This window comes from Nitrospirota bacterium, from assembly GCA_035516965.1.
Classification (GTDB): Bacteria; Nitrospirota; UBA9217; order UBA9217; family UBA9217; genus MHEA01.
Window position 1 is genome coordinate 1 of the sequence record DATIZR010000037.1, and the last position, 48,198, is coordinate 48,198.

General features: G+C 57.6%; 41 protein-coding genes and 1 tRNA gene. 27 read left to right on the forward strand and 15 right to left on the reverse strand.

The genetic code is table 11. The features are described from left to right. Position 1: 1 nt before the first annotated feature. The 3 genes from VL197_04275 to VL197_04285 form a co-directional block, all read right to left on the reverse strand. Positions 2 to 76: transfer RNA gene (locus VL197_04275), tRNA-Val, on the reverse strand. Between the two features lie 184 nt (positions 77 to 260). Continuing rightward, on the reverse strand, positions 261 to 1,424 hold the full coding sequence (locus VL197_04280) for a class I SAM-dependent rRNA methyltransferase (protein HUJ17189.1): 1,164 nt from the start codon (positions 1,422 to 1,424) through the stop codon (positions 261 to 263). A 101-nt stretch (positions 1,425 to 1,525) separates the two neighbouring features. Then, positions 1,526 to 2,464, reverse strand: coding sequence for a peptidylprolyl isomerase (locus tag VL197_04285; protein ID HUJ17190.1), 939 nt, complete (start codon positions 2,462 to 2,464; stop codon positions 1,526 to 1,528). Between the two features lie 123 nt (positions 2,465 to 2,587). On the opposite strand from VL197_04285, the gene VL197_04290 reads away from it, so the two are divergent. Continuing rightward, positions 2,588 to 3,781: a CapA family protein gene (locus tag VL197_04290; protein HUJ17191.1), complete on the forward strand. Its 1,194-nt coding sequence runs from the start codon at positions 2,588 to 2,590 to the stop codon at positions 3,779 to 3,781. Here the strand turns inward: VL197_04290 and VL197_04295 are convergent. The 4 genes from VL197_04295 to VL197_04310 form a co-directional block, all read right to left on the reverse strand. Beyond that, positions 3,732 to 4,712, reverse strand: a complete 981-nt coding sequence (locus tag VL197_04295) for a peptidylprolyl isomerase (GenBank protein HUJ17192.1) — start codon at positions 4,710 to 4,712, stop codon at positions 3,732 to 3,734. The two genes, VL197_04290 and VL197_04295, sit on opposite strands and share 50 nt — an antisense overlap. 20 nt (positions 4,713 to 4,732) lie before the next feature. Then, positions 4,733 to 5,437, reverse strand: coding sequence for a SurA N-terminal domain-containing protein (locus VL197_04300; GenBank protein ID HUJ17193.1), 705 nt, complete (start codon positions 5,435 to 5,437; stop codon positions 4,733 to 4,735). Between the two features lie 87 nt (positions 5,438 to 5,524). Beyond that, positions 5,525 to 9,007 carry a transcription-repair coupling factor gene (gene mfd / locus VL197_04305; GenBank protein HUJ17194.1) on the reverse strand — a complete coding sequence of 1,161 codons (3,483 nt, stop codon included), beginning with the start codon at positions 9,005 to 9,007 and terminating at the stop codon, positions 5,525 to 5,527. 221 nt (positions 9,008 to 9,228) lie between these two features. Next, positions 9,229 to 9,909 carry a SprT-like domain-containing protein gene (locus VL197_04310; GenBank protein HUJ17195.1) on the reverse strand — a complete coding sequence of 227 codons (681 nt, stop codon included), beginning with the start codon at positions 9,907 to 9,909 and terminating at the stop codon, positions 9,229 to 9,231. A gap of 93 nt (positions 9,910 to 10,002) precedes the next feature. On the opposite strand from VL197_04310, the gene VL197_04315 reads away from it, so the two are divergent. The 7 genes from VL197_04315 (at position 10,003) to VL197_04345 (ending at position 18,166) form a co-directional block, all read left to right on the forward strand. Then, the gene (locus tag VL197_04315) at positions 10,003 to 11,028 is read left to right on the forward strand and encodes a uroporphyrinogen decarboxylase family protein (protein ID HUJ17196.1); all 1,026 of its coding nucleotides are present in this window, start codon (positions 10,003 to 10,005) and stop codon (positions 11,026 to 11,028) included. A gap of 8 nt (positions 11,029 to 11,036) precedes the next feature. Beyond that, positions 11,037 to 11,324, forward strand: coding sequence for a GIY-YIG nuclease family protein (locus tag VL197_04320; protein ID HUJ17197.1), 288 nt, complete (start codon positions 11,037 to 11,039; stop codon positions 11,322 to 11,324). A gap of 33 nt (positions 11,325 to 11,357) precedes the next feature. Continuing rightward, positions 11,358 to 12,491: an aminotransferase class V-fold PLP-dependent enzyme gene (locus tag VL197_04325; GenBank protein ID HUJ17198.1), complete on the forward strand. Its 1,134-nt coding sequence runs from the start codon at positions 11,358 to 11,360 to the stop codon at positions 12,489 to 12,491. Positions 12,492 to 12,649: 158 nt separating this feature from the next. Then, positions 12,650 to 14,779: a methyl-accepting chemotaxis protein gene (locus VL197_04330; GenBank protein ID HUJ17199.1), complete on the forward strand. Its 2,130-nt coding sequence runs from the start codon at positions 12,650 to 12,652 to the stop codon at positions 14,777 to 14,779. 318 nt (positions 14,780 to 15,097) lie between these two features. Further along, positions 15,098 to 15,550 carry a rhodanese-like domain-containing protein gene (locus VL197_04335; GenBank protein ID HUJ17200.1) on the forward strand — a complete coding sequence of 151 codons (453 nt, stop codon included), beginning with the start codon at positions 15,098 to 15,100 and terminating at the stop codon, positions 15,548 to 15,550. Positions 15,551 to 15,616: 66 nt separating this feature from the next. Then, complete coding sequence (locus VL197_04340) at positions 15,617 to 17,308, forward strand: methyl-accepting chemotaxis protein (GenBank protein HUJ17201.1); 1,692 nt, start codon at positions 15,617 to 15,619, stop codon at positions 17,306 to 17,308. A gap of 186 nt (positions 17,309 to 17,494) precedes the next feature. Further along, a complete protein-coding gene (locus VL197_04345; GenBank protein ID HUJ17202.1) occupies positions 17,495 to 18,166 on the forward strand; it encodes a DUF1573 domain-containing protein in 672 nt (223 codons plus the stop codon). Positions 18,167 to 18,178: 12 nt separating this feature from the next. Here VL197_04345 and VL197_04350 read toward each other — a convergent pair whose 3' ends face one another. Continuing rightward, positions 18,179 to 19,768 carry a glucose-6-phosphate isomerase gene (locus VL197_04350; GenBank protein HUJ17203.1) on the reverse strand — a complete coding sequence of 530 codons (1,590 nt, stop codon included), beginning with the start codon at positions 19,766 to 19,768 and terminating at the stop codon, positions 18,179 to 18,181. A 57-nt stretch (positions 19,769 to 19,825) separates the two neighbouring features. Further along, positions 19,826 to 20,080 (reverse strand): hypothetical protein, encoded by a 255-nt coding sequence (locus VL197_04355; protein ID HUJ17204.1) that lies wholly within the window; start codon positions 20,078 to 20,080, stop codon positions 19,826 to 19,828. Positions 20,081 to 20,211: 131 nt separating this feature from the next. Between VL197_04355 and mnmE the strand changes: the two genes are divergently transcribed. The 12 genes from mnmE to VL197_04415 all read left to right on the forward strand — a co-directional run bounded on the left by mnmE (position 20,212) and on the right by VL197_04415 (position 36,498). After that, positions 20,212 to 21,582, forward strand: a complete 1,371-nt coding sequence (gene mnmE / locus VL197_04360; protein ID HUJ17205.1) for a tRNA uridine-5-carboxymethylaminomethyl(34) synthesis GTPase MnmE — start codon at positions 20,212 to 20,214, stop codon at positions 21,580 to 21,582. A gap of 197 nt (positions 21,583 to 21,779) precedes the next feature. Then, on the forward strand, positions 21,780 to 23,657 hold the full coding sequence (gene mnmG, locus VL197_04365) for a tRNA uridine-5-carboxymethylaminomethyl(34) synthesis enzyme MnmG (GenBank protein ID HUJ17206.1): 1,878 nt from the start codon (positions 21,780 to 21,782) through the stop codon (positions 23,655 to 23,657). Between the two features lie 60 nt (positions 23,658 to 23,717). Then, complete coding sequence (gene rsmG / locus VL197_04370) at positions 23,718 to 24,362, forward strand: 16S rRNA (guanine(527)-N(7))-methyltransferase RsmG (protein ID HUJ17207.1); 645 nt, start codon at positions 23,718 to 23,720, stop codon at positions 24,360 to 24,362. A gap of 132 nt (positions 24,363 to 24,494) precedes the next feature. Then, positions 24,495 to 25,559 carry a Clp1/GlmU family protein gene (locus VL197_04375; protein ID HUJ17208.1) on the forward strand — a complete coding sequence of 355 codons (1,065 nt, stop codon included), beginning with the start codon at positions 24,495 to 24,497 and terminating at the stop codon, positions 25,557 to 25,559. Between the two features lie 587 nt (positions 25,560 to 26,146). Then, the gene (locus tag VL197_04380; protein ID HUJ17209.1) at positions 26,147 to 26,923 is read left to right on the forward strand and encodes an AAA family ATPase; all 777 of its coding nucleotides are present in this window, start codon (positions 26,147 to 26,149) and stop codon (positions 26,921 to 26,923) included. Then, positions 26,901 to 27,749, forward strand: a complete 849-nt coding sequence (locus VL197_04385) for a ParB/RepB/Spo0J family partition protein (protein ID HUJ17210.1) — start codon at positions 26,901 to 26,903, stop codon at positions 27,747 to 27,749. The genes VL197_04380 and VL197_04385 overlap by 23 nt, the downstream gene beginning before the upstream one ends. 126 nt (positions 27,750 to 27,875) lie before the next feature. Next, entirely contained in the window at positions 27,876 to 28,274 is a 399-nt protein-coding gene (locus VL197_04390) for a polymer-forming cytoskeletal protein (protein ID HUJ17211.1), read from the forward strand. Between the two features lie 94 nt (positions 28,275 to 28,368). After that, positions 28,369 to 32,310, forward strand: a complete 3,942-nt coding sequence (gene purL, locus VL197_04395; GenBank protein HUJ17212.1) for a phosphoribosylformylglycinamidine synthase — start codon at positions 28,369 to 28,371, stop codon at positions 32,308 to 32,310. Between the two features lie 267 nt (positions 32,311 to 32,577). Then, on the forward strand, positions 32,578 to 33,792 hold the full coding sequence (locus VL197_04400; GenBank protein ID HUJ17213.1) for an adenylate/guanylate cyclase domain-containing protein: 1,215 nt from the start codon (positions 32,578 to 32,580) through the stop codon (positions 33,790 to 33,792). A 155-nt stretch (positions 33,793 to 33,947) separates the two neighbouring features. Then, a complete protein-coding gene (locus VL197_04405) occupies positions 33,948 to 34,757 on the forward strand; it encodes a J domain-containing protein (GenBank protein HUJ17214.1) in 810 nt (269 codons plus the stop codon). Between the two features lie 116 nt (positions 34,758 to 34,873). Then, positions 34,874 to 35,275, forward strand: a complete 402-nt coding sequence (locus VL197_04410; protein ID HUJ17215.1) for a hypothetical protein — start codon at positions 34,874 to 34,876, stop codon at positions 35,273 to 35,275. An 80-nt stretch (positions 35,276 to 35,355) separates the two neighbouring features. After that, entirely contained in the window at positions 35,356 to 36,498 is a 1,143-nt protein-coding gene (locus tag VL197_04415) for a hypothetical protein (GenBank protein HUJ17216.1), read from the forward strand. A 74-nt stretch (positions 36,499 to 36,572) separates the two neighbouring features. On the opposite strand, the gene VL197_04420 is transcribed toward VL197_04415, so the two are convergent. Then, on the reverse strand, positions 36,573 to 37,295 hold the full coding sequence (locus tag VL197_04420; GenBank protein HUJ17217.1) for a septal ring lytic transglycosylase RlpA family protein: 723 nt from the start codon (positions 37,293 to 37,295) through the stop codon (positions 36,573 to 36,575). A 137-nt stretch (positions 37,296 to 37,432) separates the two neighbouring features. Between VL197_04420 and VL197_04425 the strand changes: the two genes are divergently transcribed. Both VL197_04425 and VL197_04430 read left to right on the forward strand, forming a co-directional pair. Beyond that, on the forward strand, positions 37,433 to 37,741 hold the full coding sequence (locus VL197_04425) for a Dabb family protein (GenBank protein HUJ17218.1): 309 nt from the start codon (positions 37,433 to 37,435) through the stop codon (positions 37,739 to 37,741). Positions 37,742 to 37,754: 13 nt separating this feature from the next. Next, entirely contained in the window at positions 37,755 to 38,084 is a 330-nt protein-coding gene (locus tag VL197_04430) for a rhodanese-like domain-containing protein (GenBank protein HUJ17219.1), read from the forward strand. Between the two features lie 191 nt (positions 38,085 to 38,275). On the opposite strand, the gene VL197_04435 is transcribed toward VL197_04430, so the two are convergent. Then, positions 38,276 to 39,214 carry an ABC transporter substrate-binding protein gene (locus tag VL197_04435; GenBank protein ID HUJ17220.1) on the reverse strand — a complete coding sequence of 313 codons (939 nt, stop codon included), beginning with the start codon at positions 39,212 to 39,214 and terminating at the stop codon, positions 38,276 to 38,278. 179 nt (positions 39,215 to 39,393) lie between these two features. Here VL197_04435 and VL197_04440 point away from each other — a divergent pair, with 179 nt between their 5' ends. From VL197_04440 to VL197_04450, 3 genes are all read left to right on the forward strand, one after another. Next, positions 39,394 to 41,403 (forward strand): ATP-binding protein, encoded by a 2,010-nt coding sequence (locus VL197_04440; protein ID HUJ17221.1) that lies wholly within the window; start codon positions 39,394 to 39,396, stop codon positions 41,401 to 41,403. 158 nt (positions 41,404 to 41,561) lie between these two features. Next, positions 41,562 to 42,902, forward strand: coding sequence for a sigma-54 dependent transcriptional regulator (locus tag VL197_04445; GenBank protein ID HUJ17222.1), 1,341 nt, complete (start codon positions 41,562 to 41,564; stop codon positions 42,900 to 42,902). 45 nt (positions 42,903 to 42,947) lie between these two features. After that, positions 42,948 to 43,304, forward strand: coding sequence for a hypothetical protein (locus VL197_04450; GenBank protein ID HUJ17223.1), 357 nt, complete (start codon positions 42,948 to 42,950; stop codon positions 43,302 to 43,304). Between the two features lie 551 nt (positions 43,305 to 43,855). Here VL197_04450 and VL197_04455 read toward each other — a convergent pair. The 3 genes from VL197_04455 to VL197_04465 form a co-directional block, all read right to left on the reverse strand. Continuing rightward, positions 43,856 to 44,422: a glycine zipper family protein gene (locus VL197_04455; protein ID HUJ17224.1), complete on the reverse strand. Its 567-nt coding sequence runs from the start codon at positions 44,420 to 44,422 to the stop codon at positions 43,856 to 43,858. A 7-nt stretch (positions 44,423 to 44,429) separates the two neighbouring features. Next, positions 44,430 to 44,834, reverse strand: coding sequence for a hypothetical protein (locus VL197_04460; protein ID HUJ17225.1), 405 nt, complete (start codon positions 44,832 to 44,834; stop codon positions 44,430 to 44,432). A 177-nt stretch (positions 44,835 to 45,011) separates the two neighbouring features. Then, the gene (locus VL197_04465; GenBank protein HUJ17226.1) at positions 45,012 to 45,803 is read right to left on the reverse strand and encodes a hypothetical protein; all 792 of its coding nucleotides are present in this window, start codon (positions 45,801 to 45,803) and stop codon (positions 45,012 to 45,014) included. 325 nt (positions 45,804 to 46,128) lie between these two features. Here VL197_04465 and VL197_04470 point away from each other — a divergent pair, with 325 nt between their 5' ends. Both VL197_04470 and VL197_04475 read left to right on the forward strand, forming a co-directional pair. Further along, positions 46,129 to 47,010 carry an IS1595 family transposase gene (locus tag VL197_04470; protein ID HUJ17227.1) on the forward strand — a complete coding sequence of 294 codons (882 nt, stop codon included), beginning with the start codon at positions 46,129 to 46,131 and terminating at the stop codon, positions 47,008 to 47,010. Continuing rightward, a complete protein-coding gene (locus tag VL197_04475) occupies positions 47,007 to 47,891 on the forward strand; it encodes a P63C domain-containing protein (protein ID HUJ17228.1) in 885 nt (294 codons plus the stop codon). The genes VL197_04470 and VL197_04475 overlap by 4 nt, the downstream gene beginning before the upstream one ends. A gap of 4 nt (positions 47,892 to 47,895) precedes the next feature. On the opposite strand, the gene VL197_04480 is transcribed toward VL197_04475, so the two are convergent. Further along, on the reverse strand, positions 47,896 to 48,198 hold a 303-nt coding region (locus VL197_04480; protein ID HUJ17229.1), incomplete at its 5' end, for a hypothetical protein.

Below are 48,198 nucleotides of genomic sequence, written 5' to 3' on the forward strand. Positions count from 1 at the left end.
ATGGTGGGCGCTGCTGGGATTGAACCAGCGGCCCCTGCCGTGTGAAGGCAGTGCTCTCCCGCTGAGCTAAGCGCCCGAACGGATACTTTTTAACACAGGAAACGCTTGTTCGTCAAGACAAATCTCAAACACTGTGCCCGGTGTGGACATGCTGTGCGTGAAAGGTTTGGACCAAGCGCGAAATGCGTGGGGTTGTGAGACAATCTCAGGACAGGTTATGGTTTCCTTTGCGCAGGTTGTGACCTCGCGGTACATGACGTCTAATCAACGATCACGATCGCGCATTTGAGGTACTGCGTCTCCCTTGCCGCAAGCAGCATCGGATGGTCTCGGGCCTGGGAGCGCATCTCCAGGAGGCGCGCCTGTCTTCCCGCGGAATGCGCCGCATCGATCAGCATCTCCCTGAACAGGTCCTCGTCGACATGATGGGAACAGGAGCAGGTCACCAGGATGCCGCCGGGTTCGAGCAGCCGCATACCGCGAAGATTGAGTTCCTTGTATCCCTTGAGCCCTTCCCGCACCTTGGCCCTGCTCTTCACGAACGCGGGCGGGTCCAGGATGATGCAGCCGAACTGTTCACGCTGCCGTTCACGCTCCCGCAGCTCCTCGAACACATCGGCGGTCCTGAACGAAGCTGCCAGACCATTGAGCTCCGCATTGCCGATGGCGAGATCCACGGCCTTCCGGGACGAATCGATTCCCGTCACCTCCGACGCGCCGAAGCTTGCAGCCGAAAGCGACCAGGCCCCGACATAGCAGAAGCAGTCCAATGTCCGTCTGCCTGTTACGATCCGGCTGAGCGCCTGCCGGTTCTCGCGTTGATCGAAGAAAAAGCCTGTTTTCTGCCCTTCGAGCACGTCGACCTGATACTTGAGGCCCGATTCCTCGATAGTGACCGGGCCCGTACAGGTACCGAGGACGACACGTTTTTCCTGCGGCAACCCTTCAAGTTCGCGGGTCGTCGTGTCGTTGCGCAGCACGATGGTTCGGGGCCGGTATTCATCGCTCAAGGCGGCGAGAATGGTGTCGAGCTGCCGGTCGATGCCCGCGGTCAGGGACTGGACCACGAGCGCATCTGCATATTTGTCAACGATCAGGCCAGGAATCCCATCTCCTTCACTGAAGACCGCGCGGAAGGAGTCCCCGAAGCCCAGAGCAGACCTGAGCCGGTGCGCAGCGGCGATCTTCCCGCGAAAGAAGGCCTGGTCTATCTCCTCGCGGCTTCTCGTCAGGATCCTCACCGCGATCAGCGAGTGCGGGTTGATATAGCCGCGGGCAACGAACCTGCCAGAACTGTCCAGGACATCGACGATATCGCCGGGCGAAGGGACATCCTTCATCCGGTCGAGTTCGTTGCTGAAGATCCAGGGATGACCCCGAAGGATGCGGCGGGCCTCTTTTTTCTTGAGTTTGACAGTTTTCATGCAGAGGGAGGTCAAAAAACAGAGGCCGGCCAGGGACAGTCAGCAGGCCTGGCGGAATTCGCATTGCCCGTCTTCCGGCGTCTGTCTTCTGCCCTCTGCATTTAGAGGCGGTTCTCGATGGTCGAATCGCTCCGCAGGGTCTGGAGCCAGCTTCGGTAGGTGTTCTCCAGCCGCTGGTCGTAGAGCATCTTGGTGATCTCGTCCTTGACCTTCTCGTAGGGCGTGATCGCCGTGCGCACCTCTTCGAGACGGATGATATGCAGGCCGCCTGCGCACCGGATGGGCCCGCGGATCTCGCCCGGCTTCAGCCCTCGCGTGGCCTCCGCGATCTCGGGGATGGCCTGGTCTCGCTGCAGAAAGCCAAGGTCTCCGCCGATTGCGGCGCTCTCGCTTTCCGAAAGCTCCCTGGCCAGGCGGGGGAAATCCTCACCCTTCTTAGCACGCGCCAGCGCCGCTTCCGCCCTCTCGCGGACTGCGGCAACCTCGGCGGAAGTGGCGTCATCGGCCAGCCGGAAGAATATCTGACGCACACGTATTTCCTCCGGGAGGGAGTACTGACTGACATTGCGGTCGTAGTAGGCGCGCACCTCGGCCTCGTCCACGGCAAGGCCGGACCGCACGAACTTGTTGAACATGCGGGAAAGGGTCATTTGCTCCCGGAGCTCGTTCCGGTACTGCTCCAGGGTGATCCCCTCCTTCGCCAGCGCGGCATCGAACTGCTTCGCGTCCATCGAGTTCCGCTTCATGATGTCCGCCACGGCGTCGGCAAGCTCCTTGTCCGTGACGTCCATGCCTGCCTTCCTGGCGGCAGCCATCTGGAGCTTTCGGTCGATCATGTCCTCCAGCAGCAGGCGCTCGCTCTGCTTTCCCTCGGTTTTCTTCAGCGCTTCCTCCCGCTGCAGATCGCTCATGGTAATGATCTCGCCGTTCACGACGGCAACGACGCGGTCCACGACCACGGATGCGCTGGCCCCCAAGGGCATCGCGGAGAAGAAGAGTATGGACAGCATGGCAGCGCATGCCAGGAGGTTTTTTTTCATCGTTCCGATTCCCTGCACTTCATGAGGCACCCTTTTTTATTGCCTTTTGGCAATGAGTTTATTATTATCCAATACAAAAATCGATGGAAGGACGGTCTGACAACCCGTCCCTGCGGTGAATCCATGAAAACGATCGTTATTCTGCTCTCCCTTTTCCTCGCCCCGGCATGTTCGGCGTCGGCCGCAGAACAGCAGCTGCTGCCCGTGGAGGAAATCACGATTGCCGCCGTCGGCGACCTGATGCTCGGCGGCAGGGCCGAACCGTTTCTGGAACAGTTCGGACCCGACTATCCCTATCGCAATGTGCTGCCTGCTTTGAGGCGGGCCGACCTGATTGCCGGCAATCTTGAATCGCCCATCTCGGCCCGGGGCACGGCCGTGGAAAACAAGAAGTTCACCCTTCGCGCCGGGCCCCTTGCCGCTCGCTCCCTCGCCAGCGCCGGTATCCGCGTCGTATCGCTCGCCAACAACCACTCAATGGACTTCGGACCGCTTGCCCTCCAGGACACGATGGCCGCATTGAACGAGAGCAATATCCTCTTCACGGGAGCCGGCATGGATCTGAACGATGCGCGGGCGCCGGCTATCGTTAAAATCAAAGGGAGGACGCTCGCCTTCCTCTCCTACTCCCTCACGTTCCCCCTCGAATTCTTCGCTTCCGCCGGCAGGCCGGGTACGGCCCCGGGCTATGCCGATTTCGTCAAAGCGGATATCGAGAAAGTGCGCCCCTCGGCAGACATCGTCGTCGTGTCTTTTCACTGGGGGGCCGAGCTGATGACCGCAGCAAAGGATTACCAGATCGAGCTTGGCCGCCAGGCGATCGACTGGGGGGCCGATCTCGTACTCGGCCATCATCCGCACGTGTTGCAGGACATCGAACTTTACAAGGGGCGCCTGATCGTCTACAGCCTCGGCAACTTCGTGTTCGGCTCGGAGAGCGACCGCACAAACTGGAGTATGATACTCCTTTTGACCTTCCGAGGCAACACCCTGTCCCGCGTCGAGGCCGTGCCCATCGACGTGAACAACTACCGGGTGAAATACCAGCCCCGCATCCTGCGGGGAAAACTGGCCCGGGACGTCCTGGCAGGGATCAATGCCGTTTCAGCACGGTTCACGACCTCGCTGGACATCGTTGACGACCGCGGAATCCTGAACGTGTCCGGACCGGTGTCAGTGCAAAAGAACGACACGCCCCGCGCATCTGCCACCGCACCTGATCCGACACGGCCCGTGGATAGGCAGTCCGCTATTGCCTCCGGCACGGTCACTTCCCCGACGGTTCCGGAGTTTCCCCGGCCAGCGCCTGGTAATTGACCTCGAATTTCGTCCGTGACCGGAGCTCCGTGATCCACGCCTTGTAGCGGTGGTCTTCTTTATCCTTGCGCAACCGTTCAGCGATATCCCGGTATGCCTCGTCCAGGCCGATCCGGCCCGCCTTGCGCCGGTCCTCGAGCTTGAATATGTGATATCCGTAAGGGCTCTTTACGATCCCGCTGTGCGCCCCCTTCTGCAGGCCGAAGACCACGTTGAACTCGCCGGGCATGTCCCCCATGGCAAAGTAGCCGAGGTCGCCGCCTTTTTCGGCCTCGGGTGCCGTGGACCTTTGCCTCGCCACCGCGGCGAAGTCCGCCCCACCCTGGAGCTGGTCGAGCACACCTTGCGCCTCAGCCTCGGTCGCCACCACGATCTGGCGAACACGCACCTGTTCCGGCCGCTCGAACTCGTAGGGATTCGCCTGGTAGTAGCGCCGCACCTCAGCGCCGGACACTGCCACGCGCTTGTTCACGTCGCGGGCCAACAGCCGCTCGATCATCATGTCCTCCCAGACATCGGACTTCCACTTCTCGAAATCGATGCCCAAGGCCGCGAGCGTCTCCCTGATGTCCTTGTTGCTATCCGTGCGCAGCGACTCGATACGCCTGGTGATCTCCGGCAGGCTGATCTTGATCCGCTTCCGCTGCGCCTCGCGCAGCATCATCTTCCGCTCGATCAGGCGGTTCAGAAAGTCCTGCTTGACCTGAAACTCCACATCGTGCTCGGGCTTGTACCCCGCCCGTGAAAAGCGCTCAAGGAACTCGGCAAGCGTGATCGGGTCCCCGTTCACGGTCGCCACGATCCTCACTTCTGCCGAGACCGCGGGGGCAGGAGCCGCGGGGCGGGGCTCCTGTTTTTTCGTGCACGAAAAAAACAGAAGCCCCAGCAGGAACGCCGGGGCCGTATAGAGTATGAATCGGGATCTCTTCATGGGGACGTCGGGGGGCGCGTTTATTTTTGCTTGCTTTCTTCCTTTGCGGGGCCGGCCTTCTGCTGCTCCAGGCCACCGGTCGCCGCGGGGCGCTGCAGGGAGGCAGCCGCTTCGTCCAAGGCCTTTTCGTCCACCGTTATGGTGGCCTTTGCCCTGAGCGCCTTGGCATATTCAAGATACAGGTCGCGCTGCTTCTCGGCGAGCAGCCTGCGCTTCAGCTGCGGCTCCACGTCCTTGAAGGCGAGCTTCTTGCCGTCCGGCGTCCGCATCTTATCGGCGTTCTTGTTGTAGTAGTCCTTCACCTCATCGTCCGTGGGCTGCGCCACCTTGTTCAGCTTGTCCGAAAGCTCCTTCTTGAGAAGGCTGTTGAACAGTTCGTTCCGGTAGTCGTCCTGGACCCTGCGCTCCATCTCCTTCTTGAGCATCTCCTGCCGCTTCTTGAAGTCGGGGTCCTTGTCCAGCCCCTGCCGCCTGGCCTCCTGCAGCACGACCTCGATGCCGATCAGGTCGTCCAGGAACTCCTTCCGGGACTTCGGATCGCTGGCAACGGACTGCTCCATCTGGAAGTTATCGAGCCCCTCGATCTGCCGTTTGAAGTCAGCTGCCGTGATCTTCGCCCGGTTCACCCGGGCGATCACGGCGCTGTCCGGCCCTTTGCTGCATCCCGTGCCTGCCAGCAGGAATGCAAGCAGGGTCACGACCATGATGCCTTTACGCGTGTTCATGAAATGATTTCCTCCGAGGTTTTATTTAGTCATTAGGATAAGGAAAGGCGGATGATTGATGAATACGTGTGGTGATTTTATAACACACTACCGTAGTTCCTGCAAGCATTTTTTCACCGCATCTGACGCGGTCCGGAGCGACCCGTCGGCCAGGGAGACCTGCAGCGTGTATTCCGGGATCAGCCTGATCCTCCCCTTGTTCTTCTTGAGCAGGGCCATGACCCGGTCCGGCGGGATGTTCGCGCCCTCGGCAAAGGTGACGCTGACCGTGTCCTTCCCCCCGTCGATCCGGGCCACCCCGGCCTTCTTCGCGATGAGCTTGATGCTCATGATCTCGATCAGGTTCGCCGCCGGCTCGGGCAGCTCGCCGTAGCGGTCCCGGAGCTCGTCGGTCAAATCCCGGAGCTGCGTCTCATCGCCGGCGCTGGAGACCTCCTTGTACGCCGCGAGCCGCAGGCTAACATCATAGATATACTCTTCGGGAATGAAGGCGGAAGCCCGCAGGTTGATCTGAGTATCCGGCTCGTGCGCGATCTCCTCGCCGCGCAGCTCGGCCATGGCCTCTTCCATCATCTGGGTGTAGAGGTCGATTCCCACGGCGGCAATGTGTCCCGACTGCTGTTTGCCGAGCAGGTTGCCGGCACCGCGGGTCTCAAGGTCCTGGGCCGCGATGCGGAACCCTGCACCGAGTTCGGACAGCTCCTGGATCGCCCGGAGCCGCTTGCGCGCCACGTCGGAGAGCGCCTCATCAGCGGGTGCGAGCAGGTAAGCATAGGCCTTCTCTCGGCTCCTTCCGACGCGCCCCTTGATCTGGTACAGGTCGGCCAGGCCGAACCGGTCAGCCCGGTTGATGATGATCGTGTTCGCCGTAGGGATGTCGATGCCGGACTCGATGATCGTCGTCGTCACGAGCACGTTCAACGCCCCGGAAAGGAATTGGGACATGACGCCCTCGATCTCCCGTTCGTGCAGCTGCCCGTGGGCGACGCCGACCCTGCCCTCCGGCACGAGGCCCTGAATAAAGGCTGCCATGCGCTCGATGCCCTGGACCCGGTTGTGCACGAAAAAGACCTGCCCCCCGCGCCCGAGCTCGTGCATGATCGCCTCGCGGATCACGCGCTTCCCGTAGCGCGCGAGCACGACCTGGATCGCCTGGCGGTCCAGCGGGGGCGTCTGGATGATCGAGAGGTCTCGAATTCCCGAGAGCGACATGTGGAGGGTACGAGGGATCGGCGTTGCCGTGAGCGTCAGTACGTCCACGAGCTTCTTGAACTCCTTGATGCGCTCCTTGTGCTTCACGCCGAACTTGTGCTCCTCGTCCACCACCAGGAGGCCGAGGGTCTTGAAGGAGATGTCCTTCTGGAGGAGCCGGTGCGTGCCGATCACGACGTCCACGACGCCGCTCTTCATGCCTTTGAGCGTCTCTTGCTGTTCGGCTCTGGTCCTGAAGCGCGAGAGCAGGTCAACGCGGATCGAGAACTGCTTCAGCCGCTCCGAGAACGTCCGAAAATGCTGGTCGGCGAGCAGCGTGGTTGGCACGAGCACGGCGGCCTGCATCCCGTCCTCGACCGCCTTGAAGGTGGCCCGAAGGGCGACCTCGGTCTTTCCGTATCCCACGTCCCCGCACACGAGCCGGTCCATGGGCCTCGGCCGCTGCATGTCCGTGAGCACTTCCTCGATGGCCTTCTGCTGATCCGGCGTCTCCTCGTAGGGGAACGCGGCTTCGAACTCGCGGTAAAGATTGTCCGGCGGCGTAAAGGACCTGCGCTGCATGGCTTCCCGGGCGGCATACAGGGCGACGAGCTGCTGCGCCATCTCCAGGATGTCCTTCCTGACCTTCTCCTTGGTCCGGGCCCACTGGAGCGCCCCGAGCCGGTCGAGTTTCGGGGCGCCGCCGTCCGCGCCGATGTACTTCTGCACCTTGTCAAGGCTGTAGAGCGGCACGTAGAGCTTCGCGTCAGGCTCGTAGCGGAGCACCAGGAAATCCGTCTCGAACCCGTCGACGGTGATGCGCGTCAGCCCTTGGTACTCGCCCACACCGTAATCCGTGTGGACCACGAAATCCCCGGGCTTCAGCTCCTTGAACGTGGAGAGAAAGGGCGTGGTCTTCGTTCGGGCGGTTGAAGGACGATGCACCTTCCTGCCGAAGATCTCTTCCTCGGTTATCACGGTGAGGCCGAGCTCCTGCCACGCAAACCCCTCCGACAGCCGGCCGACCAGCGCCGTCACCGGGAAGGGGCCCGACTGCTGCTCCTCCAGCCGTGTACCGGCCGCGAGCCCGAGTCCGTACTCCACGAACAGTTTCTTGAGCCTGCCCGCCGCCTCTTCGGTTCCGCACACGATCGCCACCCGGTTGAAGTCCCGCAGCCGCTTCAGCTTCTCCACAAGGCTGGACATGGTTCCATCGCCCCCGGGCCCCCTTTCGTCCACGCTGACCGGTTTTGTCAGGCGGACCCCGAGCCAGGCGGCTGACTTCGTGTCCATGCGAAGGCCCCTGCCCGTGCCGAGCAGGCCGATGGTGACCGTCGGAACGTTCAGGAGCGAAGCCTCGATGTCCTTCTGATCAAGATACAGGTCCGAAACCGCCGGCAGCGTTCTTCCCTCTGCGCTCTCCTCCCCTCTCCCCTCGTCGGCCTTGAGACCGAACGCCTCCATTTCCTTCTTGAGGTCATCGGGTTCCATGAGGGCGAAGAGACTGTCCCCGGGGGCGTACCGGAATAGGCTGTCCATGTGATAGAAGAAGGGAGCAAGGAACTCGCCGCCCGGGGGAAGGATGCCTTCGCGGACCTGGTCAAGAAACTCCTTCATCTTGAAGCCGCGTTCATCCGTCGTCATTGTGTTGTTCAGATGTTCGATCCCCTGCTCGTTGATGATCAGCTCCCGGACCGGCAGCAGCACGGCCTCCGCAATCTCTCCGGTCGAGCGCTGTGTTTCGGGATCGAAACGTCGCAGCGATTCGATCCGGTCGCCGAAGAGCTCCATGCGGATGGGATATTCCTGCAGGGGAGAGAAAAAATCGATGATCCCGCCCCGCCTGCTGAACTCGCCAACACGAGTGACGAGCGAGGCGGATTCATAGCCGGCTGCGGTCAGCCCGGCAATGAACTGGTCAGCGTCGATGGCCGTTGTCATTGTGATGGTCCTGACCGAATCAACAAAGAGCTCCCAGGGGGGAAGCTTCTGCATGAGCGACGGGATCGGGACGATGTACACGCCCGGATTCCCGGCGATGAGGCCATACAGGAAGCGCATGCGCTCCCCCACGGTGCGGCTGTCGGGAGAATCTGCTTCGAAGGGAAGCAGTCCCCACGTCGGGAAGGTTCGGATCTCAACCGGTTCCCCGCCCTCCGGATGGAGCAGCTTCTGCGTGAAGAACCGCAGATCCTCGGCAAGCGTTTCCGCCGCGTCCTCGGACGCGGTGACAACGATGATCGGCCTCCGGGCCTCCTGTCTCAGGCCGAATAAAAAGAGGGCCTTTGAGGCCCCCCAGAGTTCGCTCACATCTATGGTATTGCGCCCTGCCCGGAGGTCGTTGACGACAGGCAGGACCATGTCTCTCAGGCTTTTCATGGACGGGGCACTATAACACAGGACCAGGGTGAATTCAATACGAGGAGGACGCATCCGTGGTGGAATGCGGAAGTTCAGGAACCACTGACAATATCACCTACGCTTCCCGGTCACCGCGCAGACTTATTAAACCTGCTGCTTCCGAGACACTTTGACTGATCGGAGCAGCGTAGCCTGCAAGAGGGTTGTCTGTCCGATGCTCCTGGGAAGGCAGGACTCGTTCACGCGCTTCCCCGCTCCCAGGAGCTTGCACGTGCATAATCCTTGAATAGCTGTTCCTGTTTTCTAAACTCTCTCGGATGGACGCTTCGTCTTTCTCCCTTTTTGGATGTCCCCATGGCGGCATGCAGCATTTCATGGTACACGACGAAGGAGAGATAATAGCGGGGAACCGTCTTCTTGTCGAGCACGGGATTGATCCGGATCGTATTTGATCGCTCACTGTAGCTCCCGAGAGTTCTTTTTCTGGCGGCAGAACGCGGACTTTTCGATCCCCAGGTGATCCCGGCTCTGATCGTTCCCCCAAAATACTCCTGGTTGATCTCATCGTACAGGGATCGCAGGTCGAAATATCTCCCCGCTGTCCTCTCTCCGATCTTCTCAGGCGGCTTTGTGCAGAGCTGTTCTCTATTCTGTTTGACGTAATTCCGGAAGTGAGGCATCGCGCCTCTCTTGTTCTTGAGGAAGGAGGCGATCTCCTCGATCACCGAGGAGCCCGCGTTCAGAAACATCCGGTGAAGCCGGACCCGCAGCATTCCCTCAAGCCTTCTTACGGACAACATGGTCGTCCTGTTCCCGGTCAGGACCAGCGAGACGCTCTTTCCCAGGCGTTCTTCCAGATCCGCCTTGAGAGAGCTTTCGGTGTGTCCGAAGAGAAGGTCCAGCTGTCCCCGTTCCATCATTCTTTTGCCCTTTCTATTGCACCCGAATTCTACTATACTTTTGAGGGTTGAGCAATTCTTCTTCCTGTGAACCAAAACGGCATGATAGCAATCATGAATAAACGGGAATTCATAAAGCGGGTTATTGCCGGCGGCCGCTCCGACCGTATACCTAAGTCCTTATTCGGGTCCGGCCGTTGGGCGTACTACCAGACAGGCCTCAAGATCGAGAGCCTGGACAAAGATTCCCGCTCCTTTGCAGAGTCGCTCGCCCGGTTATATAACAATCTCGATACGGATATCATCTTCGCGGGCTCCGGCCTGAACACCTTTCCCGCAGAGGCGATCGGCGGCGAGCTGTCTTTCAAGAGAGGGCAGACACCGCTGCTTGCGGCTCCCCTTATCCAAACGACTGAAGATGCACGCTTTCTCCGGAACCTTGACATTACTCACTCACCTCACTCACTTGCTCTGGTAGAGATGATCGATCATCTGCGGAAACTGCTTCCTGACCGATATCTTGCTGCCACATCCTGGGGACCCTTCACCTGGGCCATGATCCTGTGCGACTGGAATCTGCTCCAGGACAAAACCACGTCGGACAAGGAGTTCGTGAGCGAGGTCTGCGGACTCGGCGCGCAGCTTTCCGTCGCGTTCTTCGACAGGCTCGTGGAACAGGACGTCATCGACGCGATCGCTATTTCCGACGGTGCGGCAACCTTGATCCCGCTGGACCTGTATCAAGACGTGGTCCTGCCTGCAGAAAGGGCGTTACTGGAGCGGTACAGGGACAGGGGCATTGCCCGCTTCTTGCATCAATGCGGAAAAATAGAGCCTCAGGTCGCTCTGTATCCGGAGAGCGCGGCTGATTGCATCACCCTTGATGCGGGAGTGGATCTCGGGCAGGTGTATAAGCTCTATCAGGGGCGGGCCGTCCTGGCCGGCAATATTGACGTGATCAAAACCGTGTTCGGCGGGAAGCCTTCAGAGATCTGCCAGGCGGTGACGGAATGCACTTCAGCAATTCCCGATCCCTTTCGAAATTTCATTCTTATGCCTTCCTGCGACCTGCCACCCGATACGCCGCTGGAGAACGTAGTGGCGTTCCTCGCTTGCGCAGACGAGGCGGTCAAGGCATGAGCTCTGTTATGAAGAAGAAACCTTCCCGTAAATGGCTGCTCTATATATTGAAGTGCAGGGACGGGACGTTCTATACCGGCATAACCTGTGATCTCGAACGGAGGCTGGAACAGCATGGCTGCGGCAGGGCGTCACGGTATACGCGATCACGCCTGCCGGTCTCGCTCATCCACGCGGAAGGCTGCCGGAGCAAATCGAGTGCGCTGAAAAAGGAGTTCGCGATGAAATCGCTTTCGCGGATGGACAAGGAAGAGTATATAAAAGGGAAGAAAGGGCGGGCGCAGCGTTCCCGTTGACGGCGTGCAGGATGAATTGTGGGAGGTAATTTTATGGACCATGCCTTCTATGAGTCCTATCGCAGGGAATTTCCGGTTACGAAACACTGCATTTACCTGGACCATGCCGGTGTCGCGCCGGTTTCACTCAGGGTCAAGCAGGCGATCGAAAGCTTTCTCTCAGAGTCTGTCGAGGGAGGGGCTTTTCACTACCCGAAATGGGCGCCGCAGATCGTGGACGTGCGCAGGGCGTGCGCGGGGCTGATAGGCTCCGGGCCTGATGAAATAGCTTTTGTAAAGAGCACCTCCCACGGCCTCTCGATCGTCGCCCAGGGGCTGGACTGGAAGCCGGGCGACAATGTCCTGTTCCCGGAAATGGAATTTCCCTCCAATATCTATCCCTGGCTGAACCTTGCGAGTAAGGGAGTTGAAGCAAGGGTCATCCCCTCTCGCGACAACAGGGTCCAAATTGAAGATATTGAACGGTTCATCGACTCCCGCACCCGGCTGCTGACCATCAGTTCGGTACAGTTTGCTGGCGGGTTCCGAATAGATCTGCAGCGGGTGGGAGAGCTCTGCAGGCGGAAAGGCGTTCTCCTCTGCGTTGACGCGATCCAGAGCCTGGGCGTTCTTCCCATGGATGTGAACAAATGCAACATCGATTTTCTTGCTGCGGACGCCCACAAGTGGCTGCTTGGACCTGAAGGGATCGGGATCTTTTACTGCAGGCGGGAGCTGGCCGAGAAGCTCAGCCCGCCCCTTGTGGGATGGAAATCGGTCCAGAATGAGTTCGCCTTTGACGAGCCGGTTTTCAAGCTCAAGAAGGACGCATTAAAATTCGAGGAAGGCTCGCTGAACGTCATGGGCATCATCGGGCTCGGCGCTGCTGTTGAGCTTCTTTTAGAGATCGGCATCGAGAATATCCAGGAACGGGTGCTCGGCCTCGGTGATCTGATCATCAACGAAGCTGAAGCGAAGGGTTTCACGGTCCTAACGCCGAAACAAAAACAGGCCCGCGGCGGCATCGTTACGTTCCGCTGCGGCGATGCGGTTCGCGCGACAGCCCGCTTGCGGGAACGAGGCATCATGGCGAATGTGCGCGGCGGCGCCCTTCGTTTTTCTCCGCATTTTTATAATACCGCTGACGAAGTCGCCGCTGTTTTTGCCGAAACCGGGGACCTGGATTGAGTTTCGTCCTTGCTTTTTTCCGCGGCGGGTAAAGAACCAGCGTTTTTTCCCGATAAGATAAGTAATATATTAAGCCTTCGTTTGAATCCTTTGGTTTGCATTTCTTTAAAAAGTCGGGTAAAGTGTAAAACTATTAATCAATACTTTGGGAGCCTTGCGTGATCCTACAAAGCATAAAAATATCGCACAAAGTGCAATTCGTCGTCGGACTGGCGCTCCTCGCATTCATTACGTTTGCCCTGGTGACCATATCCATGGGTAACAGCCAGCTCAAGACGCTCGATGAGATTTACGCCGGGAAGGTCGTACCCCTTGACAATCTCAGAAAGATACAGCTCCTGCTCAGGGAGATCGAGTACCGCATGGCCGCGGTCGTAGCTGACATGGTTGCCCCGATCGGCTCAGGCGAGCACCTCAAAACGTCTGCGGTGCAGATCGACAGCCTGTGGACCGATGTAAAAGGTCGCATTGACGACGATTCTCTCAAGAAGGAAATAGCCGATTTCGAAAAGGGGTACCGCGGGTTCAAAGAGATCGTCCCCAAGCTGCAGGAGGCGTACTTCAACGCCGAGACCAAGAAGGTTGCCAGTCTGACGAACGATTTTTACGATTATAAGCCCCTGCTGTACAAATCCATCGATAAGATCGCAGCGACCCAGGAGGAAGCCGTCAAGATCTACAATGTCGAGCGAACGAAGACTGTCTCGATCATTAACAAAGTGGTGATCGCGCTTTCTACGGTCCTGATCGCCGTGTTTCTCTTCTTCGGGATCATCATCAATCGCTCCATTTCGAGACCCGTGAACACCACTGTCGATACGATCAAGGATATTGCGAGGGGGAACGGCGACCTGACCAAACGGCTCCCGGTCGAATCGAAAGACGAGATGGGGAGCCTGGCGGGATGGTTCAATGTTTTTATCGAAGGTCTGCACACCATGGTAAAAGACGTTCTCGCCGTCACGAAGAACGTTTCCACCACGTCCTCTCAGATCAATGAGGCTTCGCGGCTGGTCCACGATTCGGCCAGGATCCAGATGCAGGCCGTCGAGACCACGTCGTCGTCCATCGAGGAAATGTCGTCTTCGATCAAGACGGTGGCAACCGACCTTGTCGAGCTGCAGAAGTTCACCGAGGATGCATCGGCATCGTCGCAGGAGATGTCGGCTGCCGTCATGGAGATCGCGGACCACGCCGGAGAACTGAATAATCTCGCAGACAGCACGGGTTCGTCCATTGACCAGATCGCAGCGTCCATCAAGCAGGTAGCATCCAGCGTGGAAACGCTTTTCCGGGAAACGGAAGACGTTTCCGCGACAATGACGGAAATGAGCAGGACAATCCAGGAAATCGCCTCCTACTCCAGGGAGCAGGCGGTCATGTCCGAGACGGTGAAGGTACACGCTTCGGAACTGGGCTTGACCGCGGTGAAAAAAACGAGGGACGGCATCTCCAGGATACGGGAGGACGTCTTTTCCATTTCCGAGGGAGTCTCGAATCTCGGGGGCATGTCAAAGGAAATCGGCAAGATCGTCGAGGTGATCAATGAAATCGCAGATACGACCGCTCTGCTCTCCCTGAACGCGTCGATCCTTGCCGCTCAGGCGGGGGAGCACGGCAGGGGGTTTGCCGTCGTGGCGGACGAAGTAAGGGGCCTTGCCGACAGGACCGCGCATTCGACCAGGGAAATTGAGGCTCTCATCAAGCAGGTGCAGCAGCAGGTTGTGGACGCGGAGCGTTCTACGAAGCTCGGCCTGGAACGCGTGGAAGAGGGTGTTCAGCTCTCGGCGGAGGCCGAGGGGGCATTGAGCAAGATCATCGGAAGCTCGACGGCGTCTCTTGACATGGCACAGAAAGTGGAACGCGCGATCGAGGAACAGACAACGGGCGTGCGGCAGATGATGGACAGCATCCAGCGTGTCAACTCCATGGTCCATGAGATAAAAAAAGCGTCCGATGAACAAAGCCAGGCATCGGACCACATCCTGCAGTCAACGGAACGGGAGCTTGAATATACGCATTTGATCAAAAAATCCGTTTCGCAGCAGTCCAGCGAAATTACCCTGCTCTCCAAGGAAATTGCCGAGGCGTCGCAGCGGATGAAGGCCATATCGGGCGCCATGCAGGAGCAGAGAAAGACGATCGAGCAGATCGTCAACGCGGTCCAGACGATCATGGATCAATCGGGAAAAAATGTGAGTCATGCAGTGGAGCTTGATGGGATCGTCCGGAACCTGGAGACGCAGGGTGATGCCTTGAACAAGCAGGTTGGGTCTTTCAAGGTTTAGAAGACAGCTAGCCGGCCGGCGGTAACCTTTGCCGGGGCCGAAAATGCTCCGGGGACTCAGCCGCCTCTTCTCTTGCTCGATCATGGACAAGGAAAGGTTCCTGCAGGCAACCCGTTGAATGAAAAAACGGATTTCCTCTGAACGAAGGCGTACCCTTCACTGGTATCTGAGCTCGGGGGGTTACGGATAGTTCGGCAAATTATTTTAATTCTAAATTAAAGTTCCACCGCGTAGAGCCGATAGGTATATTAAGCAAGTTTCCTTTTTCCATCACGAGATGGATGCTTCAGAATATCTTGTTTCTATAGGGAGGATGTCATGAAGAAGCTGGTTGTGATAATCGCTGCAGTTTTGTTTGTGGTGGCCGCGGGCTCGCCCGCACTGGCGGAAAAGCCGCTGACCCCTGATTCCTTAAAGGGTGCGACCGTCGTCGATGACGGTTTTGTCAAGGCGAATCACGGCAAAATGAAGGTCTTTGACGTAAGAATGAAGGCGGAATACGTGGAGTCGCACATCGCAGGCGCGATTTCGGTTCCCTATGAGGAAAAGAGCGAGCTGGCAGTGAACTTTGACGCCTCGAAAGACCATCTGGATCTGAGCAAATTCCCCTCGGACAAGAACGAGCCCGTCATCGTGTACTGCAACGGACCGCGCTGCTGGAAGTCCTACAAGGCGGCTGTTCTTCTCATCAAGAACGGGCACAAGCAGGTCAACTGGTATCGCAATGAGGGCTTCCCCGGATGGAAAGCCAAGGGCTATCCGGTCGAGTAGAAGTTCCCCCAGGGGCATGCGGCGCGGCGCTGCATGCCCCCTGTTCTCCGTTGACGGGTGCCTTTCATGCGATTTTCCTCGATCAAAATAGCACATAAAATACTGATGCTCGCCCTCGCCGGGATCATTGCGGGAATCGTTTATTCGACGATCACGATCATGGTTGCCAGGGACGAGGTGCGAACGCTGGAAGACATCTACCATGCCAAGGTCGTCCCTCTGGACGATCTGAGGAGCATTCAGCTCATTCTGCGGGAGATAGAATTCCGCATGGCCGGCGTCAAGGCGAACATGGTTGCGTCGATCGGGTCGGGGGAGCACCTGAAGAGCTCCATGGCCGCGATGGAGAAAGTGTGGAATGAGGCGGACGCGCTCATCCAGGACGAGGCCCTGCAGGAGCAGAAGGCGAAGTTCAAGAAGGGCTTTGACGCCTTGAAGCCGCTTACCGCCGATCTGCAGGCGATCTACTTCAATGAGGACACCAAAAAGATACAGCCAACGATAGATCGGTATCTGGATATCAAAGGGCTCCTCTTCAAGCCGCTCGATGCCATGGCAGAAGCGCAGGAAAAGGCCGTCCAATCCTATTATCTGGAGAAACAGAAAAGCGCCCACCGGCTCATCATCATCGTCGTTACCGTCTCAATTCTCACACTCATCGGTTTTTCCCTCTTCGCGTTCATCATGAACCGGTCCATCAATCAGCCCATTTCCATCGTCCTGAAAGCGGCAGAAAAGGTCGCCGGCGGCGACCTCGGCTCCACGATCGCGCTGAACAGCCGCGATGAGATGGGCGTCATGGCTGTCGGCCTGAATCAGATGTTGAGCCGTCTCCGGGAGACTTTCGGGACGATCGGCCGCGACGTGGAAACCCTGTCGTCGAATGCGGACGGACTCGCGCGCTCATCGAATGACCTGCTCCGGGGGACATCGCGGCAGACTTCACAGGTGGAGCAGATATCCACCGCGGCCACCGAAATGTCCCAGACGGTTCTGGATGTGGCCAAGAACGCTGCGGAGGCATCGGACCGCACAAAAGAGTCGCTGGACCAGGCCAGAGAGGGTGCCGCCGTCGTCCAACAGGCCGTTGAGAGCATCCTGAAGCTGGCGCAGAACGTGGAGCACGCCTCCACGGCGATTGAGACACTGGACAAGAGCACGGAGCAGATAAGCAGCATTCTCACGGTGATCAGGGAGATCGCCGACCAGACGAACCTGCTCGCGCTGAATGCGGCAATCGAGGCGGCGCGCGCCGGCGAGCAGGGACGGGGGTTTGCGGTCGTTGCCGATGAAGTGAGAAAGCTCGCGGAGAAAACCGCGAGCGCCACGGAGCAGATCGCGGAAAGGATCAGATCGGTCCAGGCGGAAACACAGAATTCCGTATCGATCATGCGTTCGGGTAAGGCGGTCGCAGAGGGGGCGGTTTCGTCGGCAAAACAGGCGGAAGACGCGCTCAGGAAAATCGTGGGCAGCAGCGGGCGGGTCTCGGATACGGTGCAGCGAATAGCCGCAGCGACCGAAGAGCAGTCATCGGCCGCCGAAGAAGTCAGCCAGAGCATGGTCCACATTGCGGATGTGGTTAAGGACATCGCCCGTCTCTCGGAAAACGTCCAGAGGGCTTCAAAAGACCTTTCGGACGTCGCTCAGCGGACCAGGCAGCAGATAGGCCAGTTCAAGACACAGGCGCCAGCGCCTGGGGAGGACGTTCTCTCGGGAACGAAGCAGGCGCTCCTGGGTGCGTCCCTGGCGCACGCGTAGCACGTCCTTCAGTTAACGTCGTTCGGCCCTGAAGTGGGCATGAAAGACAGTCTGATTAGTCAACAGCAGAACACCGAGTATAAGTCCATTCCTGGCTGAGGCCACAACTGGAGATGCTCGTCGGGTGTGTACTTCCTTCGTTGTATTCATCCCCGTCCGGCCTTGTATTGCACAATGATATCACGCTTGATCCCGCTCATTTTGCTGCTGCTCCTCCCCTTCCCTGCCGGCAGTACCGCTGCCTACAGCGAGCAGCCGCTCTTTGACCGGACCGAATATCAGATCGGAAGCATGCCGGAGGGGAAGATCCACGTGTTCAGGTTCGTTCTGAAGAACGCGACCCCCAATCCTCTCTCAGTACTCTCGGTGAATCCGACCTGTGTTTATATCGATGCCGAGGCGGACCGCGTCGATCTCGCACCGCAGGAAGGCACGGTAATGACCATTCACGTTGATGCGAGGGGAAATCTCGGCAGGATCGCAAAAACAATCGAGATCATGACCACCGCCTCTCCCCAGCCGCACGTCCTGACTCTGCGGGGAACCATAGTTCATACAGACTATGATCGATCCAATCCGCAGGCCCTCTTCGGGCAGCCATGCAGCACCTGCCACGTGGGCGGCAATGTCCAGGCAAAGAGCGGCGAGTCGCTCTATGATGCCCTCTGTTTTTCGTGTCACAAGGACGGTAAGAACTTCGTGAGCAGGAAGCGGCAAGCGATGGAATCAGCCATTTCCTTAGGCGTTCCGGGTACCGCGATGCCGGCCTTTTCAGTTCCGTCCGGAGGCCCCCTCTCGGCGGCTCAGATCCGCTCCCTCGTCGACCTTCTCTCGCAGAATACAGCAGGCAGACCGTGAATATTCTTGCCTCTATTCCGCCCGATAGCGGGCATCGAAGCTGCGGGGGGCAGGGGTTTTTTTCACTCGATGATCGGGATTTGCGGCCGCGTGCTCCAGGATTTTAAAGACCGCTTCAACACGATCCTCGGCATGAATGGCTTTGGCGATCTCTTCCGCAAGAAAGTCCTTATTCCGGTTCTTTCGCAGATAGGCCAGCACTTCGTTCTGAAGCGTGATGACCGTACTCGCCATCTTCTTCCCCGCCTCCACTCCGGGCTGGTGATAGGCATTGATGTTCACGAGCGAGGCATAGAAGCCGACAGCCCTTTCGTAGAGTGCGATCAGCACGCCGATCGACCGGGCGTCAAGCCTGTCGATCGTTATCGTGAGGGATTCGCGGCCATTCTCGTACAACGCGTCCCTGGTCCCCTGGAGATAGGCATTCAGGTAGTCCCCGCTCGTGACGCCGGGCTCCACCTCTCCTGATTTCTGACCGCGATCATGAAGCACTTCAATGAAGGTTGCAAAAAAGTTGTTCACGCCCTCCCGGAGCTGCTGCACATAGGCATGCTGGTCGGTGGATCCCTTGTTCCCGTACACGGCGATGCCCTGGTTCACGACCTTGCCGCGCGCATTCTTTTCTTTGCCGAGCGATTCCATCACCAGCTGCTGGAGATATTTCGAGAAGAGCGCCAGCCGGTCCTTATAGGGAAGAATGACCATATCCTTTTTCCCGACGCCTCCTGTTGCGTGATGCCAGGACAGGGCGAGCATTGCTGCCGGGTTGGAGGCGGTCTCTTTCCTGCGGGTAGCCTCATCGCACGAGGCAGCTCCTTCTAGTAAGCCTTCTATGCTTATACCCTGCAGAGCGGCCGGAAGCAATCCAACTGCTGACATTACGGATGTCCTCCCACCCACCCAGTCCCACATGGGGAATATTGATAACCAGCCATCATTTTTTGCCGTATTATAAAGTTTACTCCCCACTCCAGTGACTGCAACAGCTTGACGTTCAAATGGCAGCCCTGCTCTCCTATGCGCTGCAGCTACCTCGAGCATCCCATTCCTTGTTTCAACGGTCCCGCCGCTTTTCGATATGACGATGACCAGGGTGTCCTGCAGGTCTTTCCCTATCTCGGCCAGCACCCGGTCCATGCCGTCAGGGTCCGTGTTGTCGAGAAAAAAGGGCTTCATAGCGTCGGCCTGCGAGCCGAGCGCATCCGCGATGAACTGCGGCCCCAGGGCCGAGCCGCCGATGCCGATGCTGAGAATCTTTGTGAAGCGGGCTCCCGCCCGGGGCGCGATCTTTCCTGAATGAACGGAAGAAACAAAATTTCTGATCGCCTTACGCGTATCTTCAATCTCCCGCTTAATGTCCGTTGTTGGCGCAAGCCCGGGAGCGCGGAGCCAGTAGTGGCCGACCATGCGGTTCTCGTCCGGATTGGCTATGGCTCCGGCTTCGAGCGCATCCATTGCCTCATAGGCCTTCTGCATCTCGGGCTCCATACGGTCAAAGAAATCAGCGGCAAAATTCATCCTGCTGACATCCAGCGTCAGGCCGATGGAAGGAGCCTCACAAATATTTTTTTTATATCGTTCCCAGCGTGATGGATCATTCATTTGTTTTGTCCTTTACCTGCCTGTTCACCCGCTAACTGTCTTCAATGGATCCTGTCCCTATTCATGCGTTTCTTCAGTTCCATACACCTTCCTGATCCTGCGGCCAAGCTCTCTGAGCGCCTCGGAGAATGTCCTCCCCTCATCCATCAGCTCACGCACCACTTCTGCCTTGCTCAACGCGGCGATCACCTCGTCGGCCTCGTCAACGACGTTGCATTCGTTCGCTCCCTTTGAGACCTGTTGAAGGATGCAGGACTCTATCTGTTGAGCGGTGTATCGTTCAGCCAGTTTTTTTAATTCCTTGGTTTCCATAAACGGTTGGTAATGGAACCATTTTATCATAGAAGATATGGTCTGGAAAGCTCTCCCTGTTTCAGGCCGGAGCGCCCCTTCCCACTAAAAAGGGCTTCTTAGCCATTCTGCATTATGGTAATATACGCTCCATGCAGGAAACAGATACCATCTGCGCTGTTTCGACCGCTCCCGGAGAGGGAGGCATCGGCATCATCCGCATCAGCGGCACTGATGCGATCCCGATCGCATCGGCCGTGTTCAGGCCGAGAAACGGCGCCCGGCAATTCGGCGAGCTATCGCACACCATTCATTACGGCCTGATCGCGGCCCCCGGCGGCGAGGTGGTCGATGAGGCGCTGGTCAGCGTCATGCACGCCCCGGCAACCTATACCCGGGAGGACGTGGTAGAAATCAACTGCCACGGCGGCATGGTTCCGCTCTCGCGGACGCTGACTCTGCTGATCGCCGCTGGAGCGCGGCAGGCGGAGCCCGGCGAATTCACGAAGCGTGCCTTTCTGAACGGCAGGATCGACCTAAGCCAGGCTGAAGCGGTGATGGACGTCATCAGGGCAAAGACCGACTTGGCCCATAGGGCGGCAAAGGAGCTGCTGCTGGGCGGCCTGTCGAGAGAAATCAGCGCGATCCGGAACAGGCTGATCTCGATAACGGCGATCGTCGAGGCGGCGGTTGACTTTCCCGAGGAGGACATCGAAACGGATGCCGGCCAGCCAATTGCCGAGGATGTTGCAGGAGTTATCGGGGACATTGACAGGATGCTGGCGACCGTTACCAACGGAAGGGTTCTTCGTGAAGGCTTCGCAACGGCGATCGTTGGCAGGCCGAATGTCGGAAAGTCATCTCTGTTGAACGCGCTGCTCAGGCAAGACCGGGCCATCGTGACCGAAGTTCCCGGGACCACGCGGGATATTCTCGAAGAGTATCTGAACATAGCAGGGGTGCCGCTCAGGATCCTGGACACGGCGGGAATCCGGCATTCCCGGGACGTAGTCGAACAGGAGGGCGTCCGCCGAAGCCTCGCGGCCATCGAGTACGCTGACATGGTTTTGGTCGTCCTCGACGGTTCTCAGGCTATGACCGATGAGGATCGGCGGGTGCTCAAAAGCGTGCAGGGCAAGGCTGGCCTGGCAGTGATCAACAAGGCCGATCTGCCCAGGAAGCTCGAACCGCTGGAGCGTTCGGACCATGAGGTCCTGGTATCGTGCCACACCGGGGCAGGGCTTGACGAGCTTCGAAACGCCATCTCGCAGATCGTTCGCTCCGGGACCATAGCGATCCGGGGTGAACACGCATGGGCAGTGAACCAGCGGCACAAGACGGCCCTTGAGCAATCGCGGGAGAGCCTGCAGAAGGTTCAGGAGTCGATTGCGGCCGGTCTTTCGCCCGAATTCCTCGCCCTGGACCTCCGCGCGGCGCTCGACCAGCTGGAGATTGTCATCGGCGCAGTCTATACCGAGGACATTCTGCAGCGGATATTCAATGATTTCTGCATCGGGAAGTAATAATGTTAATACGAATAGTTTCCCGTAAAGGCGCAGGGGACGAAAGGAGAGCGGTGAAAGCATGATCGAGGAGCAGATATCAGGATCAGAAGCAGTCACGAGACACCGCTGCAAGGCCTTTCCTGTTGGTGTTTCTCTTATTCATTCGGCCCTCCTCCGCGCCACCGCCCTGCGGTGAATACGTTTGGGGTCTCGTAATGTCCTTTAACCAGAGATACGACGTCATCGTAGTCGGCGCCGGCCATGCCGGATGCGAGGCCGCTCTCGTTTCGGCGCGCATGGGCTGTTCCACGCTCATGCTCACCATGAACCTGGACAGCATCGCGCTCATGTCCTGCAACCCGGCCATCGGCGGTCTGGCCAAGGGTCATCTCGTAAAGGAGATCGATGCCCTCGGCGGCGAGATGGCGAAGGTCATCGACCGCACCGGCATCCAGTTCAGGATACTGAACCGGAGCAAAGGTCCTGCGGTGCGGGGGACGCGCGCCCAGGCCGACAAGCAGCGATACCGCCTCGCTCTGAAGGAGGTCGTGGAGAAACAGCCTCTTCTGGATGTGAAGCAGGGACTGGTTGAACGGGTGCTTGTCGAGGGAAAGAAGGTAATCGGCGTGGAAACGAACATCGGCATGCAATATGCGTCCTCCGCCGTGATCATCACGACCGGTACGTTCCTGAAAGGTCTCATCCATATCGGGCTCGTGAACTATCCCTCAGGCAGGGCAGGGGAGTTTCCTTCTGTGGGCCTGTCGGACAGCCTCAGGGAGCTCGGCTTTGAGATCGGCAGGCTCAAGACGGGCACGCCTGCGAGACTGAACGGGAGAACCATCGATTTTTCGCGGATGAAACCTCAATATGGGGATGATCCGGCGCCTTTCTTTTCCATTTCTGAAAATGTGCATACTCTCCCACAATTGCCCTGTTATCTAACATATACAAACACTTTAACGCATGAAATCATCAAGAATAATCTTGATCGCTCCCCACTTTATGCCGGCGTCATAAAAGGCACCGGGCCTAGATATTGTCCTTCCATTGAGGACAAGGTCATGAGGTTTTCCGATAGGGAGCGGCACCAGGTATTCCTCGAGCCGGAAGGGTTGGATACTGAAGAATACTATGCCAACGGAGTATCCACGAGCCTTCCCTATGATGTGCAGATCCAGATTTACCGCTCCATTCCGGGCCTCGAAGAAGTGGAGATCATGCGGCCTGCCTATGCCATTGAATACGACTTTGCACCGCCGACTCAGATCACGCACACTCTGGAGACGAAGCGAATAGCGGGGTTGTACTTTGCCGGCCAGATCAACGGGACCTCGGGCTACGAAGAGGCGGCGGCCCAGGGCCTGATGGCGGGCATCAACGCAGCACTCAAGCTCGGGAAGCGTAAGCCCCTCGTGCTCGCGCGCTCGGAAGCATACGTCGGCGTCCTGATCGATGACCTGGTGACCCGCGGCACCCTCGAGCCATACCGGATGTTCACCTCCCGCGCCGAGTACCGGCTCATACTCCGCGAGGACAACGCGGACATGCGGCTCCGGCAGAAGGGGCATGATCTCGGCCTGGTCTCGCAGGAGCAACTCCGGCTTTTTCAGGACAAGCGGGATGCCGTTGAACGCGAGATTTCGAGGCTCAAAAAGACCTGGGTCAAGGCAGCGCCTGGAATCAACGCGATTCTGGGGAAAAAGGGGACGCCGGAAATCGCAGGCGAGGCGTCTCTCGACCAGCTCTTGAAACGGCCTGAGCTGTCGTATCGGGACATCGTAGCGATCAACCCTGCTCCCGATCCTCTTCCAACCGGCGCGTCGGAGCAGGTCGAGATCCAGGTGAAGTACGAGGGCTACATCCAGCGCCAGCTCCAGCAGGTGGAACGCTTCTCCTCGCTGGAACAGAAGTTCATTCCCGATGACCTGGAATACGATGCCGTGACCGGGCTCGGCGCCGAGGTGAGGCAGAAGCTGAAGCAGGTCCGGCCCGTGTCGCTCGGCCAGGCCTCGCGCATCTCCGGCGTCACGCCCGCTGCCATCTCGCTGCTCATGGTTGCGCTTGAAAAACGGAAACGGGGAAGGGTGTAACTACCGCGCGTCGTCCGGCATGATACGGCTTACTGCCGGTACCTGAATCCTGGAGACAGAGTGACACCACGGGAATTATTGAACAGCGGGACAGCAGAACTCGGCATCCCCTTGAGCATTGAGCAGGTGAACACCCTCTTCGTGTATCTTGCCGAGCTGAAAAAATGGAACCGGAAGATCAACCTCACCTCCATCACCTCGGAGCGGGGCGTGGTGATCAAGCATCTTCTTGATTCGCTGGCCTACCTCAGGGGGTTCTTGCCGGCATCGGGGCTAAACCTTCTGGACATGGGGTCGGGCGCAGGGTTCCCTGCGGTTCCGATCAAGGTCGCCTGCCCGGAGATCTCGATAACGCTCGTGGAGTCGGTGAAGAAAAAAGCCGCGTTCCTCAGGCATATCCTGCGGACGCTGCCCCTGGACGGGGCGGAGGTCCTGGACGTGAGGATAGGGGAAGTGCCGGCGGACTATGAAAATACGTGTGACCTGGTCACGGCCAGGGCCTTTGCGGACATGGGCTCGGCCCTTGCTGCGGGCGTCCGGTTCCTGAAGACCGGCGGCCTCATGGTACTGAGCAGGGGGCCCGGCGAGACCATCGGCGAGCAGGACCTGGTCAGGGCCGGTGTCTTTCTGGAGAACAGGATCAGCCTGAGGCTTCCGCACTCGGATTATGACCGCGCGATCTGGGTGTTTAAGAAATCGGCATAGCTTTCGTCACGGTCAGACAAACCACCAGAATTCTTCGGGAGAAGCGAATGCGGTTTATGATTCCTTGTCCCTGTTCATTCTCTTTTTTTATGAATAATTCGCTTGCAGGTGCTACTTAATTAGGGTTGGATTTTGACGACTTCACCCAAGATACCGATTGAATGGCGGGCGGCGGCAGAAGAGATCGTCGCACAGGGCGGACCTGTTATGGTCATCGGGGCTCCCGGCTCCGGTAAAACGACCTTCTGCCAGTACCTCGCGAGTCTTTCCTGCCGCAGCAGCAAAAGCGTGTCCTGGATCGATGCGGATCCCGGCCAGCCTTACGTCGGACCGCCGGCTGCCCTGTCCCTGACGTCCTTTTCCGCGGCAGCTGATCTGGTCAAGCGAAGGAGCCCCCAATACCTGAGCTTCGTAGGGAACACTTCGCCTATTGGCCATCTGCTCGAGATGATCTCCGGCCTCCAGAAACTGCACACGCTCGCCCAGACCGTGCATCCCGGCCTTGTCCTGATAAACACCTGCGGCCTGGTGAACGGCGGAGCTGCACGGGAGCTCAAGTTCCACGAGATCGAGATGATTTCGCCTCACTATGTCGTTGCTCTCCAGAACAGTAACGAGGTCGAACACCTGCTGGCCCCCCATGCGCACCGTGCGGGCCTCCTGATCCAGCGACTCCCCGTCTCGCCGGAGGCCAAGGTATCCACCCGGGAGTCCCGGCTTGCCATGCGGGAGCAGCGCTTCAAGGAATACTTCCGAGGGGCCGATTACCAGGATATAACACTGCCTGATGTCGGCATCCATGGTCCCGGGCTCGGAACCGGCGAGCGACTCGGATTCCGGGACGTGAACCGGCTGTCGAACATCCTCCAGGGGATCGTGGTACATGCCGAGCTGTCCGCCGACCGGCTCTTTCTTATCATGGAAGGGGACTATGCCGGCGACGAGCTCTACACGGCGAAAGAGCAGTATCATGTGAGGGAGGTCATGATCCTGAAGCGCTCGGAGATCGACCACCTGCTCATCGGTCTGAATAATGACCGGAACCTCTGCCTGGCGCTCGGCATCATCCGGGAACTTGACCTGAAAGAGCTGACCATGCGGGTCATCACGCCGCTCCGGGATATCGCAGCCGTCCGTTCGATCTCGCTCGGGTCCCTCAGGGTCAGCCCGGCCGGCGGTGAGTTGGGGCAATGGTAAGAGAGATGTTCCACGTGGAACACCAGCCCGAAGGGCGTCTTCTTGTCTGCCCTGGACGCGTTACACCCCGCAGCCTCGTTGCTGCTATCGACTAGGAGGGCCGAGGCGGCAGAGTCGCTCTCTATAGGTGTGTCTTCACGAGTGCGATCCTGGCATCACACCCCTGATCCACCCCCCCCCCCCGGGAAGCCAGCCATCCGTCACGGCCTCTTCAGAAGCGCCCCCGAAGGGCAAATGAGCAACGGAGTCGCAGCTCGTCCGGGGACTGTTCCACGTGGAACATCGGGCACCCGGAACAGGCGCTTCCTTCCCTGAGCAGTCTGCTGATAAGCGAATGCAAAGCCGACATCCAGAGCGAGGTGAAGGATCTCACGTCGTTGGACGGGATCGATTCTTCATTGCGCTCAGAATGACAGGTACCTGGTTCTGGACGAGTTCACCGAACTGCGGGTAGAAGATCGACCCGACACAGATTCCCGGAGCTTCATGAGACGGTCTGTTCCCTGCAATAAGCTAAGTTTTTTCTTCCTTTTATTACTATCCTATGGTAAAGTTACAGGGTTTTTGATCAGACGCTGGAGGCGGGTATGGGCAGGGTCATCGCGATTGCCAATCAGAAGGGCGGCGTGGGCAAGACAACGACCACGGTGAACATCGCCGCGTCCCTTGCCGCAGCGGAAAAGAAGGTTCTGCTGGTCGACTCCGACCCCCAGGGCAACTCGACGAGCGGCATGGGGATCGACCGGAACGAAATAACCGGCAGCACCTATGACCTGTTCACTGGGAAAAAGCCCCTTCCGGAGATCAAAAAATCAACGCATTTCCCCTGGCTCGACGTGGTCCCGGCGAAGATCGACCTGGTCGGCGTCGAGGTAGAGCTCATCCAGATGATCTCTCGGGAGCGGGTGCTCAAGAGGGCGCTCGCGCCGATCAGAAACGACTACGACTATATCCTCATCGACTGCCCGCCCTCGCTGGGACTGCTCACGATCAACGCGCTGACCGCAGCCGACAGCGTTCTCATCCCGGTCCAGACGGAGTACTATGCGCTCGAGGGCCTGTCGGCGCTCATGAATACGATCAAACTGATCAGGCATGACCTGAATCCCGACCTTGCCATCGAGGGCGTGCTGCTTACCATGTACGACAGCAGGAATAATCTGGCCGAACAGGTTGCCCAGGAGGTCAGGAAGCATTTCGGCAACAAGGTGTTCAGCACGGTCATCCACCGGAACGTGGCCCTGAGCGAGGCTCCCAGCCACGGCAAACCGGTGCTGCTGTACGATATCCGTTCCCGCGGAGCCCAGAGCTACCTGGAGCTGGCCAAGGAGGTTTTGACCAATGCAAAAGCAGGCGCTCGGTAAAGGGCTCGGCGCGCTCATCCCGGACCTTTCCTCGCTCGACGACAAGGAGCGGAAGGCCCTCGGCATTTCCGAGATCGCGCTCGACAAGATCATTCCGAACGAGTACCAGCCGAGGAAGACCTTCGACGACGGGAAGCTGAATGAGCTCGCTGCGTCCATCAGGGAGCAGGGCGTGATCCAGCCCGTCATCGTCCACCGGACCGCGGGCGGCAGCTACCAGCTGATTGCGGGCGAGCGGCGGTGGCGAGCGGCGCGCCTGGCGGGGCTCAAAACCGTTCCGGCGCTCGTGAAGGAAGCGACCAAGCGCGAGCTGCTCGAGATGGCGCTGATCGAGAACATCCAGCGCGAGGACCTGAACGCTCTCGAGGCCGCCGAGGCGTACAAACGTCTCCAGGACGAATTCAAGCTGACGCAGGAAGACCTGGCGAAGCGCGTCGGCAAGGAGCGATCAACAATCACGAATTTCCTCCGCCTCCTCGGCCTGCCCAGGGAAGTGAAACAGGATCTGGCAACGGGTGCACTCAGCATGGGCCATGCGAAGGCCATCCTGTCCCTCGAGCGGGTCCGCGACCAGGTGCTGGCGGCCCAGATGATCACCAAGAAGGGGTTGTCCGTCCGCGAGGCCGAGGCGCTCGCCTCGCGGCTCAAGAGCCCCCCGAAGGAAAAAAAGGCGCGCCAGAGCCATGAGCTGAAGTCAGTCGAGGAAAAGCTCAGGAAGTCGCTCGGCACCAAGGTGACCATCGCGGCGAAAGCAAAAGGCGGCAGGATCGTGATCGAATACTATTCCAATGACGAGCTGGAGAGGATCGTGGAAAAGATCGGGTAACGGTGAGGGGGATTCCACCGCAGGGGACGCAGAGATCGCGGAGCTCGGAGCCGGCCATCGTCTGTCACATCATCCCAGTTGACCCTGTGGCAAAGCTTCTTAAATCGGTTTGAGGAGGATTCTTTCATGTTGAAGAAGGGTTCAGGTTCACCGGAGCAGGCGGAGATCACCGCGTTCCTCGGAAAGGGAACGGAGTTCAAGGGCGTGCTCAGCTTCGAGGGCACCATCCGGGTCGACGGCAAGGTCGATGGAGAAGTAGTGTCCAAGGACACGCTGATCGCCGGCGACGGCGCGTTTCTCCAGGGCGAGATCTCGGTGGGAACAATCATTACGAGCGGGACGGTCGTCGGCAACATCACCGCTAGCCAGAAAGTGCATGTCATTGCCCCAGGCAACATCCAAGGCAACATCAAAACGCCAAAGCTCATCATCGAAGAAGGCGTGACCTTCGACGGCAAGTGCGAGATGGCCGGTGAGAAGAAGGCCACTGACCAGAAGGTCGTGTCGCTGGTCGAACGGTCGTAAAGCCTGATACTGTACGGACGCCTGCTTTCGATTCGAACAGGCGACCCATATTCCTTCGTGTCTTCGTGGCAAGCCCGAACAGAACGAGCTGATTATGATCCTCTTTCATCGATACCGCACGCCGGCGCTCTCCGTCTACCAGACCGCCGGCCTGCTCACCTCGGCCCGACAGGCAGTGTCCCCGGCGATCCACGGCATCGCGACGGAGTACTGCTTCAACATCGCCTCGGACGGCCCGTTGGGCGCCGATGAAATGCTCCTGCTCCGCTGGCTCCTCGCAGAGACCTTCGAACCCCGGCAGTTCTCCGACAAATCGTTCCTCTCGGCCGATGCGTCACCCCTCAAGCCTCACGTCGTTTTAGAGGTCGGCCCCCGCATGAACTTTACCACGGCCTGGTCCACGAATGCGGTCTCGGTCTGCCACGCCTGCGGCCTGAGGAAGATCTCCCGCGTCGAACGGTCGCGCCGGTACCGGCTGGAGCTCGCGCCCCAGGCCGCCCTGTCGCGAGGCCAGGAAACAGAGTTTCTCTCCCTCGTGCATGACCGGATGACGGAGTGTCCCTATCCGGAACCGCTCAGGACCTTCGAGACCGGCGTCAAACCCGAACCCGTGCGGATCATTCCCTTGATGGAGGAGGGGAGGGCGGCGCTCGAAAAGATCAACCGCGAGATGGGCCTCGGGCTGGACGAATGGGACCTCGATTACTATACCGGCCTCTTCGTGAAGGACATCGGGCGCAATCCCACGAACGTCGAGTGCTTCGACCTCTCCCAGTCGAACAGCGAACACTCGCGCCACTGGTTCTTCCGCGGCAAGCTGATCGTGGACGGCAGGGAGGCTCCCGACACGCTGATGAAGGTGGTGAGGGCCACCTGGGAGGCGAACAGGAACAACAGCGTCATCGCCTTCAGCGACAACTCGAGCGCGATCACCGGGTACGACGTCACCACGCTCATCCCGGGCGTCGTCGGCAAGCCGTCCGCCTTCCAGGCGGCGCGCAGAAAATACCACATTATCTTCACGGCCGAGACGCACAACTTCCCCTCGGGCGTGGCCCCCTTCCCCGGAGCCGAAACCGGCACGGGCGGCCGCATCCGCGACGTACAGGCGACCGGCACGGGCGGCCTCGTCGTGGCAGGCACCGCGGCCTACTGCGTGGGCAACCTCAGGATCCCCGGGTACGACCTTCCCTGGGAAGACGCCTCATATACATATCCGAATAATCTTGCCTCTCCGCTCCGGATCGAGATCGAGGCCAGCAACGGTGCGTCCGATTACGGCAACAAGTTCGGCGAGCCGGTGATCCAGGGCTTTACCCGTTCCTTCGGCCTCAGGACGCCCGATGGCGAGCGCCGGGAGTGGATCAAGCCCATCATGTTCTCCGGCGGCATCGGGCAGATGGACGCCCGCCACACGGAAAAGACCGCGGCGAAGAGGGGCATGCTCGTGATCAAGGTGGGCGGACCGGCATACCGCATCGGTATGGGCGGCGGCGCCGCCTCGTCCATGATCCAGGGCGAGAACATCGCCGAGCTCGACTTCAACGCCGTGCAGCGCGGCGACGCCGAGATGGAGCAGAAGCTGAACCGCGTGATCCGCGCCTGCGTGGAGCTGGGGGATCAGAACCCGATCCAAAGCATTCACGACCAGGGCGCGGGAGGCAACTGCAACGTCGTGAAGGAGATCGTGCATCCCGCCGGCGCAAAGATAGAGATCCGGAAGATCCAGGTGGGGGACGCCACCCTCTCGGTCCTCGAGATCTGGGGCGCCGAGTACCAGGAGCAGAACGCACTCCTGCTCAAGCCGGAACAGGAGGCGCTTTTCCGCTCGCTCTGTGAGCGTGAAAAAGTGCCCGTCGCGGTCATCGGCACGATCACCGGCGACGGCTTCATCGTGCTGTATGACTCGCTGGACGGTTCAACGCCCGAGGAGCTCGAGCTCGCCAAGGTGCTCGGCGACATGCCTCAGAAGGTATTCACGCTCGACCGGAAGAAAACAACGCTCATGCCGCTCGACCTGCCAAAGGATCTGACCGTCCGGAAGGCTATCGACCGCGTGCTCCGCCTCCTCTCTGTCGGCTCCAAGCGCTTTCTCACGAACAAGGTCGACCGCTCGGTCACGGGGCTGATCGCACGCCAGCAGTGCGCCGGGCCGCTCCAGCTGACCGTATCCGACGTTGCCGTGATCGCCCAGTCCCACTTCGGCCTGACCGGCGCAGCCATCTCGATCGGTGAACAGCCGGTGAAGGAACTGATCGATCCGGCCGCCATGGCGCGCATGAGCGTGGGCGAAGCGCTGACGAACATCGTCTGGGCGCAGGTCTCCGGCCTCGGAGACATCCGCTGCTCGGGCAACTGGATGTGGGCCCCGAAGCTCCCGGGCGAAGGGTCCCGTCTGTATGACGCCGCCGTTGCCATGCGGGACGTGATGATCGAGTTCGGCATGGCAGTGGACGGAGGCAAGGACAGCCTTTCCATGGCCGCCAAGGTCGCCCGTCCCGACGGGACCAGCGAGACCGTGAAATCGCCCGGCACGCTCGTGATTTCCGCATACGTAACCTGCCCCGACATCACCAAGACGGTGACCCCGGACCTGAAGTCACCCGGCAGGAGCAAGCTTCTCTTCATAGACCTCGGGAACGGGCAGAACCGTCTCGGCGGCTCGGCCCTGGCCCAGGTCTTCGGCCAGGTGGGGGACACATCGCCCGACCTCGACGATCCCGCTCTGCTGACCAGAACCTTCAATGCCGTCCAGAAGCTGGTTGATGAGCGGCTCATCCTCGCCGGCCATGACCGGTCCGACGGCGGACTTGCGACGACCCTGCTCGAGATGGCCTTCGCCGGGAACTGCGGCATCAGTGTCGATCTCGGCAATCAAAAAGACTCGATCGCCGCCCTCTTTGCCGAAGAGCTCGGCCTCGTCATGGAGTATTTACCATCCGATGAGTCGCGGATATTCGCGATCCTCGATGCCGCGGCAGCGCCGTACCGGGCGATCGGGACGACATCGGCCGACAAAACGATCACGGTGATTGCAAGCGGTTCGCCAATCCTCTCCGAGGACATGCGCACACTCCGCGATGTCTGGGAGGAGACGAGCCACCAGCTCGACTTGATGCAGAGAAACCCCGACAGCATCCGCGAAGAGCGGAAGAACATATACGACCGCAAGGGTCCGTCCTTTGTGATCCCCTTCACCCCCTTTCCCACGGCCGACGACCTCCTGTGCAGCATCACCAAACCGAAGGTCGCGGTCATCCGCGAAGAGGGGAGCAACGGCGACCGCGAGATGGTCTCGGCCTTTTCCATGGCCGGCTTCGAGCCCTGGGACGTGACCGTGACCGACCTGCTCGCAGGCCGCGTTACGCTAGACCAGTTCCGCGGGGTCGTTTTCGTCGGCGGGTTCAGCTATGCCGATGTGATCGACTCGGCAAAGGGTTGGGCGGCCTCGATCCGGTTCAACAAGACGGTCTGGGACCAGTTCGAGCGGTTCTACCACCGTCCCGACACCTTCAGCCTCGGCGTGTGCAACGGGTGCCAGCTCATGGCTTTGCTCGGATGGGTGCCGTGGAGAGGGATTGCAGACGAGCTCCAGCCCCGGTTCATCCACAACCGGTCAGGCAGGTTCGAATCGCGGTTCTCGACCGTGAAGATCCTGAAGGGCCCTTCGATCATGCTGAGGGGTATGGAGAACTCCGTGCTCGGCATCTGGGTGGCCCACGGAGAGGGACATGCCTTTTTCCCTGACCAGAAGATGCTCAGGGACTTCGACGCCCGTCTCGCGCCGGTACGCTACGTCGATGACAATTCGAACATAACCGAGGAATACCCCTTCAACCCGAACGGCTCGCCCGCGGGCATCGCGGGCCTCTGCTCGCCCGACGGCCGCCATCTGGCCATGATGCCTCATCCCGAGCGCTCGGTGCTGACCTGGCAATGGGGCTGGATGCCGGAGCACCTTAAGAAGGCCCTTACCGCTTCACCCTGGCTCCGGATGTTCCAGAACGCGCGGGAGTGGTGCGAGACAAACAGGTAAAAACAGCAGCGCGGCAGACCCCGTCACGAGCTCAGTCGAGCAATGAACGCGGATGATCGCAGACAAGAGTCCCCAACCCGGAGAAGCCGGAACGAAAACCTTTTTCCGGCCTAGAATCAAGCTTTGTTTGCGGGTATGACTTGCCGATACGTTATTCGCACATGAAAACCCCATCTGCCGCTATCCTCCCTCCCGATAATTACCTTGTAAAACCATCACCTATTTGATACCCTGTTCGTCGTGGAAAACACCGCGAGCGAGGTGACCATGCGAACCAGCCCGATTGACACCGGTAAAAAGAGCACCGGGCCGCTTCCGGACGAAGAAGCGCGAAGGAAACTGCTGGTCGGGACCGGGGCAATGCTGGCCCTGTTCCTCACGCTCCTGTACACGGCCTTCTATTCATCCCAGCGATGGTGGAGCCCCTTGCTGTTCAACATCCCCGTGTGCGTCGCGCTGGCTGCTGTTGTCATTCTTATCAGCAGAAAGACCACGAACGCTTCGATCGTGCTGTTCTTTTTCATCCTCATTGCGCAGCTCTTTCTCGTCACGAACCTCTTCCTGGGCAAGGAATCGGGCATTCACTATTACCTGTTCTGCATCATGCCTTTTCTCATCATAGCCTTCCCCCGGAAAGAAGACCTTGCCTTCATCATCCCCATAGGCACGGCGGACCTGCTCGCGTTCGTTTTCACGGAATACGCACCTTTTAATTCTCCCTTTGCCGTGAAGCCGTCCTGGGAAACGCTCACGTTCATTCACATGGCATCCACAACGGGAACGCTGCTGCTGATATCCGCGCTCGTGCTGATCCTCTACTGGGACATACGCAGGGCGAAGAACGCACTCGAGCGCGAACACAGCCGCTCCGAATCGCTTCTTCTGAATATCCTTCCGGCGCCGATCGCGCTCCGCCTGAAGGCCTCACCGGATGCGATCGCCGAGACGTACCGGGAAGCCTCGGTGCTCTTTGCCGATATAGCCGGATTCACCGCTCTTGCGGCCAGGTTCCGGCCGAACGAACTCGTCGCTATCCTGAACAGGTATTTTTCATGCTACGATGAGCTCGCGGAGAAATATTGCGTGGAAAAGATCAAGACCATCGGCGACGCTTACATGGCGGCCGCTGGGATCCCGCAGGTTCGGGACGATCACGCAGCGGCGCTCATCCGCATGGCGTCCGAGATGCTTGAGATGACCGGCAGGATAAGCCGGGAATGCGGGCTCGAGCTCGCGATACGGATCGGGATAAACTCGGGAGAGGTCACTGCCGGAGTGATCGGTAAAAAGAAGTTCATCTACGACCTCTGGGGGGACACGGTCAATATCGCCTCGAGGATGGAGTCCCACGGGCTGCCCGGAAGGATCCAGGTCTCTCAGCGGACCTATCAACTGCTCAAGGACGAATTCTCCTTCGAACACCGGGGCAGGATTGAAATAAAGGGGAGGGGTGAACTGGATACATATCTGCTGATAAAATGACGCCGATAGCATGGTTGCCGGGTTTCACTTCGTTCTCCCTGACTGACAATCTCGCGTGACCAATCTCTTTCTACCCTGCCAAAGCAGGCGCGTCAGCCGCAGCTTCCCTCCTTTTATATTGACATCCCAAAACATTCTGTATATATTTCGTTTCAATGAACGTGATCACCGAGACCGAGGTCGTCCAGGCCTGCCAGACGCTCTTCGGAGACCATGTCAATATCAGCAGGGACTTCCTGTCCTACCTCCAGCCCAGCGGGGTCAAGTCAGCCTACCGCAAAAAGGTCAAGGAAAACCACCCTGATTTTTTTACCTCCGATCCGCTCCCCATCCAGCAAAAACAGACCGCGCTGTTCCGCGACATTCTCCAGGCCTACGATGTCCTGACCCTGTTCTTCCAGCAGCGGGAAAAAGACGCGTACAAGCCTGCTCCTGCCGCAGCGCGGCAGCATCAGCCGCGACCCCGGAAACAGGATGCCGCACACAGCACTGCAGCATCCGACGCGCCTCCGCGCGCCAAGGGCGACGACGCTCGTTACCGGGGAAGCATGCCCCACTGCACGCTGCAGACCGGCCAATACCTCTATTACCGGGGAAAGATAACCTTCGAAACTCTGATCAATGCGCTGATCTGGCAGCGGAAGCAGCGGCCTTCCTTCGGCGATATTGCCGTCCGGTGGGGTCTTCTCGACTCGGACGGCTTGAACAGGATCTTCAGCCAATGCGGGAAACCGCGGCTCTTCGGCGAAAAGGCGGTCGAACTCGGCCTGCTCACGGTGTTCCAGGTGAACACGATCCTCCTGTATCAGCGCTCGCAGCAGAAACTGCTGGGCGGCTATTTCGTCCAGAAGAATCTCCTTGCGAAGGACGAGCTCGAGCGCCTTGTCCGCGAACTCAAACAGCACAACTCAGCAATGCGTTCGGCTGCTCTGAAGCGAAGACAACACGAAGAAGCATACGCCTGATCCTGCTGCCCCGGCCTCTCCCTCTCCTTCCCGCCTTTCTTCGCCCCACACGGAACAACCTTCTCCTGATATACTAATACAAGCTATTTCAAAAACTCAGTGGAGGAGGGACGATCATGGCAATGGCGAAAAAGATCAAACAACTTTTTTTCATGGTTCCTGACAAGGCCGGACAGCTCGCAGCAATCACTGCCGCGCTGGGAAAGGCAAAGGTGAATATCACTAATATCTGCGCTTACGGCATGCAGGGAGAGGCGACCTTCATGCTGACAGCGGACAGCCACGCCAGGGCGAAAAAAGCCCTTGCTCCCCTTGGCGCAGAGATCAAGGAGTATGAAATCATTGAGGCGGAGATCTCAAACAAGCCCGGGGAGTTGCAGAAAGTAGCTAAAAAACTGGGCGACGCGGACATCAGCATCATGTATATCTATGGAACAACGTCTAAGAGCAGAACGGCTAACGTCGTCTTCACCACCACGGACGATGCTAAGGCAATCAAGCTTATCAACAAAAAGTAGAACGCTCATACTTTTGAATGGGCTGTGAAACACCTCTTGCCCTAAGGATGCATTAAACACCGGGGAAGGGGGGTCACGGTATGATTATCAAACAAAGTGATCATTACGGGCTTCTCCGATACGGCCGTTATGCCCTTCTCCTCTTGCTTCTCCTTCAGGTTTCCTGCTTTTACAACGACGATGATAATGAGTGCATCCTGCTTCCGTTTTTGCCATTGACGGCCGGCGTGCCCTTTACTGATGTAGTTTACTTCGGCGGTTTTAATACCTATGGTGTTTCCGTCATCCCCGGGTCGCTCTACAAGATCAGCATCACCGGCCTGACCGATGACTCCGACCTTGTCTTTTTCGGGACCGACGGGACCTTCACCTTTCAAGCACGATGCCCGGTCGATAATACGGCGTTCATCGGCCTGTCATCAGAGGACTGTGTGATAGCGGCCCCCGGGAACACGCTCTATTTCGCCGTTGACGGGTCCTTCCTTTTCACTTCGGCCGGCCTCTACACCATCGACGTGGAGCCGTTGACCATAACGGACCTCACGGTTTCCCTGCCTGCTTCTGATACAGCAGCGGTGAGAGGCGCGGGCGTGTACTCGCTTCCGGTCACCACAGGCACTGTCTACACGGTCGGCATGACCGCGCTCACCAATGACGCGGATATGTATGTCTTCAACGACGCCTTGTTAACCTCGAAAGCGATCTGCGCTATCAACAACACGCAATTCACGGGAACCACACCGGAGGACTGTACGCTGACCGCGTCCGGCTCGACGCTGAATTTCATCATTGACGGGATATTCAGCACGTCACCGAGCGTTTCTTATACCGCCCTCGGAACGCCGGCCCCGGCCATTCCCGTTCCGGTCAATGAGGGCACGCCGGCCGCGCCCGTGGCCCTGGCCATAGACGCTCAGGTGATCGGACAGGTTGCTTCAGGCCCGACAGGATCAAGCTATTATGTCGTTCATGGTCTTACCCCAAACTCGCGGTATACGGTAAGTATCAACGGACTGACAAACAACGCCGATCTCTCGGTCTATGACAACGATGCGACATTCACGACTTTGGCGGTATGCTCGATCGACAATACTTCCTTTGCCGGCACAACACCGGAAGACTGCACCCTGACCGCTGCAGGGGCCTCGCTGTACTTCAAGGTCACTTCAAACACCACTAGTGGCGGTCTTTCTTTTATCAGTCTCGTGGAATCAGGGCCGTAGCATGGAAGACACGAAAAAGAGCGCTCTCAGATCACGAGAGCGCCCTTGCTCTTGCCGCACGATTCACGCCGATATCAATCGAGAGATACCACAAAGCTCCCCGCATACCCGTGTTCCGTGAAGTTCTTTTCCGCTGCCTCCGCGGCCTTCAGCGACGGGTACTTGCCCGCATAGACGCGATAGAACAGCTCGCCATACACGTTCGTCAGGTGAACATCGGTAAATCCGGAGCGGTTCTTCATATCATCAGCCAGCCTGCGTGCATTCGTGAACTCCTTGAACGAGCCGATCTGGACCGTGTAATTTCCCGTATCATAGCTTGGCGCTTCCCGGTAGCCCGTCTTGCCTTCCAGCCGGTAGCCGAGCGCCTCGATCCGCACCGGTGCGGTACCCGCGATGTCAATGCCCAGCGTTTTTGCCGCGGCATAGGACAGGTCGATGATCCTGCCCTTGACGAACGGGCCCCGGTCGTTCACGCGCACCACGGCTTCCTTCCCGGTGTCCTGGTTCCGCACCTTCACGTACACCCCGAGCGGAAGCGTCTTGTGCGCCGCTGTCATGGCGTGCATGTCGTATTTTTCGCCGCTGCTCGTGTTCTTGCCGTGAAAATCGGCGCCGTACCAGCTCGCCACGCCCGTCTGAACGAACCCCTCGTGGGTCTGCAGCGGCTCATACCGCTGGCCGTACACGGTATAGGGCCTTTGCGACGCTTTCGACGGAGCAACAGCAGGCTTTTTCGGCGCGCAGGCTTGAATGAGCAGCAGGCAGAGGACCAGCAGAAATAGTCGTTTCACCATCAAAAGCGCTCACCAAGGTGTAATCAGGGTGTAACCAGCAGGACCGGGATTCGGGCTACCCGGCCGCGCTGCGTGGTGCTATAATACCGTCAAACGCCCGGCGGGGCAACTGCAAAATACCATGCCGAGAGGCAACAATGATCAAGCACATTGTATTGTGGAAACTGAAACCTGAGGCTGAAGGCGCGACAAAGGATCAGAACGCGGCATTCATGAAGCGCGAACTCGAGGCGCTGAAGGCAAAGATCCCGCAGATCAAACACATCGAGGTAGGACTGAATCTCATCCCCTCCGACGCGGCCCACGACGTTGCGCTGTATTCCGAGTTCGCGACCGAACAGGACCTTGACATCTACCAGAAGCATCCCGACCACCTGAGGATCGCCGCTTTCGTCGCAAAGGTCAGGGAGAGCCGCGCTGTCGTGGATTACAAATCGGGCGGTTGATCGGGAGGCCGGCATGGACAGGACCATCAGCGCCCAGGAGCTTAAGGAACTGCTCGACACGGAGAAGGATCTTGTTCTCCTCGACGTGAGAAGGAAAACAGACCGCGACGCGGACCCGGCCGCACTTCCCGGCGCCCTGTGGCGGGACCCTGATAACGCGGCCTCCTGGAGCAGCGAGCTGCCTCCCGGCAGGGACGTCGTCATCTACTGCGCCCGCGGAGGTTCGGTGAGCAACAAGGTCCTGGACCAGCTGCTCGAGAAAAAGATTCCTGCACGATTCATTGAGGGCGGCATCGCCGCCTGGAAAGAATCAGGGGGCAGGACCGTCGAGAAAAAGACTTGACCGGCCCCAGCCTCAACCGGGCCTCGCACACTCCAGTGCCGCTTCATCACAAGAGAAAGGATTATCGCGGCTTCAGCAAATTCGACCTTGATCGTAAAGCATAGGACGCACAGCTTTACAATCAATATTGAATCGGTCCTCTTCGCGACCTAGGGCTATAGCCGTTGCGTTTTCCGGAAAATTGTCCTTCATCACAACCTGATTCCCTCCCCATAATGGTCCTTTCCCGGATGGATTCTGTCTATCATCCCGCGATCAAAGATCCTGTCCTCTGCGATCTCCGACCTGATGTATCCCAGCCTGCGAAGGACGGGCACGAACTTCATCGTTGACGCGATATAAGCTTCCGTCAGCTGCGCGCAGTATCGCGGTGAGATGCCGATCGCATCCAGGACAAGCTCTTGGTCGACGATCCCAACGAAGTCCGCAATGGCTCGCGCAGCTTCCGAGGGCTGATTCCTGATAAAGGCCGTTGCCTCTTCATGCAGCCCGAGAATTCGCTCCACCACGCCAGGATATTTCTCTAGGAAGTTCCTGTCCACTGCGATGCCGTAGCTGGGATTGTCCGGCCAGAGCTTCGACGGCGGGATGAGCACCCTGCCGTCAGCGAACCTCCTGATTGCCGCGGCCAGCGCCGGCGTGCCGACGGCGGCACTGACCTCATCCTTTACCACGGCCTCCGTCACCAGGTCAGCCCAGGCAAAATTCCTGACCTCGATCTCGCGCTCCAGGCCCTGCTTTTCGATGCAGTCTTTCAGGATCACGTCATGGATCGAGCCCCTGCCCGGCACGCCGATCACGCGGCCCCGGAACTGGCTCAGGACCGAACCCAAGTCCCCCTCTTCGGGAAGTCCCCGCCATTGACGCTTTCCGGCCATGGCCGTGCCTTCCATATGACCGCCGGCCACGCACACGATGTTGACTCCCTGATCGATGCCGATGATCGCCGGGGGAAGGCCGATGTACGCGAGATCGAGCTCACCCTGCCGGAAGGCCTGCACGATTGCGGGACCGGTGCCCATGAGCCGCCACTCTATCCGGGCGTCGAGCCGCTTCTCGGTCCCGCCATCGGCCATCAGAAGGATAGCCGTGTGGTAGAACGTGGAAAGATGTCCAATCCTGACCTTCATTGTCATCCCCCTCCTGCCCCCGAATCCGCGCCTGGTTCCATAATAGTCTGCACTGCCATCGGAGTCAACTCCGAGCATCACCGCCGGTTTCAAGTTGCAGCTAGAGACAACCGGGCAGAAGAGCCAGATTCATCCTTTCCCTGTTGCCGATAGGGTGCGCGGTGTGATAGTATTCCGGCATGAAGATCACCATCGACAGGGAAAGCTCCGAACTGCTCAGAACTCTCGATGTCCTGGGCATGCCCGCCTTCCTCGTCGACCGGCACTGGACCATCCTTTCGTGCAATGACGCGGTCCCGGGTTTCTTTGAATGCGAACGGTCAGCCGTCATCGGACAGTCCCTCGACCGGTTCGTGTCCATTGACCAGCTTCCCCTCAATCTTTTAGTAGTATCTCCCGGGGAGTCTGACCCCGGCGACGGCTCCTCCGCATCGGTGCGCTCATTCTGCTTCCGGAAGAACAGCGGGCCGCTCGCCTGCCGCGTCGCGATCGTTCCGAAGAGCAATAATCGTCCGGACAGGATGACTGTCATTGTCCGGGACGGGGCGGGTCATCGGGCAGGGCAGATTGACGCTCCCCCCGCGCGGCAGGACACGGGAACACAGGGCGACCTGATCAACGAGTTGAGCAGCATCATCAATTCGAGCCTCAGCATCGGGACGATCTTCCGCATGGTCGTTTCCGAGCTCAGGAAAATCATCCACTACAGCAGGGCGAGCCTCCTGCTCTATGATGAAAAGACCGACAACCTGCTGATCTTCGCCCTGGACACGGGCATGAAGACGGCGATGAAGAAGGGCGTCAGGGCGCCGATCGAGGGAACGAGCGCGGGATGGGTCGTTCGGAACAACAAGCCCTGGATCAGCTACGACCTGGGCGAGACCGCGTTTCCCCTGGACCGGAAGCTGGCGCGCGAAGGCATCCGCTCGACGATCAGCATTCCCCTGTTCCACGACCGCATGCTCGGCGTGTTCAATTTCGACAGCGAGCTGCCGTCACAGTACTCCGAGAAGGACCTGGAGATCCTGCTGCCTGTTGCCAAGCACATCGCCGTCGCTCTGGAGAACGCGCTCCTGTTCGAGGAGATCTCGAAGGAAAAAAAGGAGTGGGAGAGCACCTTCGACGCGATCACGGACATGGTCTGGATCGAGGACGGCCGCCAGAAGGTGATCCGCGCGAACAAGACCCTGCTCACGCGGACGGGCTTTTCTAAGGCCGAGATCACGCAGAAGCTCTGCACGGGACTGCTTGAAAAGATCGGCATCGTAGCGACCGACTGCTGCCTCTGCAAGGACACCCTTTCCTCGAAGCGTCCGGCCTTCCAGGAGCTGAAAAGCTTCGGTGGCAGCATTTTCCATTTCTGGGCCTATCCGCTGGTCGACGAAGAGGGCAGGCTCTATGCGATCGTCCACTATCTGAAGGACATGACCGCCCAGAAGCGGCTCGAACAGCAGCTCATCCGTTCCGACAAGCTCGCCTCCCTCGGCACGCTCGTCGCCGGCATTGCCCACGAGATCAACAATCCGCTCGGCATCATTGCGGGCTATTCCGAGGCGCTCCTCGACCGGTCGCAGGACGCGGCGCTCACCGGCCTCAGGGAGTTCGAAGATTTTCCCGATTATCTCAAAACGATCCATAACGAGATCTTCCGCTGCAAGACGATCCTGAAAAGCCTGCTGGAGTTCGCCCGGCCGTCGGGCGGAACGTACCGCGAGATCGACATCAACGAGCTCATCAAGGAGGTGCTCCTGCTGCTGAAACACCGCACAGCTCGGCTCAAGCACTCACTCGAGCTCGACCTGAACCGGGACCTCCCGAAGATCCTTGCCGACGCCGGGAGTCTGAGGCAGCTCCTGATGAACCTTCTGCTGAACGCCATTTACTTTACACCCGAGGGCGGCAGCATCTTCATCAGGACCGGCGCGGACGATCCCCGGCAGGACCGCCCCTTCGATACCGGGCCCGGCAGAATAACGCTCTCCGTCAGCGACACGGGAGACGGCATCCCCCCGGACCTCATCGACAAGATCTTCGACCCCTTCTTCACGACGAAACCCGTGGGCGAGGGCACCGGCCTGGGCCTCACCATCTGCCACCGCATCGTGGAAGAGCATGGCGGCACGATCGATGTCAAGAGCGAGCCTGGCAGGGGAACGACGTTCATCATTACGCTGCCGGCGATCGCGTGATACGGGCGGGGGCATCCAGCACCCTGAAAAGGGTAACTACAAGGGTTGCCCCTACGGTCTCTAGAAGACCATGATACTGGTTTAAGGTTTTTACCAAGGACGGTATGCTGTCAACTCTTTCTCCGCGTCTCCGCGTGAGACTTGTTGAATAAAACGCTATGATCAATATCCTCGTTGTTGACGATGAAGAGCCGTTCAGACGGCTCCTGAAAAAAGAACTTACCCGCAAGGGGTACAACGTGGAGACCGCGCCCGACGGCGGCGAGGCCCAGCAGCTCCTGCGCGACCAGGTCTTCGACGTGATCCTGCTCGACGTGGTGATGCCCGGCGTGGACGGGATCTCGCTCATGAAAAAGCTGAAAGAGGACCCCTCCTCGCCCCCCATCATCGTCCTCACCGGCAAGGCGACGGTGGAGACGGCCGTGGAAGCCATGAAGAACGGCGCCTACGACTACCTCACCAAGCCCTACAAGTTCGATGAGCTCGTGATCGTGGTCGACCGCGCCTGCGAGTACAGCAGGCTCTCCGTCAAGAGCAAACTGCTGGAACAGGAGCTCGTCAGGCAGGAATCGGCGTTCGATTTCATCGGCAGGAGCAGGCAGCTCCAGGAGGTCCGCGCGCTCATCCAGAAGGTGGCGCCCACGGATTCGCCGGTCTTCATCCAGGGCGAGAGCGGTACCGGCAAGGAGCTGGTCGCGAACACGGTCTGGCATTCCAGCAAACGCAGGGACTCCCCGTTCATCGCGCTGAACTGCGCGGCCCTGTCCGAGAACCTGATCGAGTCGGAGATCTTCGGCCACGAGAAGGGCGCCTTCACGAGCGCCTACCAGATGAAGCACGGCCTCGTCGAGGTCGCGGACAAGGGCACCCTGTTCCTGGACGAGATCGGCGAAATGCCGATCGGGCTCCAGGCGAAGCTCCTCCGTTTCCTCGACTCCGGCGAGTTCCGGCGCGTGGGCGGGAACAAGGCGCTCCATGTAGATGTGCGCGTGATCGCCGCGACGAACAAGGACCTGCTGGCAGGCATCAAGTCAGGCGCTTTCCGCGAGGACCTGTTCTACCGCCTGAACGTCATCAACATCAAGATCCCGCCGCTGCGCGAACGGAAAGAGGATATCGACGTCCTGGCCCGCCATTTTTTGGAGAAATTTGCGAAAAAGCTTGCGAAGCCGGTCCGGGAGTTCACCCCGGAAGCGCTGGAGCTGCTCACCCTGTACCGCTGGCCCGGCAACGTGCGCGAGCTCGAGAACGTGGTGGAGCGCGCCGTGATCGTCTGCGACAACGGCACGATCGGGGCACAGGACCTTTCGATCTCCTCCTACTCCCCGGCCGCCGACTTGTCCGTAAGCCCCTCGCTCGAACAGATGGAAAAAGAGTACATCCTCCGGGTGCTGAAGGAAAGCAACGGCAACCAGTCCAAGGCGAGCCAGCTCCTCGGCATCGACCGGAAGACGCTCTACCTCAAACTCAAGAAATACGGCATCAATGAAAACGGATGATGCCTCTTCGAACCGGCGACCCATCGTTATATATGGAGGAGAATAATGAATAGAACAGCAGTGACGACCTTTGCTTTTCTCATTTTTGGCCTGCAGCTGATGTCGGTACATCAATCCGCACAGGCATGCCAAGTCGACGAGTTTTACCTTACGAAAGAAGGTCCCCTGGCCGCTTCTACCCCGCAGATCTTGAATGAAGCTACAAAATATGAAGAAGGCGGAGACAATGATAAACTTGCCGGTCTTCTGGATAAGGGGAGCGTACTGAGGTTGAAAGGGGATATCAAGGTCCAGGTTTTGGAAAGATCTTTTGAATTCAAGACGCTGAAAATAAAATTCTCAGACCGAACAGACCCTTATTGGGTCAAGGACGGTTCTCTGAAACAAATCATTTGTAATTAGGCAATTAACCATCTATTTTGCTGGCCTCAATAATGGAAGAAATAAAATGCACACACATTTCGAATAAAAAAAGATGATACTTTGCCTATCTTTCTGTATAAAAATTTCACATCATCCGCGGATGCAGTAAATTTTAAGCAAGGCAATATTCTCATTAGAAGAATTGAATACCATCAAAAATGGGAAAAAGAAATCATCGGCGAGATATAACTGGGAATCAAGCAGGTTATATTTACAAAACTGGGGGCATGACAATTAACGGCGGACTTACTTATGCAAATCAAGTTTACATTTTATCGACTTCAGGATCGAATTCTGACAGATGTAAAGGTTGAATATTCAAGAGGAGGTTTATATTGTCCTGTAGAATGAATCCGGACATTGAATATCCACGCCGGGCCGCTACGCGTCGTGTCAAATCATCGTTCCGCTTATCTTCTCACAAACTCCCCGCAACGTATTCTCAATCGCCCGATTATCCAGCCCCTCGATAATGACCACCAGCCTGCCTTGCTTGCGAATATCTTTTCCCGTTTGCTTCTCGTCCTCAACTACTGTGCCGGAGGGGGAGGCGGAGGTGGTGCAAGATACGGCGATGAGACATCGGGCTGCGACGATTCCATGCCCGTCGGGGGCGGAGGTGGCGGCAGCGTCCTCTGAACGCCGTAATAAGATCGTCTCATTCCCGGGATTATATTCCCGTTGGCGTACATGCACTGCACATAGGCAATATCATACCGGCGCTGCGCCTCATATCCATGATACCGGCCCGCGTCGGCGCCAGTGGCCGTGCCGATGAGAAGCCCGGTTGCCGCGCCGAACGCCGCACCGGAGCCTGCGTTACCTGAAGCCGCTCCAAGGGTCGCTCCGATGCCTGCTCCCACAGCGGTTCCGATCGCGGCCCCTGTGGCCGTGCTTTTATTGACCGCCTCCTGGGGAGACAGCCCGATCTGCTGACGCGCCCATTGCCTGCACATGACGTCCTCCGACTGAAACAGATCAAAAGGCTTGCCGTAGGGCGGCATCACCATTACGCTGGGGCCGGCCGGAACGGTGGCGCATCCCGCCACTGCCAGCAGGACGAAAGACATCAGGATATTTCGTTTGCCTGTCGTCACGGCTCCTTCACTCCTTGCCCTTAGGCGGATTTGAAGGCGGAACAACCTTCAGCCAGCCGCCGGGACATTGTTTCACGTAGGGATAATAGGTCTTGGTATCCGGACAGAAATACCAGTAATACGGTTGCTGCTGTACCTGGGGCGCCTCTTGTTCATATGCGGGATATTGCTGCTGCATGACAACGGGAGGATCCGAGTAGTAATAATTCGGATAAGGATAATAATATGGATAATAGTACGGATAGGGACCCCACCACGGACCTCCGATCCAGATTCCACCGCTTACATGGCCATGGCCTCCTCCATGATAATAGCCTCCCCCGTAGTAGCCCCCTCCATGTGCATACACAGGCAGGACACCTGCAAGCAGGATTAAAGTGATGGCCACGAAAAGATAAATTATCTTTTTCATGTTCGATTCTCCTTCGTGATCGCCGGCAGAATAGCTCTCCCTTATATTATAAGACATCGCTGATGATAAATGGTTTAAGGGAGCAATACTTTAGGCCGACAAATCAGACTCACACCCGGCACTACTTTGCCCGTTAGCCTTCGTTTTAATTTGAAAGTCTACAGATAGCAGGCGACGCTACTGGTGTTCTCTTCTCTGCCCAGACGAAGTTTTATTGCCTCCCTGGGAATGATGGCCCTCCTTACTTCCACGTGAATGCGACGGAGGCATTTTCCTTCCCTCTGTCATTGCCCGTTCATGGGAACCTCTAAATATTGTTTCAGCCCCTCCTCGACGACCGGGTGAGATAAAACGTTTATCATCGTGCGGCGCGCCTATGCCTGCAAAGGTCCGTCCATTGTATCTCCTCACGGGGTCAATTCGAACGATCCTGTTCGTGCGGTGATCAACGAAGTGATTGGATATAACTTCCACCCTGCCATGGACATGGACGACCCTGTGGAAATCAGACAAGATGTAGAACCCGGGAAACCATATATTCCACCCCCAGAAGGGGTACGGGACCCAGGTGTATAAGTAAAAATAATCAGGAGGAGGGGGGTAGTAGGTCACAGCCGGCGGGCCCTGGTCGTAGTAATAGTTGTTTATCACGGTATTATCAGGAGCAGCGATATTACCTGGACCTTGCTGGGCCGTCTGTCCGGGAGTACCTCCCCTGACAGCTAAGTTAGCCCCGGCCGTAACATTCTGGAGTGCCAGCAAGGCTTCACCTTTCCCCATTTTCAAATTGTTAAACTCAGCCGCGACGCTTATTGACTGCGTCAACTCTCCGATAATATCAGGCGTAACCGGGTAATCGGCAATCCACCCGTTCCGTGGCGTGATGCCGGCATTCCCGAGCAGGCTTTCTGCTTCAGCCTCGCTGGTAGCCGTTCCCAGTTTAAGCGCATCAGCAAGCTTGACTGCCAAGTCTCCTTCCCTGACCAAAGGCTGAGCAATCGGAGCTTGTTCTCCTGCCGCTTGCCCGGATTGCGCATGGATACCTGCAGGCATTGAAACAAAGACGCTCAATGCCAAAGGCGCCATAAGGAACAATCTTCTCATGGTTTTTTGCCCCATTCATTTTTCGCCAAAGACCAGATCTCTCTCCTAATGTATATGTTAACCTAAATCCGGCCTAAATTCTATAATGTGATACGGAATGTCCTAGTTAACGGTAGTTAGATTTGTCTTGACATCCTCGTATGACCTGCTATAATTGTCCTCAGTAAAGGTAGTTGACTTTGGAGGACATATGAATATCATCGAAGTTTACCGCAAGTTTCCTACTCCCGAATCCTGCCTTAAACATCTTGAAAAAGCCCGTTGGAATAGTACACCTGTTTGCCCTTATTGCGCAAGCACTAGAACAACCGCAATGCCAAAAGAACTTCGGCATCATTGTAATAACTGTAAAACCTCTTTCAGTGTTACAGTCGGGACGATTTTCCAAAAAACTAAGGTCGATCTTCAAAAGTGGTTTCTTGCAATCTCTATCATCTTAAACGCTAAAAAGGGGCTTTCCTCTCGCCAACTCGCTCGTGACTTAGAAGTTAATCGAAATACTGCTTGGTATATGGCCATGCGGATTCGCAAAGCTATGACTCAATTTCAAGATCAAACTCTGTTACAGGGCATTGTCGAAATGGATGAAACATATATCGGTGGCAAACCTCGCAAGGGTAACAATGACGATGGTGCTCCAAACAAACGTGGACGCGGGACAAAGAAGATCCCAGTTGTTGGTATGGCTGAGCGCGGTGGCAAAGTAAGAGCTAGTGTTTCGAAAAAACACGATCTTAATGCCACTAAGCTTTCTGCTCTTGTTCGGAGAAATGTCAACGTAACAAACACCATTCTTATGACTGACGAATATAAAGGCTATCTTCGCATGTCAAGCTTCATTGACCATAGAACTATTAATCATCAGCAATGGTATGTTGATGGCGATATTCACACAAACACCATTGAAAGCTTCTGGGCGCTCTTGAAACGTGGAATCGTAGGACAATATCATAAAGTCAGTTTACACCATCTTCCAAAATATATTGATGAGTTCTGCTATCGCTATAACAATCGAAAAAATGAAAACGTCTTTGACATGACCTTGAATAGAGCGTTGGAGGTGAGGATATGACAGAAAAAACCCTCAGAGCCGTTTGGGGATCGCCTGATAGGCCCCTGAAAATTGTAGGGCTTGAAATACCATGTTATGTGCTTGAAGATGGGACAAGAGTTCTATCTGGACGGGGCATGCAAGAGGCTCTTGAATTAGGTCAAGGCCATGGTGCATTATTGAAGCGTTTTTTAGGAAGTAACAACCTAAAGCCATATATTAATAATGAGTTAGCCATGGCGCTATCTAATCCGATTAGATTTATAAGACCAGGCAGGGGTGGAAAGCTTGCTACAGGATATGAAGCTACGATACTGGCAGATATTTGCAATGCAATATTGGAAGCAAGGGATAATGGGCTGTTATCAAAAACTCAAGAGCTAGTAGCAAGACAATGTGAAATACTCACGAGAGCATTTGCCAAAGTAGGAATAATTGCTCTCGTAGACGAAGCAACGGGTTATCAAGAAATTCGAGATCGAGAAGCTTTACAGAAAATCCTCGATAAATATCTTCTTAAAGAATTTGCAGCTTGGGCAAAGAGATTCCCTGATGAGTTTTATATGTTGATATTCAAATTAAAAGGATGGGAGTGGAAAGGCATGAAAGTAAATAGGCCCAGCGTTGTTGGTACATATACAAATGATTTAGTTTATGAAAGATTAGCGCCGGGACTTTTAAAGGAACTAAAAAGGCTAAATCCTAAAGACGATAAGGGCAATAGACCAACAAAACATCAGCAATGGTTGACAGAAGATATAGGGCATCCAGCACTCGCGCAACATCTACATGCTGTAATGGGATTTATGAGGGCCGCAGCTACATGGGATCAATTTTATAGAATGATACAGAGGGCGTTCCCTAAAAAAGAAGAAACCTTACCGTTGTTATTAGAAGATTAACAATTTACCTTTTTCTCTCTAAGTAAGATTTAAGACCGTAACCCCCACCAAATGCTCCAGCTAAAGCAACGAGGGTATTAATGATGTTAAAAAGAATGTCTTTAGTGTCTTTTAAAAAAACAATAAGAAATATTAAAAATACAAATGCAAGTATTGTATACCCAAAATGAACTGACCCCCACCGTTTGGACAAATATGGTAGAGTACCGGACAGGATCCATGGCCTGGAACGGGCAGAAAGGATCTTGTCATGAAGAAACAGAGGTCGTTCAGTTCCGAGTTCAAGCGTCAAGTTGTTGAAGAATAC

Bases quoted from the DNA above. Each gene is read 5' to 3' on its own strand.
- mnmE (HUJ17205.1), top strand. From the start codon at position 20,212: ATGCAGGAAACAGATACCATCTGCGCTGTTTCGACCGCTCCCGGAGAG.
- VL197_04355 (HUJ17204.1), bottom strand. From the start codon at position 20,080: ATGGAAACCAAGGAATTAAAAAAACTGGCTGAACGATACACCGCTCAA.
- VL197_04435 (HUJ17220.1), bottom strand. From the start codon at position 39,214: ATGAAGGTCAGGATTGGACATCTTTCCACGTTCTACCACACGGCTATC.
- VL197_04315 (HUJ17196.1), top strand. From the start codon at position 10,003: ATGAATAAACGGGAATTCATAAAGCGGGTTATTGCCGGCGGCCGCTCC.
- VL197_04460 (HUJ17225.1), bottom strand. From the start codon at position 44,834: ATGAAAAAGATAATTTATCTTTTCGTGGCCATCACTTTAATCCTGCTT.
- mnmG (HUJ17206.1), top strand. From the start codon at position 21,780: ATGTCCTTTAACCAGAGATACGACGTCATCGTAGTCGGCGCCGGCCAT.
- purL (HUJ17212.1), top strand. From the start codon at position 28,369: ATGATCCTCTTTCATCGATACCGCACGCCGGCGCTCTCCGTCTACCAG.
- VL197_04470 (HUJ17227.1), top strand. From the start codon at position 46,129: ATGAATATCATCGAAGTTTACCGCAAGTTTCCTACTCCCGAATCCTGC.
- VL197_04340 (HUJ17201.1), top strand. From the start codon at position 15,617: ATGCGATTTTCCTCGATCAAAATAGCACATAAAATACTGATGCTCGCC.
- VL197_04440 (HUJ17221.1), top strand. From the start codon at position 39,394: ATGAAGATCACCATCGACAGGGAAAGCTCCGAACTGCTCAGAACTCTC.
- VL197_04425 (HUJ17218.1), top strand. From the start codon at position 37,433: ATGATCAAGCACATTGTATTGTGGAAACTGAAACCTGAGGCTGAAGGC.
- VL197_04410 (HUJ17215.1), top strand. From the start codon at position 34,874: ATGGCAATGGCGAAAAAGATCAAACAACTTTTTTTCATGGTTCCTGAC.
- mfd (HUJ17194.1), bottom strand. From the start codon at position 9,007: ATGAAAAGCCTGAGAGACATGGTCCTGCCTGTCGTCAACGACCTCCGG.
- VL197_04350 (HUJ17203.1), bottom strand. From the start codon at position 19,768: ATGAATGATCCATCACGCTGGGAACGATATAAAAAAAATATTTGTGAG.
- VL197_04415 (HUJ17216.1), top strand. From the start codon at position 35,356: ATGATTATCAAACAAAGTGATCATTACGGGCTTCTCCGATACGGCCGT.
- VL197_04450 (HUJ17223.1), top strand. From the start codon at position 42,948: ATGAATAGAACAGCAGTGACGACCTTTGCTTTTCTCATTTTTGGCCTG.
- VL197_04320 (HUJ17197.1), top strand. From the start codon at position 11,037: ATGAAGAAGAAACCTTCCCGTAAATGGCTGCTCTATATATTGAAGTGC.
- VL197_04300 (HUJ17193.1), bottom strand. From the start codon at position 5,437: ATGAACACGCGTAAAGGCATCATGGTCGTGACCCTGCTTGCATTCCTG.
- VL197_04445 (HUJ17222.1), top strand. From the start codon at position 41,562: ATGATCAATATCCTCGTTGTTGACGATGAAGAGCCGTTCAGACGGCTC.
- VL197_04475 (HUJ17228.1), top strand. From the start codon at position 47,007: ATGACAGAAAAAACCCTCAGAGCCGTTTGGGGATCGCCTGATAGGCCC.
- VL197_04280 (HUJ17189.1), bottom strand. From the start codon at position 1,424: ATGAAAACTGTCAAACTCAAGAAAAAAGAGGCCCGCCGCATCCTTCGG.
- VL197_04430 (HUJ17219.1), top strand. From the start codon at position 37,755: ATGGACAGGACCATCAGCGCCCAGGAGCTTAAGGAACTGCTCGACACG.
- VL197_04380 (HUJ17209.1), top strand. From the start codon at position 26,147: ATGGGCAGGGTCATCGCGATTGCCAATCAGAAGGGCGGCGTGGGCAAG.
- VL197_04385 (HUJ17210.1), top strand. From the start codon at position 26,901: ATGCAAAAGCAGGCGCTCGGTAAAGGGCTCGGCGCGCTCATCCCGGAC.
- VL197_04310 (HUJ17195.1), bottom strand. From the start codon at position 9,909: ATGATGGAACGGGGACAGCTGGACCTTCTCTTCGGACACACCGAAAGC.
- VL197_04290 (HUJ17191.1), top strand. From the start codon at position 2,588: ATGAAAACGATCGTTATTCTGCTCTCCCTTTTCCTCGCCCCGGCATGT.
- VL197_04285 (HUJ17190.1), bottom strand. From the start codon at position 2,464: ATGAAAAAAAACCTCCTGGCATGCGCTGCCATGCTGTCCATACTCTTC.
- VL197_04390 (HUJ17211.1), top strand. From the start codon at position 27,876: ATGTTGAAGAAGGGTTCAGGTTCACCGGAGCAGGCGGAGATCACCGCG.
- VL197_04400 (HUJ17213.1), top strand. From the start codon at position 32,578: ATGCGAACCAGCCCGATTGACACCGGTAAAAAGAGCACCGGGCCGCTT.
- VL197_04405 (HUJ17214.1), top strand. From the start codon at position 33,948: ATGAACGTGATCACCGAGACCGAGGTCGTCCAGGCCTGCCAGACGCTC.
- VL197_04295 (HUJ17192.1), bottom strand. From the start codon at position 4,712: ATGAAGAGATCCCGATTCATACTCTATACGGCCCCGGCGTTCCTGCTG.
- VL197_04325 (HUJ17198.1), top strand. From the start codon at position 11,358: ATGGACCATGCCTTCTATGAGTCCTATCGCAGGGAATTTCCGGTTACG.
- VL197_04420 (HUJ17217.1), bottom strand. From the start codon at position 37,295: ATGGTGAAACGACTATTTCTGCTGGTCCTCTGCCTGCTGCTCATTCAA.
- VL197_04335 (HUJ17200.1), top strand. From the start codon at position 15,098: ATGAAGAAGCTGGTTGTGATAATCGCTGCAGTTTTGTTTGTGGTGGCC.